Genomic DNA, 57,671 nt, shown 5'->3' with positions numbered 1-57,671 from the left:
TCAACTCGATGTAAAGCGTGTACATGCTCAGATAATCATACACATAAATCAACTTTTGATGAGGGTCGTTAATTACCTGATTCAGCTTACCATCTTTCATGATGATGTTTGATTCCGCAGATTTTTCTTCGTCATCATCCATCGACATATCCACCAGCGTAATTTCACGACGTTTTCTCCACTGATTATCACAGAGATAAAAAGAAGCCAATTCGTTCCCGGCCAATTTACAGGTTCTGACAAGGCATTTATGAAAATCCTCAAAAGTCTGATTGGCCAGAACATCTATTTCACGCAGAAATTCATCATTTTCGTCAGATGTGATTCTGAATTTATAGGCATGCATACTGTAAAAATTTTGTACGAAGATACAAAAAATATGAAGCGTAAAGGGCGATTAATAAAATTTTACACTGGCTTCAAACCAAGCTTTTTCCCCTGATCCAGCATCAGCTGCCATGCCTCTTCGCGGTTATTGTGAATTTCACCGTCGAGAATGGCATCCTTAATTGCATTTTTAATGAGGCCAACCTCTCGTGAAGGCTCAATACCAAAGACTTCCATGATCTCTTCGCCACTAACCGGCGGCTGAAAATTCCGAATGCGATCATTATCTTCAGTTTCAGCAAGCTTCATGCGTAAATCGGAAAAATTAGAAAGATATAATTTCACCTTTTGTTTATTGGCTGAAGTAATATCTGCTTCGGCATGCATGAGCAAATCATCCAGATCATCACCGGCTTCGAAAATCAAACGACGCAAAGCACTGTCGGTAACACCTTCTTCAACCAGACTGATGGGGCGCAGATGCAACCCTACAATTTTTGCAACATAATGCATTTTTTCATTCTGCGGCAGATGCAATCGCTTGAATAGTTTCAGTACCATGCGCTGCCCAACAGCATCGTGTCCGTGAAATGTCCAGCCGCGCACTTTGTCAAATTTTTTGGTCGGCGCTTTCCCGATGTCATGCAACAATGCGGCCCAGCGCAGCCAGAGCGAGTCAGAGACCTTCGCTACGTTGTCAACAACCATCAGCGTATGGGTAAAGTTTTCCTTATGCATTACACCATGCATGCTTTCAACACCTTTCAGCGCGAAAAGCTCAGGAAGTATAGGCTGCAAAAGGTCACATTTGTCAAGCAGGAAAAATCCGGCTGATGGCTTTTTATGCATCAGCATTTTATTGAGCTCCTCCGAAATGCGCTCAGGAGCTATGATTCCGATGCGACTGATGTTTTCTTTGATTGAGCTAAAAGCTTCTTTTGCAATTTCAAAACCGAAGCGCGATGCGAATCGTACAGCTCGCAGCATACGAAGCGGGTCATCCGAAAATGTGATTTGCGGATCACGCGGTGTTCGAATAAGGCCCTTTTGTAAATCGGTCTGACCGCCAAACATGTCCAACAATTCACCAAAATCCGCTCCGAGACTAACGGCCATGGCATTGATGGTGAAATCGCGCCTTAGCATATCTTCTTCGATGGTAGCGGGCATTACTTCGGGATTGCGGCTGCCGCGACTATAGCTTTCGCTGCGCGCACCCACAAATTCCCATTCCGTATCATCATATACAAAATGTGCTGTTCCAAAATTTTTGAAAACCGAAACTTTCGGGCGTGGCTTTAGTTGGGAGGCAACATATTCGGCAAGCTCAATACCGTCGCCTTCAACCACAATGTCCACATCCCACGAAGGCCGTTCAAGAATGATGTCGCGCACATAACCTCCTACAACATAGCATCGAAGCGCCTTTTCAACCGCCCGCTGATGAATGATGCCGAAAACTTTATGCAGTAAAAACTCCTTAAACATTGCGGTGCAAAGATACATAATAGTGGTCAGTTGTGAGTAGTGGGTTGTAAGGAATTTTTTGCACAACGCATATGCAGTTGAAAGTTCATCAGGTTCATAAAGTTGAAAAGTGACATATACATCCATGGCGCGGATATGTCATCCGTGACATGGTCATTCTCAACCTGGGAGCGCGTCTCCAGCCTGCAATCACCTAAAATGCGGCAAGCTGTTTTACGTTGACGCGTGACATTGACACTTGGGCGCGCGTCTCCTGCTTGCAACGTTTTACGTTGACGCGTGACCTATAATATTCTGCATGTATATCTTGCAACAATAAAAATGTTTATTCAATCACTATTTCAATTGAATTCAACACAGCATCATATCCCTCTGAAATCTGGGCTTGAATGGATGTGAAAATTACTCTGTCGCCTCTCCCCAATAAGTCGAATTTTTCAAGCAATGATTCGGTAAAATCACCGCCTGACACTTCTTCGGTAAAAATCATCGTGGAATCGCGTAATGCAATGACAGTAAAGGAAACTATGGGATATGAAATTTCAGGTCCCACATTAACAAGGTAAGCCTGAATCCCGAACGCAGATTTGAGTGCCCGAACATCAAGCCTGCATGGGTTGCATAATTGAGTCGACAACCTAGCCCAAGGCAGCGGCAAAGGTCTCACCCGGTATTTTTCTTTTGCCAATAAAGTTGAATCTCTTCCATTGACTTCATAAACTGAAATTGTTGCATTTATACTGCCCTTAGGACGGGCATAATATCTAAAAACAGAATCGTCTTCAATCGATGAAAGTTCAATTGTGCCATTATCAATAGTGGTCGTAATTTTTCCGTCATGGCTGCTTTTTACAAAAATGACAAAAACGTTATCGCAATTCGCATATAAGAAAGCCGACGCGAAATCTATTCTGCAGTTCTGGCAATTGACAGAAAAAATGAAAACAAATAAAATGCTGGTAGTAATTAATTTGCGAATCATAAATCTGGTTAATTAATCATGGCAATTTCCTTCCGGATTCAAAGATAACTGTTTTTTAATTTCTATTTTCCTGCTTAATTCAACCTCAAAACCTTAACCTCGTTATTAACCTTAATCTAACTGACTACTGACCATTCACAACTCGCCACTAAAATATATTTTGTACTTTTACCTTGCAAATATTAGCATCATGAATTTTTTCAACGACATTTCTGAAACCATCAACAACAATGTTGCTGCGGTTTTATGCATTATCATCGGAGCTGAAGGCTCCACTCCGCGCAAGCCCGGATCGAAAATGATGGTCTTTGCCGATGGCTCTATCAAAGGCACCATCGGCGGTGGCAGCATCGAAAAAGAAGCCATTGCCGAGGCCGTTAAAAAGATGAATACCGACACGCCGGTTGTAAAATCATATAATCTTGCCAACGACCTCGAAATGCACTGCGGTGGCCGGATGACTGTGTATTTTGAACCACTGCTGCAACAACCCGAATTGGTTATTTTCGGTGCCGGACATGTCGGAAAAGCCCTTGCAAAGCTGGCTTCAGTAGCCGGCTATAAAATTATTGTGGCCGATAACCGCGAAGGAATATGCGCCACCTGGCCCCAGGGGCTCGCTGCAACCTATGAAATGCCTTTTGAAGAATCCTCTGAAAAAATAAAATTTCACAGCAATTCATATATTGTGGTGACTACCTACAAACACTCATTCGACAGCGAAGTAGTGGCCCTGCTAAAAAATAAACCGAAAAAATATATTGGCATGATCGGTTCAAAACGCAAAGTTGAACTTGCCAGAAAACAATTTGCCGAAGAATTTGGAATGACAAAGGAACAAATAGAATGTATCGACATGCCCATCGGTGTTGACATTGCCTGCGAAACACCGGAAGATATTGCTGTGTCGATTCTGGCAAAACTAATTGATGTAAAAAACAGAAATATCGGATGAAAACCAAACAGAATATTTCATTTCTGCTCAACGGAGAGCCCGTTACCATTGACTTTGGTGCCGAAAAAATCAAACCGTCAACTACGGTCCTGAACTGGCTTCGTAAAGATAAACATCACACCGAAGTTAAGGAAGGCTGCGCCGAAGGCGATTGTGGAGCATGTACGGTCGTAATGGCCAGCCCCGATGCATCGGGAAAAGCGCTTGAATATAAAGCTGTGAATGCCTGCCTGTTGTTCCTTCCGGCCATCGATGGAAAACTGCTCATCACATCGCGCGGACTGTCGCCCGAAACAACGTTCAGCGAAGAATTGCATCCGGTGCAAAAAGCGGTTGTTGATGAACACGCCACCCAGTGCGGATTTTGCACACCAGGGTTTATCATGAGTCTTTTTGCTCAGTACCACAACCCTGCTCCAGCCGACGATGCCGAAATCAACAACGCGCTTGCCGGTAATCTTTGTCGCTGCACAGGCTACGACAGCATTCGCAAAGCGGCTAAAGCTGTTATGCAAAACCGAATACCTGACTTGTTTGATAAAGAAGAGAAAGTGTTAATCGAAAAGCTCAATATCATCAAGCCGGATGCAAAACTCGAGGTGCTGGCTATGGAACAATATTACGTCCGTCCTTTAACATTGGATCAGGCACTGGCTGCTCGGCACAATCATCCCGAAGCAATAGTGATTAACGGATCTTCGGATATCGCATTACAACAAAGCAAGCATTTCAGGCACATTCCGGCCATTCTCGATATTTCGGGAGTTGCTGAATTAAAAACATTCGAACGCGATGGAAATGAGCTGAAAATAGGCGCCGGACTATCTCTTGAAAGCATCCGCACAGCTTTACAAAATCTTTTTCCAGCATTTCATGACATTTTATCGGTCTTTGCTTCACGCCAGATCCGACAGGTTGCTACGTTGGGCGGAAACATCGGTTCAGCATCGCCAATCGGAGATACAGCACCACTGCTGATGGCATGCAATGCTGATTTAAAGCTGGTTTCCGAAAAAGGTTCCCGCATTGTTCCAATCAGGGACTTTGTTGTTTCCTATCGCAAAACAGTTTTAGAGGCCAATGAATTAATTGCTGAAATATATCTTGCCATTCCGCAGAAAAATGAAATCGTAAAAATGTACAAAGTGAGCAAGCGGCATGATATGGATATTTCAACCGTAAGTGCCGCCTTCAGACTTACTCTTGACAATAATGTCGTTTCAGATATTTGCATGTATTACGGTGGAATGGCCGCCATGACCTTGCCAGTTCCCGCTGTTGAAGCCTTTCTCAACGGAAAGGAATGGAGTGAACAAAATATTTCAGCTGCCATGGAAATGGTGAAAACAACCTTTACTCCTTTATCCGATGCACGCAGTGGTGCGGAATTCCGCAATATTGCCGCTGCAAATTTACTGCTGCAGTTTTTCAATGATACGAAAATTTCCTGACCATGAAAAAGCAACTGAAACACACGATCAGCCAACAGGATCCCGTTCACGACAGTGCCATCAAACATGTGCAGGGAACAACAGTTTACATCGACGACATACCACTTCGCAGCGGTGAATTACATGGATATATTGTTACGTCACCGGTTGCAAAAGGTAAACTGAAAAGTGTAGACATTTCAGCAGCGAAAAATCTGCCTGGTGTCCGCTGCATAATGACAGCTAATGATATTCCTGGCGACAATCAAATGGGACCCGTTTTTCACGACGAGCCCTGTCTGGCTGAAAGCCAGGTTCAATGCATCGGACAGGCTATTGCGCTGATTGCAGCTGACTCGTTTGAAATTGCATATAAAGCAGCTTCACTTGTAAAGCTTGATATAGAGCCGGAAACACCAATACTCACTATTGAAGATGCCATTCAGCACAACTCCCGAATGCAACCTGAACGCCGCATTGAGCGCGGAGATCCGGATGGTGTAATACATAAAAGTGCGCATGTGTTGCATGGTCAGTTTCATTCAGGCGGGCAGGAACACTGGTATCTCGAGACACAAATCTGTCTGGCCGTTCCGGGCGAAAACGATGAAATGACCTGCTACAGCAGTACACAGCATCCGACCGAAACACAAGCCGTTGTCGCAGAAGTGCTGGGGATCGGACGAAATCAGGTAGTGGTTGAAACACGGCGTTTAGGCGGTGCTTTCGGTGGTAAAGAAACATCGGGCAATCACCTGGCTGCATGGACTTCGCTTTTGGCAGCCAGAACCAGAAAGCCGGTGCGCCTGCGTCTCACGCGCGATATGGACCAAAGTATTACCGGAAAACGTCACCGCTTTCAATCGGACTGGAAAATCGGTTTTGACAGCGAAGGACGCATTGAAGCTTATACCGTCATTTTTAATTCAGATGCCGGTTATGCCACCGACCTCACCATGGCTATTCTTGAAAGGGCCATGCTGCACGCCGAAAACGCTTACTACATTCCCAATATCCGGATTATTGGAAACACCTGGAAAACAAATCTTCCGAGCAACGTGGCTTTCCGCGGTTTCGGCCAGCCACAAGGCATGGCAGTTATCGAAAACGCCATCGATGTTATGGCTCGTTTTCTGAAAAAAGATCCCAATGTAATCCGGCAACTGAATTTTTATGGAATTCATGATCGAAACACAGCCCCTTATGGCGCGACTATTTCGGAAAACCGGCTCGGGCTGGTGTATGAAAAAATAATTCAGACTTCAGACTATTTTAATCGTAAAAAACAGGCCGATGAGTTCAATTCAAACAATCGCGATGTCAAGCGAGGAATTGCGCTTGTTCCGGTCAAATTTGGTATTTCGTTCACTACCGCATTTCTGAATCAGGCTGGAGCGCTGGTTCATATTTATGCAGATGGTACTGTTCAGGTCAATCATGGTGGAATCGAAATGGGTCAGGGACTTAATCTGAAAATGCTGCAGGTGTCTGCTGCTGAGCTTGGCGTAAGTTTCGAGAGAATAATCGTCACTCCAACCAATACTTCGAAAGTTCCGAATACCTCTGCCACAGCGGCTTCGTCGGGTTCCGACCTGAATGGCATGGCCATTAAAAATGCAATGGATCAGCTGAAAGCGCGCATAAAAACAGTGGCCCCGGAAATTCTTGAAGAAAAATATCCGGGTAAAAAAGTGGAATCTGAAAATGTGACTATTGAAAACGATACTGTTTTTGATAATACGCAAAGTGAAATTTCATGCGGCTTTGAAGAGTTTTGCAGTATGGCCTATCTTAAACAAACGCATCTGAGTTCAGCAGGGTATTATCGCACGCCCGACATCTGGTTCGATCGTGCGAAAGGCGTTGGAAAACCATTTCATTATTATACTTATGGCATGGCGGTAAGCGAAGTTGAAGTGAATCTGCTCACCGGCCGGGTAAAACTGCTGCGCGCCGATCTGGTCGAAGATGCCGGGAAAAGCATTAATCCAATGATCGACAAAGGTCAGGTGATTGGCGGATTCGTGCAGGGTCTTGGCTGGGTTACCACCGAAGATCTTAAATGGAATAAAGACGGTAAGTTGCTCAATGCATCACCGGATACTTATAAAATTCCAACCATAACCGATGTGCCGGTTGAAATAAATGTGGAGCTTCTTGAAAATGCATTCAACGAAAACACCATACTCGGGAGCAAAGCTGTTGGTGAACCACCACTTCCGCTGGCTGTTTCGGCCTGGCTCGCCATAAAATACGCCATTGCTTCAGTAAAAAATAATGAAACTGAGCCACTGCTAAGCATTCCGGCTACCAATGAAGAAGTTGTTCTGGCTGTGCAAAGGTTGAGAGCGGGGGCTGAATAGGTTAAGGTCGAGGTTAAGGTTGAGGTTGAGGTTGAGAGCCGACCTTGTCACGTTTTACGTGAAGGCATTAAAAAAAAGCTACGTAGTTCCTTTGAGGGGACTGCAGCGCAGTCCAATATTGGCAGCCATGAACCTTGTCGCTGCCATACTGAGACCCGCGTGCAGTAATCCTGACATTACGCGACAGGCACCTGCAAAACGCGTTTTGCAACCTAAATAAAAAATGACACAAAAGCTGCTGTCACGCTGAGCCCCGCCGCTGTCACATTGAGCGGAGTCGAAATGTCAACAGCGGGATAAACTCCGTCCCGGGGACGATTTGAGCGAAGCACCAATTAAGAAGGAAGGTAACGCGTCACCGTTAAAACAGCTTGCCACGTTTTACGTGGTTGCAAGCAAGAGATGCGCGCCCAAATTGAGAATGGCCATGTCACGGATGGCATATCCGCGCCATGGAGGTTTAACCGCATGCCCTATGCGCTTCTTGTTGTGCAAAAAAAATCCGGATCTTTTCAGAATCCGGATTTTTTGGAATTATCAAATAATTACTTTTTCAAAGTATTGATTTTGTCTGTAACAATTTTCATTTTTTCAGGCATGTTCAAACGAGCATAGAGCGATTTAAGGGCCTGGAGGGTTGGCATGTCATCCGGCATCAGCTCGCTGGCTTTTTCAAGATAAGGAACTGATTTATTCCAGTATTCCATATATTTCGTCTTAGCTTTTTCGTAAGCATCGAACTGATCAGCAGGAATCTTGTTAGCTAATTCAAACAATTCAACCCCTTTATTGAAGAACAATGCTCCAAGATTATAGTATGCATCGAAATAATCCGGTTTCAGCTCTATGGCTTTCAGATAGGATTTTTCGGCTTCAGCCAACATTGATTCTTTTTCGGCTTCAGCAACTGTGGTGTCGAGCGATAATCTGTCGTAGTTGCTGCCAATGGTAAAATGAAGAATCGGATTGTTTGGGTCTTTTTCAACAGCCACTTTCAGTAAATCCTGGGCTTTTGCCAAATCGCCTTTGCCCAGATAATAGTTGGTTTCGGTGATAATGAGACCAAGATCTGAAGGAAATCTTTTACGACCCATTGCAATGGTGTTCAACATTTTTGTTGTGTCGCCGGATTCTTTGTAAAGATTGCCAAGCATGGAATAAATGTCAGGTTTATTATATTCCATATTAATAAGCTCTTTCAGATATTTCATGGCAGTTTCTTTATCTCCCATTTGCAAAGCGCAGTTGGTAGCATAGAAAGTAGCCAGTGAATCTCTATCCCCAAAAGTGTTTTTAATCTGTTTGGTGCGTTCAAAATACTTTCGCGATTCGGCCCATTCCTTTTTGTTGTAATAATTGGCACCTACATTAAAATACTGGTCTCCCAGATAGTAAAGGCCCAACTTTGCAGTATTTGGATTGGCCGAAGTAGCAACGTAATCTTTATCCAAAACAATGGATCTTTGATAGGAGTTGTAAGCAGAATCGAGCGGATTGCTGCATAATGCCTTGAAACTTTCGTTGTCAGTCAGAGCAATATTCAAATAGATGTTTCCTCTGTAAAGCCAGGTTTTGGCACTCGACATGGTCTGAGGGTGTTTTGTTGCTGGCTCAATGGCCGCCAGAGCTTTATCAAGCTTATTTTCTTTTAACCAGTTGAATGCACTTACAACCTGATTATTCTGAGAGAAAACAACTCCGGACAAAACAAGAGCAACAACAAACAATGCTAACTTTTTCATGATATTGGTTTGTTTTAAAAGTTCACAAATTTACGATTTCGGTCGGTTTATCAAAGACTTTGCCGGGAATTTACTCCTTGACTTCGTCGGTGGGTTCTGCAGATTCGTTTTCGGTGGGATTCTGTTCGTTTTCTTCCACGTTTTCTTCCACTATTTCTTCAATTTCCACAAAATCGGATGCAATCTTGGCAACTGAAGCAATGCTGTCTTTGCCCGACAGATTGATCAGTTTGACACCCTGAGTAGCACGGCCCACTACGCGGAGATCACTTACCGACATGCGAATGGCAATACCGCTTACATTAATGATCATAAGTTCATCGCCGTCTTTTACCGACATGGCTGCTACAAGTTTACCGGTTTTTTCGGTAACATTGATGGTCTTAACCCCTTTACCGCCACGGTTGGTGACGCGATAATCCTCAATATCGGAGCGCTTACCAAAGCCTTTTTCAGAAACCACGAGAATCTGATCCAACTTGTCTTCGATGCAAACCATGCCAACAACCCGGTCATCGGCACCGGCGAGTGTTACGCCACGCACACCACTGGCATTACGTCCCATCGGACGAACTTTTTCTTCCGGAAAACGAATGGCCCTGCCTGAACGTAATGCAATCAGAACTTCGTTCTTTCCGTTGGTGAGACTGGCCTGGATAAGTGTATCGCCTTCGCGGATGCCAATAGCGTTGATACCATTCTGACGCGGGCGGCTGTATGCCTCGAGGCTGGTTTTCTTTATAACTCCATGCTCAGTACAGAGAATAATGAAATTGTTTTCAACATATTCCGTATTGGTAAGATCAGCAACATTGATAACGGTTTGAATTTTATCATCGTTTTCAATGGACAGAAGATTCTGAATCGGACGGCCTTTGCTTGCTCGGGCTCCTTCAGGTATTTCATAAACCCTGATCCAGAAAACTTTTCCTTTTTTGGTAAACACCAGCAGATAATCATGATTCGATGCGATGTACAGATTCTCAAGAATATCTTCTTCACGGACATTGCTTGCTTTAAACCCTTTTCCACCGCGGTTCTGAGTGCGGTATTCCGAAAGCAGCGTGCGCTTGATATAGCCCATGCGGCTAATTGTGATTACAACGCTGTCGTTGGCAATTGTATCTTCGATCCGGAAGTTTTTGCCCTGATAAACAATGTCAGTGCGGGGTTCATCGCCGAATTTTTCCTTTATCTCAAGCAATTCATCTTTAATAATCTGCATGCGCAATGATAGATCATCAAGTATTTTTTTGAAATACTCAATGCGCTGCATCAGCTCATCATACTCAGCTCTGAGTTTATCCCGCTCAAGTCCAATAAGAGACCGGAGACGCATGTCGACAATAGCCCTTGATTGAATATCGGACAGGGAAAAACGCTCCATCAAGCGTTCGCGCGCCTGATCAACAGATTTACTTGACCGGAGAATATCAACAACTTCGTCAATATTATCCAGCGCAATCAGTAATCCCTCAAGAATGTGAGCGCGTTTTTCAGCTTCGCGCAATTCAAATTGAGTTCTGCGGACAACTACTACATGACGATGGTCGACAAAATGACGAATCAGATCCTTTAGATTCAGCATCATCGGGCGTCCATGAACAAGCGCAATGTTGTTTACATTAAACGCACTTTGAAAAGGCGAATGCTGATAAAGTTGATTTATAATGACATTTGGAACAGCGTCGCGGCGCAGATCAAGTACAATCCGCATTCCGTCACGGTCCGATTCGTCGCGCAAATCAGTAACGCCATCAATAATTTTTTCATTAACGAGATCTGCAAATTTCTTAAGAAGTTCAGACTTATTAACCTGATAAGGAATTGACTTTATAATGATTTGAGTGTGCTTCTCATTGACTTCAACGTTAGCTTCACCGCGCATTACAACACGACCGCGACCAGTTTCATAAGCTTCTTTTACACCGTCGTAACCGTAAATAATACCACCGGTTGGGAAATCAGGTGCTTTGATGTATTTCATCAGGCCTTCGATGGTAATTTCGTTATCATCAATATAAGCCACAATACCGTCAACAACTTCCTTAAGGTTATGCGGAGCCATGTTGGTGGCCATACCTACAGCAATACCGCTGGCGCCATTGAGTAAGAGATTTGGGACTTTGGCCGGCAAAACTGTCGGCTCTTCGAGTGAATCGTCGAAATTGAGCTGCATGTCAACAGTTTCCTTGTCGATATCAGCCAGAATTTCTTCAGCAATTTTACGCAAACGAGCTTCGGTATATCGCATGGCAGCAGCGCTGTCACCGTCGATAGAGCCAAAGTTTCCCTGACCTTCAACCAGCGGATAGCGGAGCGACCATTCCTGTGCCATTCGAACCATCGCATCATAGACAGATGTGTCACCATGTGGGTGATATTTACCAAGCACTTCCCCGACAATACGGGCGGATTTCTTGGTTGGGCGATTTGAAAACACGCCAAGTTCGTGCATTCCGAACAATACGCGGCGGTGAACAGGTTTCATTCCGTCTCTGACATCAGGCAGCGCTCTGGATACAATAACCGACATTGAGTAGTCAATGTAGGCCGACTTCATCTGGTCTTCTATATTGACCTTGACAATTCTTTCTCCTGTGTTCTCAAATTCGCTCATGTAAATTTCTCTTTATCAACTATTTTGACAATATTGTCGATGCATTTTAATAGCACGCGAAATTACGAAAAATTACTGAACGAACGAAAATAGTTTTCCACAATTATTGATAAATACCTACATCCCTACTCAATTGTTTGATTAATAAATTGTTCTCTTGAATTGCATTTAATAACAGTCTGTTGTTTAAAAAAACCGATATATATCATTTTTCACATGAAAGAATAACAATATCTTTGGGCCTGTATTCGTAATTTTGTGATTAATACCGGAACTCAGATATGGAAGCTAAATTTTCACAACGTGTCATGGATGTATTGGGATTCAGCAAAGAGGAAGCCCTGCGTCTCAACAGTCCTTATGTAGGAGTTGAACACTTATTCCTTGGAATGCTGCGCGAAGGAGATGGCATGGCTATTCTTTTGCTGCGCAACGCAGGGGTAAACCTTGGTGAAATTCGAAAATCAATTGAAAAGGCTGCCAATCAGACCGATGGCCCCGCTATCATGCCGGAGGCTGATATTCCTTTGGTTAGGCAGGTTGAACAAATTCTGAAACTCACTTATCTGGTGGCCCGCGATCTGAAAAGCGAACTGATTGAAACAGAACATCTGTTGCTTGCCATTCTGAAGGAAAATAAAAATTATGTTTCTACCCTGCTCGGCCGCACTGGCGCTACTTACGAAATAATGCTGAGCGAACTCAGAAGCATCACCGGAAACGACACTAATTATTCAGAAAGAATCAAAGATGAGCTTCCGTCGGATGATGACGATGCTGATGAACGCAGCAGTTTCGGTAGCTCTTCGAAAAAAGCTGGTGCTGGTTCCGAATCGAAATCAAAAACCCCGGTGCTGGATAATTTTGGCCGCGATCTGACCAAAGCTGCCGAAGAAGGACGTCTGGATCCGATTGTAGGCCGCGACAAAGAACTCGAACGAATAGCCCAGATCCTGAGTCGTCGGAAGAAAAATAATCCGGTGCTGATTGGAGAACCCGGCGTTGGTAAATCTGCCATTGCTGAAGGTCTGGCACTACGCATCGCGGCAAGGAAAGTACCCCGCACACTTCACAATAAACGGGTTGTAATGCTCGATATCGCATCGCTCGTAGCTGGTACAAAATACCGAGGACAATTCGAAGAGCGCATGAAAGCTTTACTTAATGAGCTTGAAAAAAACCGCGATGTAATTCTTTTTATTGACGAAATTCATACTATTGTGGGTGCCGGCGGCGCCAGTGGTTCGCTGGATGCTTCAAATATGTTCAAACCAGCGCTCGCTCGCGGTGAAATTCAATGCATCGGTGCCACAACCCTGGATGAATACCGCAACTACATTGAAAAAGATGGCGCGCTGGAACGTCGCTTCCAGAAAATTCTGGTGGATGCAACAACGATTGACGAGACCAGAATTATTCTTCAGAACATCAAGGAACGCTACGAAGATCATCATCTGGTGCGCTACACCGACGAGGCCATCGATGCCTGTGTGCATCTGACTGAACGCTATATCAGCGACCGCGCATTGCCTGATAAATCAATAGACGCATTGGATGAGGCCGGATCACGCGTCCATCTGAAGCATCTCAATGTTCCTGAGGAAATTCTTGAACTGGAAAAACAGATAGATGAAGCCCGGAACAATAAGACGTCGGCCATAAAAATGCAGAAATACGAAGAGGCCGCCAAACATCGGGACCTTGAAAAAAATCTGCTGGAAAAACTTGAAAAAGCGCGCCTGCGCTGGGATGAAGAAGCAGACAAACACCGCGAAATCGTGACTGACGAGGATGTAGCTGAAGTTGTAGCCATGATGACGGGTGTCCCTGTTACCAGAGTGGCCCAAAATGAAAGTGACCGCCTGCTGAAAATAGAGACAGAGCTTGCCGGGAGAGTCATTGGTCAGGATGAAGCGATCAAGAAAATTGCAAAAAGCATCAGGCGTAACCGTGTCGGACTCAAGGATCCAAGCCGCCCCATCGGTAGTTTTATTTTTCTTGGTCCTACCGGTGTTGGTAAAACATATCTGGCCAAAGTTCTTTCGAAATATCTTTTTGATACTGACGATGCATTGATTCGCATTGACATGAGCGAATATATGGAAAAATTCGCTGTATCGCGCCTGATTGGAGCTCCTCCGGGATATGTTGGGTACGAAGAAGGCGGTCAGCTTACCGAAAAAGTGCGCCGCAAGCCATTCAGCGTGGTGTTGCTCGATGAAATTGAGAAAGCTCACCCCGATGTATTCCATTTGCTGTTGCAGGTTTTGGATGATGGCCAGCTCACCGACAGTCTTGGTCGTAAAGTCGATTTTAAAAATACGATCATTATCATGACCTCGAATATCGGGACGCGCCAGCTGAAAGATTTTGGGTCGGGTGTTGGATTTGCGACCAGCTCAAAAGAGTCAACCAAAGCAGGCTATGCCAAAAGTGTTCTTGAAAATGCGCTGAAAAAAGCATTTGCCCCTGAATTTCTAAACCGAATCGACGATGTTGTCATCTTCAATAATCTTGAACGAGGTGAAATTCACAAGATCATTGATATTGAGCTCGCAGGTGTATTCAAGCGTCTAAACGAAAAAGGCATTACGCTTAAGCTGACCGATGAAGCCCGTGATTTCATTGTGGAAAAAGGCTGGGATCCCAACTACGGAGCCCGTCCATTGAAACGAGCTATTCAGAAATTCATTGAAGATTCGCTGGCCGAAGAGCTCATCAGGCATAATTTTTCTGGTCCTACAGAGATAGTTATGGATTATTTCAACGAAAATGAAGAGTTGACAATCACTTCTACCATTTCGTCGAAAAGCCCGGAAAATGAAACAGAAAACAAGAATCTGACAGAATAAGAACAAATCTGGCAGCGCAATAATTCAGCAACTGTTTCAAAATGACTGTTGTTTGAAAAAAACGATTAATTTTGCACCCCGAACATTGAAATAAAGATTATGGCCAAGCAAACAACACCTTCAGGTGACGAGAGACTCGAAAACATCGGATCATCCCTTTCAAAGGCAGAGCAATTCATCGAAAAGAACAAGAATATCATCACTTATGTGATTGCAGGTATTGCACTTGTTGTTCTTGGAATCTGGGGATACAACAATTTCATCCACGGCCCGAAAGTGACCAAAGCTGAAAATGAAATGTACATGGCTCAGATGTATTATGAAATGGACTCACTCACTCTCGCCCTGAACGGCGATGAAAATCATCCTGGATTTCTTGAGATTATAGATAATTTCGGTGGTACTCCATCCGGAAATCTTGCACACTATTATGTTGGTATGATTTATCTCAAACAGGGATTGTTTGAAGATGCCATTGAAGAACTTGAGAAATTCGATGGTGACGATGATATCATCGGGCCAATGGCAACCGGCTGTATTGGCGATGCCTATATGGAACTTGGCAATCAGGAAGAAGCACTCGAATACTATCTGGAAGCTTCTGAACAATCAGAAAATTCATTCACTTCGCCCATGTACCTGATGCGTGCAGCCTGGGTTTATGAAGGAATGGGCGATTGGGGCAAAGCCATTGAACTTTACGAGAAAATTAAAACCGAGTATAAAAAATCTTTCGAAGGCAGCGAGATAAATAAATACATTGCCCGCGCTACGGCAATGAAGAATTCTGCTCAATAACATGGCGGTTAAAAAGAAGAATCTGTCCGATGTCAGCACTACTTTGCCATCGGCAAAAAAAATGCGGTTTGCTATTGTCGTTTCAGACTGGAACAATGATGTAACCGATGCTCTGCTCGGCGGCGCCAATGGATTGCTGCTGCAATGCGGAGCAGAAGAAGCAAACATTCAGACAATACATGTACCGGGCAGTTTCGAATTGTGTGTGGCTGCCGAATGGATGGCCCGTAAAAACAGCTTCGACGCTATCATTTGCCTTGGATGTGTGATTCAGGGTGAGACAAGGCACTTTGACTTTATCAGTCAGGCAGTAGCTACCGGAATAGCACAGATTGGAATCAATCACGCCATGCCGGTCATATTCGGTGTTCTGACAACAAACAACATGGAGCAGGCACTGGCCCGGGCAGGAGGCAAGCATGGGAATAAAGGTATAGAAGCTGCTGCAACAGCCATATTGATGGTTTCGCAAAAAAAACTCCTTCGATAAAACATTTCCTTTTATGATGAAAATCGTTTACATGGGGACACCCGATTTCGCGGTCGGTCCGCTTGAAGCTATTTTTAAAGCAGGGCACGAAATAGCGGCTATAGTAACGGCACCGGATAAACCCGCAGGGCGTGGCCGGAAGCTTTCTTCATCGGAAGTGAAAAAGTTTGCAGAGATGCATGATTTACCGCTGCTTCAACCTGTCAATCTGAAAGAATCGGCGTTCCTTAGTATATTAAATGGTATAAAACCCGATGTGATTGTTGTTATTGCATTTCGCATGCTGCCGGAGTCGGTCTGGCGCATTCCGTCGAAAGGCACCATTAATCTGCATGCCTCATTGCTGCCTCAATACCGCGGAGCAGCTCCCATTAATTGGGCAATTATCAACGGAGAGACTCAGACTGGCCTATCGACCTTTTTTATCAACGAATCGATTGATACAGGCGATATAATCATGCAGGAAACTACAGAAATATCAGAAACTGACAATTTTGGAACACTGCATGACCGGCTGAAAGAGATGGGAAAAGCCGTTATTTTAAACACACTGGACATCATCGAATCTGGCTCAATAAAAGCGATTTCACAGGGCACTCTCCCCTATGAAAATAAACCGGCTCCGAAATTAAACAAAGAGAATACGCGAATCGACTGGAGTCAGAATTCAAAAGACATATTTAATAAAATACGAGGCCTGTCGCCTTTTCCCGGTGCCTGGACGATACTGGTTGACAAGGATGGAAATGAGCAACTTCTGAAGGTGTCGGACAGCTGTCCGGATACGACTGAAAGTGGCTCTCAGTCAACCGGAGCAATAATTACTGATGGCAAAACATATATCCATGTTGTTTGCGGACTGGGAAAGCTGCAAGTGAATAAACTCCAACTATCCGGACGTAGTAGTATGTCAACTGCCGAGTTTTTAAGAGGTTACGCTGGTCTTTTGGATGGTGCTTTTTTGAAATAATAGAATAAAGCGCCTGTTTGTCTATAAAAACACTTGAATTTATCGAGGAGTTATTAACCAAATTGCAATTTTATCAACAAAAATGCGGTTTTTGGAGAAAAAGTCTTGACAAATCGTTTTTACGACTTATATTTGCACAGTTCAAAACTACATTATTAACCAAAACCCAAGAAAAATGAACAAAGCAGAATTAATTGACGCAATTGCAGCTGCAAGCAAAATGACAAAAGCTGATTCAAAAAAAGCTCTCGATGCTTTCATGACAGTTACTGGAAAAGCTCTGAAAAAAGGCGACAGAATTTCACTCGTAGGATTCGGTTCATTCTCAGTTGCTAAGAGAAGCGCTCGTGAAGGCGTTAACCCACGCACTGGAAAGAAAATCAAAATCGCTGCTAAGAAAGTCGTTAAATTCAAAGCAGGTGCAGCTTTAGCTACCAGCGTTAAGTAATTAACTCGCTAGACTGATGAAAAGGCCGTTCCTTCTGGATCGGTCTTTTTTTTATTTCATAATCCATTCGATTTAATAGACTATGGTGTTTTAATCAAATGCAAGTGTAACCTGAGGGGAGAAAATACCCTGAATCAAATAAAAATGCGTTTTAAGCCATATTGAATAAATGTAACTCAAGCCGAAAAATATTTCTTGTGTCAAAATATTTTTTCAGGCAATAACAAAATATACATATCCGAAAATCATTCAGATTTCAGCGACACCAGCGGTCTGTAGTAAATTTAATACTCTCTTTTAAAATTTCAACAAATCTCTGGAAATCCGCATCTGAAGCGACATTTGCAATGTTTAGCCATTTTTTAAAACCCGAAAATATCTAATAAATATAGTACTCCCCTATACGATAAACGGAGTAACGAATTACAAACATTGGAAAACATCGAAGCTGCTAATAGAGGTATTATAGACATATACAGTTTTCTACATTTGTGTGTCCATCACATTTCTCAAACATTTAACATTGCCTATGTGAATAATAGTGCTATATTTGCACTGTTAATCATTTAAAACCCAATTAAAATGAACAAAGCAGAATTAGTTGATGCTATTGCAGCAGAAGCAAAATTGACGAAAGTTGATTCAAAGAAAGCCATCGAAGCTTTTTTGAAAGTTGTTAAAGGCTCTCTGAAAAAGAAAAACAACGTTGTACTCGTTGGTTTCGGAACATTCAAAGTGAAGAAAATGGCTGCCCGCAACGGTAAAAACCCACGCACCGGTAAAACCATTAAAATCGCTGCTAAGAATGTTGTTCGCTTCAAAGCTGGTACAGATCTCGCCAAGAAAGTGAAATAAGTCACTCATAGCATCAGAAAAAGGTCGTCTGCAAAACAGGCGACCTTTTTTTATTACTTTTGCACATGTCCAATCAACGCCTGCTTCTCGTTGCCATCATTACCAGCAGTGTGCTGAGTCCCTTTCTTTCTGCAGCTATGAATGTCGCTCTGCCACAGCTCAGCCGCGATCTCGGTATGAACGCTGCTGAACTTAGTTGGGTCAATATGTCTTTTTTGCTGGCTTCAGCCGCTTTCTGCATCCCGCTCGGAAAAATGGCAGACCGCATCGGACGACGCAAAGTGTTTTTAGCTGGCAATTATATTGTGTTGCTGACATCTGCAGCCTGCATCTTTGCTCATGAAACTTACTTTTTCCTCTCGATGCGGTTTATACAAGGCATTGGTTCATCCATGCTTTTCGTAACCGGTACAGCCATTATTACATCCGCTTTTCCGAAGGAAAGTCGTGGGAAATTTCTGGGGTATAATGTTACCGCTGTTTACATCGGTCTTTCTGCAGCCCCGGTCCTGGGCGGATTTCTTATTGAATTTCTGAACTGGCAATCCTTGTTTTATGTCAGCATTATCAACTCTGCACTTGTCGTTGGATTGCTGTTGTTTTATTCGGGCGAAGACTGGAAAACAGGTCGCAATACGCCCTTCGACTGGATCGGCTCCATAATTTATATCGTTTTCATGAGCTTACTGATGTATGGTTTTGCAAATATCATACATCCCGAAGCACAGATTATGACAGCTGTCGGCGCTATCGGTATCCTCGCATTTATTATCTATGAATATCGCCTGCTTCATCCGGTTTTCGATGTAAAGTTTTTCGCTTCGAGCAGGCGTTACGCCTTCAGCAATCTGGCAGCCCTGATAAATTATGCAGCCACTTTTGCTGTTGGATTTCTGTTGAGTTTGTATTTTCAATATACCCGCGGCCTTAGTCCTGCTGCTACAGGAGCCATTCTTATGATTCAACCGGTTGTGATGGCCATTTCCGCAACCATCAGCGGGCGCATGAGCGACACCTATGATTCCCGCATTCTTGCATCATTGGGCATGTTGCTGTCAGCCATCGGCGTTGGAATGCTTGTGTTTGCAACTGCTGAAACACCGCATGAATTCTTCTATGCAGCATTGGCGATACTCGGACTTGGTTTTGGATTTTTCTCAACGCCAAACACACATTCGGTCATGAACTCAGTCGAACCACCGCAATTCGGGACGGCTTCGGCAACGCTAAGCACCATGCGAATTTCGGGACAAATGATCAGTATGGGAATGGCTGCATTATTCATCAGCTGGATTATTGGTGCTCATAGAGTGAGCCCTGCAAACGCGCTCCTGCTGGTCGATGTGATGCAATACGTGTTTGGAATTTTCTTTTTTCTGTTGCTGCTTGGAACCTGGTTTTCCTGGGCACGCGGCAAGCATACGGCATAAGGCATGCCTAAACGTTGCCTTTATGAACTTTCTACTTTATGGACTTCCCACTTCAAAGGTGCTTCGCGTCTTCTTGTCCCTGGGGCATTCAGCCCAAGGCTATTTATATTTAGCGCCGTTGGCGCATCGGATGGTACTGCGTAGCTTTCTTTGACGCCTCTGGCTCTTGACCATACCTTGACCTTGGCAGCCCGTCAACATTGTAACGACTGTAACGTGTAACGATTGTAACGCGAATTACGAAAGTCGATTCTTATACTCCTCATACCCAACCGACCGCAGCAAAGTGAATTTTTCTTCACGATCAATCTTTCCGATATGCGGATGGCGAACGCCGTTGAATAAAGTTGTCTTGACCATTGTATAATGAATCATATCTTCAAACTCAATCCTGTCGCCGGGTTTCAGCTCATAGGGGAAACTGTAGTCACCATAGAAATCACCGGCAAGGCAGGTGGAGCCCCCCATTCGATATTTAAAAGGAAATTCATCTGACTCCCCTGCCCCTGAAATGATAGGTTTGTAGGGCATTTCGAGCGTATCGGGCATGTGGGCGCTGAAAGAAACATCTAGTATGGCTGTTTTTATTCCGCCGCTCTCAACTACGTCGAGCACGGTTGCAAGCAAAAATCCGGTGCGCCAGCCAACGGCTTCGCCGGGCTCGAGAATGATTTGCAGATTCGGATAGCGCGATTTAAAATCTTTCAGCAACGCTATCAGGTGCTCCGGCTGATAATCGGCGCGTGTGATGTGATGTCCACCGCCCATATTAAGCCACTGCGCCTGTTTCAGAAGATGTCCGAATTTTTCTTCAACAACTTTCAGAACCCGCTCCAGTACATAGGAATCCTGTTCACACATTACATGAAAATGCAATCCTGAAATTCCTTCGGGCAACTCTGCAGGCAGCTGCTCAAGCGGAATTCCAAGGCGTGAGCCCGGTACCGCCGGATTGTAAATATCGGTTTCAATTTCCGAATAACCAGGGTTGATGCGCAGTCCCGCATGAATTTCGGGATGTTGCAGCATTTTGCTTTTGTATTTTTTCCACTGGTTGAGTGAATTGAAAGTAATGGTCTGGCTCAGTTGCAGCAATTGTTCAAAATCATTTTCCTCGTATGCCGGAGCGTAGGTGTGCGATTTAACGCCCATCTCCTCGAAAATTAATCTAGCTTCATTCACCGAACTGGCGCATGCGCCGCTGAGATATTGCTTCATCAACGGGAAATAATGCCAGAACGACATTCCTTTAAGCGCAACCAGAATATCGATACCCGCTTCATTTCTGACTTTCTGCATCAATTGCAGGTTTGCGAGGAGTTTGGACTCTTCGAGGACGAAGCAAGGACTTGGAATGTTTGAATGCATCTGAATAATTATTAATTTGAAAAATAAAACGCTGTTGTCATCCTAAGCGGAGTCGAAGGACTCAACAGCGTTTTATCAATAATTGTCGCTCTTCGACTCCGCTCAGAGTGACAATTATTTCTCTACCGGCAACGGCTTATCAATCTCTTCCTGCCATGGAAGACCATATTTATTCAAGTCAGCCATGAACGGATCCGGATCAAATTCTTCAACATTAAACACTCCTGCACCAGTCCATTTTCCTTCTAAAAACATTTTTGCACCAATCATAGCCGGGACTCCGGTTGTGTAGCTAACACCCTGCGCTCCGGTTTCCTTGTATGCCTGTTCGTGGCTGCAATTGTTCCAAACGTAATAGGTTCGTTCTTTTCCGTCTTTAATTCCTCGAATCTGACATCCGATGCTGGTTTCGCCTTTATAGTTCACGCCAAGACTTCCCGGATCGGGCAGCAATGCTTTAAGAAATTGCAACGGAACAATATCAATTCCCTGATATTTGATGGGTTTGATTGAAGTCAGACCAACTTCCTGCAACACCTCAAGCGCAGTGATGTAGCGCTGACCAAAGGTCATCCAGAAACGGGCACGTTTGAAATGGGGATAATTTTTCACCAGCGATTCCAGTTCTTCGTGATGCATCACATACGATTCGCGCGGTCCGATATTCGGGTATTCGATCGGCTTGTGAATTTCGAGCGGTTTGGTTTCGATCCAATTTCCATTCTCCCAATACTGGCCATCCTGCGTGATTTCGCGAATGTTGATTTCAGGATTGAAATTCGTTGCAAAATATTTTCCATGATCACCGGCATTGCAATCGACGATGTCGAGATAATGCATTTCATCGAAGTAATGTTTCTTCGCATATGCAGTGTAAATGCTTGTTACACCCGGATCGAATCCGCAACCGAGAATGGCAGTTAAGCCGGCTGCTTTAAAGCGATCCTGATAAGCCCACTGCCAGCTGTATTCGAATTTCGCTTCGTCGATGGGTTCGTAATTGGCAGTGTCGAGATAGTTCACACCGGCATTCAGACAAGCGTCCATGATGTGCAAATCCTGATATGGGAGTGCAACATTAATCACGAGTTGCGGCTTATATTCTTTGAGCAATTTTGTAAGTTCTTCCACATTATCAGCATCAACAGCTGCAGTCTGGATGCGGTTTCCGCCAATTTTAGCAGCGATGGCATCGCATTTCGATTTCGTACGGCTGGCCAGCATGATTTCGCTGAATACTTCAGGCAACTGTGCGCATTTGTTTGCCACTACGGTTCCGACGCCACCTGCGCCGATAATAAGTACTTTTCCCATGATGATAAATTGTTTTGTACAAAAATAGAGGAATTTCCCGAATTTCGGGTACCAAATAGAAGTATTTCCAAACTGAATAAAAAAACCATCGTGGGATTCAAAAAGAATGCTTTTTAAATATTATGTTTAATATATTTGCACTTTGTTTATTGTAGAATGCATAAAATATCATATTCAATCTGGGTTTTGGCAATGCTGATTGCATTGGGTCCAAATGAGATCAGAGGCCAACAGCGAAACAGCTTCGGGAGCGATATAAGGCAGCTTTCGGTGATGCTGGAATTGCATCATGTTGCACCACGGAAAACTGACGATAGTCTTTCGGCAAATGTTTTTGATGAGTTGATTGAAATGTGCGACCCGATGGGACTTGTTTTTTTAAAAGAAGAGTATGATTCATTAAAACGTTATCGCAACAGGCTCGATGATGAAATGAAAAATGGATCCTCTGGCTTTTTTGATAGTTTCACTACAATATATCAAAACGGAGTAATCAGATCTGAGCGTTTTCTGGACCGGTCAGCCGGGATGTCGCTGAATTTGTGGATGAAAGATACTATTTTCTTTAATGACGGGAAAATTCCGGAATTTGCTTCAGATTCAACAAGATTGCAGAAAAAGTGGACCCGTTATCTCAAATATGCAGTGCTGAACCAGCTTTTCGCAAAGGATTCGGCTACTGATGCTGTATTCAGCATGAATGAATCGGAACTTGATGCCATCAGCGAAAAAGAACTCACACGAATTGTTCTGAGGGAACATCGCTCACTGAGGCACTTCATCGATCAACCCATGGGCTATGCGGAGTTTATGAAAGTCGTTCTTTTTAATATCATTACAACGTGCTTTGATCCGCATACAAGTTATTTCAACTTGGAACTAAACAAATGGTTTCAAGCCGAAGTTTCCGCTTCCGGATATACGTTCGGAATTGAACTTGAAACAAATCTGAGCGGAGACATCAAAGTTGGAAAGCTGTTACCTGGTGGACCAGCCTGGCGTTCAGGAATGATTAACAAAGGCGATGTATTGCTCAGCGGACGCTGGCAGGATGCTGAAAAAAATGATTTCACCATGATGTCGCTTGATGAAATTGAGTTTTATTTTGAAAAATGCATCGATAAATCATTTGTATTTGAAATTGAAAAAGCGGACGGGCAGGTAGTAGAAGTAACGCTTCATAAAGAAAAAATGCGTCAGACCGGAGATATTGTCCGCAGCTACGTAATCAGAGATGAGCACACATTCGGCTATATCATTCTTCCGGCATTCTACAACGACATCGAAGAAAACAAGCCTGGCTGTGCCAATGATGTCGCCCGGGAAATTCTGAAACTAAAAAAAGAGAATATTGAAGGGGTCATTCTTGATTTACGCTTTAATGGGGGTGGATCGATTCAGGAAGCACTTGATCTGGCAGGTATTTTTATCGATGCTGGTCCTATATGCATGTTTAATGACAGATCGGCAAAGCCGATAGTATTAAAAGACATGAATCGTGGAATTGCATGGGATGGCCCATTGATGTTGCTTGTGAATTCCGGCAGCGCCTCTGCTTCTGAAATAATTGCAGCGGCAATGCAGGATTACAACCGCGCGCTCATTGTTGGTCAGACAACATACGGAAAATCAACCGGACAAATAGTATTACCATGCGATACAACGTTACTTCCCGATTTGTCAAATCTGGATCTTATTAAGAAAGCAAGCGGATTTGTAAAAATAACCAGCTTGAAGCTTTATCGCATCGACGGCAGCAGTCACCAGAAAACGGGGGTCGTGCCAGATCTGGCCCTTCCTGATTTTTTTCATACTCAAATCGAGACAGAGAGCAGTTCTCCATATTCTCTTAACAATGGGCTCCTTCCTAAAAAAGCCTATTATACTCCTCTTCCAATTATCCCGGTCGATTCGCTGAATAAGCTTCTTTCCGCGAGGATGATTGAAAGTGAGTTTTACAAACGTCTTACAAATCTTTCAGACACAGTATTATCTTTCAGTGATCCGGAATTCATGCTTTTTGATATGAATTCATTCAAAACCCACTGGCAAAAAATTATTCGTAATAGTGATGAGCTAAAAAAAATGACTGAAAATTTCAGTTGTACTTTTGACGTGCTTAATCATGGCTATGATATAGAGCTATCCATATCCGACGAGTATTTCAGATTGCTCAATGATGCAGCAATAAAGAAGATACAACGGGATTATGAGATTCAGGAAGCTGTTAATATCATGAACGACTTTATTGGAATTATCAAACCTGCAAAATAAATCGCTATGAAGAAAATTTTACTTATTTCAGTTTTAATGGTCCTTGGCTGCATTCCAGCCATGTCACAGGGTTTTAATAATGCCGGAGAATACATGCAGTTTATCAACAACGAGCATACCCGGATAAAAAAAGATCTGTGGAACTACATGGCTGCATTGGCCCATGGAAAAGGAGCACGCAAAGTGGAGTCGAAACGACAGGAACTTATTTCGACGACGGAAGCGGCGGAGAAGAAAGTTAAGAATATGAGAGACTGGGACGATAATACCGAATACCGTGACTCGGTGAGTTCGTATCTCGATATCTGCACGACCGTACTAAAAGAAGATTTTGCAAAAATCGTCGACATGGAAGAAATCGCCGAAAAATCGTACGATGCAATGGAAGCTTACCTCATGGTAAAAGAAGCCGCAAACAACAAATTGGACGAAGCAGCCGAAATGGTCGCTGCTGCACAGCAAAAATTCGCCACTGAATTCGGAATCACACTGATTGATGAACAATCAAAACTTGATCAGAAACTTGAAAAATCAGGTCCTGTTTTCGATTACTACAATGTTGTTTATCTGATTTTCTTCAAGGCCTATATTCAGGAATTCAACATGATGCAAGCCATTAATACTGGGGATATCAATGCTGCTGAACAAAATAAAAGTGCTATGATTCAATTCTCCAAAGAAGGACTTACGGTGCTTGATAGCACTAAATCATTCAAAAGTGATCTTACACTTATAAGTGCTTCTAAAAAATATCTGACATTCTGTCAAAAAGAAGGAGAAGAAAAAATTCCAGTAATCCTCGATTTCTATCTGAAAAAAGATAATTTCGAAAAACAGAATGTTTCTTTCGAATCGATTCCTAAAAACAAACGAACACAAACGGATGTTGATAATTACAACAAAGCAGTTTCAGACTATAATGCATCCATTGCCGAATACAACAAAGTCAACGAAGAACTCAATGTCAACCGGGCAAAAAATCTGGAGGTTTGGAATTCTGCAGCAGAATCGTTTCTCGATCGGCACATTCCGCAGAAAAGATAAATTTTCGCTTTAAATATACTTAGGCTTTTGTATATAAATGCCGGGTCTTTTTATCATTTCTTCCCGTGCCGAAAAAGGAAATCTTTTTCTTCTTTCGTCAGTGATTCATATCCGCCTTTGGATATTTTGTCAAGTATCGCATCCAGTCTTTTGTTTTCTGCAGCTTTGCGATTGCGGTAATCATCATCTGTTTCAGGGCGGAAATTGCTGTTCACTTTCTTTTTCATTCGCGGCTTGCGTTTGAATAGAGATGAAATACTAAAGCTGATTTTTTTGCGCAGCATCAATCCGTAAAAAACGCCAAACAGCGCTCCGCCGAGATGAGCAATATGACCACCCGGATTCGCAGCGGTGATGCTCAATACATCGATAAGCACAAAAACCAGCGCCAGATATTTCAACTGAATCTGACCAAACAGGAAAAGCCGCAACGACATATTCGGTGAATAGGCAGCTATGGTGAACAAAACGGCCATGACTGCAGCGCTGGCACCAATGGCATAGCTTATCGGCAAAATGTTTTCGAAAGCAGGGAAAAAGTTATAGGCGGCCACAAACGCCAGCGATCCGGCAAAGCCGCCAGCGATGTACGAAATCCACAATTTACTTTGATTCAGCACCGATAAGAAAATGACTCCACTGAAATAAAGCATCATCATATTCAGCAGGAAATGCCAGAATGATGCATGCAGAAACATGGTTGTAAAAGCAGTCCAGGGGCGGGCTACAAGTTGAATTAGGTCGGCCGGAAGCGCCAGGTAATAAACCAATGCTGGAAGGCCGCCCGGAAAAACATCTTTGATGTTGAATAAAAAATCATTCAGCCCATTGAGTAATACAAGTAAATAAACACAGGTATTAATGAGAATCAAACGCGAAACAGCTTGTTTCGAAAACATAAAACTAAAAAAGCGGTTGAGAAAGCCACCCTGCTGCTGATACTGGTTAAACATAACTACCTTTTGAATTTGTGTTTATTGCGCCAGTACATGATCAGCAGAAAGCCAAACAACATTCCACCTAAGTGTGCAAAGTGAGCAACGCCGCTCTGTGCGCCGGAAATGCCAAAAAAGAATTCCAGAGCTCCGTAAATAATCACAAAGAACTTAGCTTTTATCGGAAATAGAAAATAAATATAAATCTTCTGGTTCGGAAACATCATACCGAAAGCAAGCAAAATTCCGAAAACAGCACCCGATGCGCCGACCATAGGTATTGACATTCTCCACTCCATCATAATCCGCAACTGCTCCAGACTCTGACCGATGAATAATGTGTTGTCAGGCGACATACTCCATTGTTTCAATAGTCCGTTGGCCATATCAACGTTTTCACGTGTGGCAAAATGATCCTGCACAATGCCTTTGAAATCCGAAATGTTCGGATTGGCAGCATATATTTCGAGTACTTCTTTCAGCTGATTGAATTCAAACCAGTTGATTCCAAGCTGCACCAGCGCCGCGCCAATTCCGGTAATGAAATAGAAAGTCAGAAAACGTTTGGGACCCCAGAAATTTTCGATCAGATAGCCAAACATCCACAGTGCAAACATGTTGAAGAAAAGATGCATGGGGTTGGCATGCATGAACATATACGTGATGAACTGCCATGGTCTGAACGATTCAGATTCAACCCAGCTCAGGCCCAAAATCTGGTTGAGATCTATGCCCTTGGACTGCAGGATCCAGGTGGCTGCAAAAAACAAAACATTTAATATCAGCAGATTTTTCACTGCAGGCGGCATCATCGAAAATCCGCCCGGGCGGTAGTAATCATTCATTTATTCAATTGCTTTAATGCAGCCATTTTGCAAGGTCAACGGCAGGGATAATGGTGAAAATCTTTTTTCCTTCCGGAGATATTTCAGGATTTGATGAAGCAAAGAGTTTTGAGATCATTAGCTTCATCATATCGCTGCTCAAAAACTGGCCGGGGCGCACTGACAACTTTCTTGCCATTGACAAAATGACAGCTTCTTTGCGATCTGCCCGCAGAGCACCCGCCGATTTATAATCTTCGAGTACGCCCTCCAGCAGCTGTGTTACTGAGATTCCTTTAAGTTCAATATCATCAGGCACAGCGCTGACACTAAACATGTCGCGCCCAAGCTGAGAAATGACAAATCCGCAGTCATTAAGCTCATCGCTGATTTCCGCCATCAGTTCGCTGTCGGCGGTGCTGAGCGAAATAGTTTCGGGAAACATGAGCAGGCGTGCATTTTTTGAATCATGTCTGTTTGTATTCAGCAACTGATCAAAAACGATTCGCAAACTGGCCTGATACTGATCGACCAGCAGCATCCCGGATTTTACATTGCTTAAAACATATCTGCGTCCGGCCTGTATATAGTTTTCACCATTGATAGCCTCATTTTCCGGCACATATTCTCCTGGTAAGGCTGTCGTTGTTTCCGGATCCGGCGAAGGAATTGTATCATTCTCCCAGTGCAGGCGCGAACGTTCGGCACTCGTGTAATCAATGGGCTGTACAGAGTTTCTGAATGGATTGAAATCGGGATTTACTCTTATCTGCGGAATTTTCACTGCATGATCAGGACCCATCGCGAAATTAATACCCTGCTCTACTTCGAAATCGATGGAAGGCATGGCATTGCCAGTCCCCAGCGAACGACGGATTGTGCTCGTGATAAGAGTCGCAACCATGCGTTCATCGCGGAATTTAATTTCCGTTTTGGTCGGATGAATATTGATGTCTATTTCAGCCGGATCGACTTCGATGAAAATAAAATAGCCTGGAAATGCATCGGCTTGAATCAAACCCTGGTAGGCGTTTTTAATGGCCGCATTGATATAATTGCTGCGGATGAAGCGGTTGTTGACAAATAAAAATTGCTCTCCCCGCGTCTTTTTGCTGAATTCCGGACGAATCACCACTCCACTCACGCGTACATATTGCGTATCCTGCGAAACCGGCATCAGCCGCTGCTGATATTGTTTTCCGAAAAGAGAAACTATCCGTTGCTGCAAATTGGCAGGCTCATGAGTCGATAACACACGGCTGCCTTCAAAAATCCTGAAACGGATATTGTGATTGGGAATTGCTACGCGATGGAACTCGTCCCAGATATGGTGCATTTCAGCGTTGTCGCTTTTCAAAAATTGTCTGCGGGCAGGGATATTGAAAAAGAGATCTTTTACCTGAATATTGGTGCCTTGTGGCGTTGCGCAGATTTCCTGCGAAATGAATTTGGATCCTTCGATAATAATGCTGAGTCCGGCATCAGAATCTGCATCACGCGTTTTCATTTCAACTCTGGCAACGGAAGCAATGGATGCCAATGCCTCGCCACGAAATCCGAATGAGCGGATGGCAAACAAATCTTCGGCGCGACTTATTTTGGAAGTTGCATGACGCTCAAAGGCCATTCGGGCATCTGCAACGCTCATCCCGCGGCCATTGTCAATTACCTGAATCAGTGATTTTCCGGAATCATTCACTACCAGATCGATCGAAGTAGCACCAGAATCCACTGCGTTTTCCAGTAATTCCTTCACAACAGAAGCAGGTCGCTGAACTACTTCGCCAGCCGCAATCTGATTGGCAACCGATTCGGGTAAGAGCTTGATGAAATCCGACATAGAAAATTAAAAGAAAATGAAATACAAAAGTAGCAGAATAATTGCTGCAGAGATCAGAATACTTTGATTGCGCTTACGTTTCTGACGCTCAGTATCTTTGCGATAGCGTCTATAAGCTTCATGGGTGAGTTTCCCGGTTCCGTCTGAAATGAAAAGCTTTTTGTTTTCTTCTTCCGGATTGAAGTATTGCGGTTTATAGGAAAACTGCCTTGGTTTGGGCGTATATACAAAACGTAGTTTCATGATTAATATGAATTGTCCCCACAAAGATACGAAAAATTGAAGTGTTTTTTTCTGTCAATCAGTCAATGGTTGATTCTGATCAGATAAGTTTTCTCAAATTACTTAACACTTCTTTGTTAACAATAAGTGCCAAATGACTTTGACCTGATAATAATTTTCTGTAATTTTGTTAGAATCAAAATACCATGCCCATCATGAAATACATCATCTTTGTATTAATTTTTGCCGGATTAATCCAAGTGTCGCAAGCTCAATTCAATAGTAGTTTCAAAAAACTATATGAACAGGCCGATGGCTACATTTATCAGGAAAATTATCTGGATGCGCTCCCTTGTTTTCAAAAGCTTGACAGCATGGCTCCCAACAACGCGAATATTCAGTTTTACCTCGGCTTATGTTATCTCAAGTCATTTAAACAAAAAGATAAAGCATCAAAATTTCTTGAATTGGCCTCTCAGAATATTTCCACTGATTACTACGGAAATTTCAATGAAAAATCGGCTCCGGTATTCACTTATTATTATCTCGGCAAAGCATATTTCTACGAAGAAAAATTTGAACTCGCTCTTGAAAATTTTGACAAGTTCCGGTATTATCTGACTCCTGAAGATGCAGAGCTTATCAAGGATGTAAATCGTCAGATCGCAATCACATACAATGCACGCAATCTGATTGCAAATCCGATTCAGGTGCGGACCGAAAACCTGGGACCAGTCATTAATTCAGCATATCCCGACTACGCACCCGTGATGTCACCCGATCAGACCTTTTTTATTTTCACATCAAGACGTGAAGGATCGACTGGTGGGAAGAAGGACCAGAAAGGTAAATATTTCGAAGATCTCTACATGTCAAGCTGTGATAAGGAAAAATGCTCTTTCAGTGATATGAAGTCTTTGCCTGGTAGTGTAAACACCAGCGGCCACGAAGCCAGTATCAGTATGTCGTGGGATGGATCGACCCTGTTTATTTACCGCGATGATAAAGGCGACGGAAATATTTACATGAGTAAGATTGAAGACGGGATGTGGTCTGCTGCTGAAAAACTGGGCGGTGAAATTAACACCAAGTATTACGAAAACCATGCATGCTTAAGCCCAGACGGAGAGACGCTCTATTTCGTTTCAGATCGCCCGGGCGGCCACGGTGGAAAAGACATCTGGATGTCAAAAAGAATTGGTCATAATAAATGGGGCAACGCTGTAAATCTTGGCCCAAGAATAAATTCTGAATATAATGAAGATTCACCCATGATTCTTTCCGATGGGAAGACGCTTTATTTCAGCTCCGAAGGCCATGAATGCATGGGAGGATATGATATTTTCTACAGTATTTTTGAAAACGGTGACTGGAATTTTCCGCGAAATATCGGTTATCCGCTTAACACCGTTAATGATGATGTTTTCTTTATTCCTACACTCGATGGGAAACAGGCCTATTACGCTTCTGAATTTGGCGATTGTTACGGAGATCTTGACATTTACAGGGTTTTCGTTATCAGCGAAGCTGAACAGATTGCCATTTTAAGTGGATTCATAAAGGACACTGTAATGAACGAACCTATTGCTTCAAGAGTGATAATTTACGATGCAGTGACCGATGAAATATATTCACAGACGGAATCTGACAAAGAAACAGGCAGTTTCAGTGCGTCTCTGAAAAGTGGTCATAAATACAAAGTTGTTGTTACCACAGCAAGCGGTTTGCAAATGCAGGATTTTCTGGATGTACCATATTCTGGCAGCGACGAACTGGCATTCTACAAGCCCTATTATTTTGGGAATGCGGTTTTTGTTGAGCCTGATACAATTTTGGAACGAATCAATGTTGGACAGCGCATGGGAGACCGTTTTGTATTGCGAAATGTGTACTTCGATTTCGACAAATCGACATTGCGACCTGAATCGAAAAATGAACTCGACCGCCTTGTAAGTCTTTTATTTGCATTGCCCGATCTGAAAATTGAGTTATCAGGCCATACCGATAATTATGGTTCCCGCTCCTATAACAAAAATCTTTCGGAAAACCGCTCTATGGCCGTTGTTCAGTATCTGGTCGCCGCAGGTATTGATTCAAAGCGACTCACTTATATGGGCTATGGTTTCGATCAACCAATTGCTACAAACGAGACCGATGCCGGACGTCAATTGAATCGCCGTACGGAATTTCGTATTGCAGGCTCTGTAAGCGATGGAATCACCCTTGGGCATTATCTGACAGAAGCAAATTTGAATGTTACTAATAATGTTGAATCCTACAGATATTCCGATGTCCTGATTGACTACAATCCTCGTTGGTATGTAATCGGCGGAAGTTTCCTGTTCCTGAAAAATGCTGAGAAATTCCGCGATGAACTCCGAAACAGCGGCTATCCATCAGCGGAAATTGTTGGACAAAATTCAACCGGATCCTACCGCGTTTCTTACAAAAGCTTTGACAGCAAAGACGCAGCCCTCAAAGCGCTGGATGGCCTCAAAACAGAGAGTTGCAACGAAGGCCTGTGGATTCTGCAGAAATAACGACCGAACACTGAACAATCCGTGTATTCTAACGGATCAAGAGGAACAAGGAAGGATGAAGTGTGAAGGAACGATATAAGATCGATGACGTTAGATTTTTGATTTGAGAAGTGGCGGAGTAGTGAAAAAGCTACGAAGTTCCAGACTGTAACATCGCAACAAAATATTGGGTTCCCGCATCTATCTCCACTAACATGGGCGTGCGTCTCCCGCCTGCAGCGTTTTACGCTAACGCGTGACCTACCAATTCAATGGTGCTTCGCCCGATTGTTCCCGGGACTTCGTCCATGGCTAAGATATTTAGCACCTTCGGTGCATCGGATCGAGCTCCGCAGCTTTTTTTGACGGCTTCGCCTCTCAACCTTGTCCTTGACCTTGACCTAAACCTGGGCGCGCGTCTCCCGACGCGTGACCTTACCTCGAACTTAATCTCAAAAATGAATCACTTCTCCAAACAGGCGCATGGCGTATTGATCGGTTGTGAGCGAAAGATAGGTCAGCACTGAATCGATGTATGACTCTCTGGAATTCAAGTCAAATGTGGCGAAAATGTTAGTGCTGTCCGATTTGTCAGCAGACGCGTATTTCCTTATCCAGTCGCCGAATGAATCCCGTAATTCAGGATAATGCTCACATTTATTATCAATGTTTGTTGCAGTAAATTCTCCATCATACAATTCCAGCATGAAATCGAAAAGCGTTGTAAGAATCAGCTCTACGTAGCGATTGTATCGTTTAATGCGTGGGTGGCTGTAAATATACTGATAATTGAAATCCTTGATATTTCGCATTAAACTAAATGTGGCTGAATCCAGCATTAGTCCGTCCTGAACGGTACTGTTCTCGCATAGGTCAATGATAAAATTGTGCATCAGCGAGGTTGTGAAAACGCTTTCAGTAACCGACGTGTACTTGTTGCGAATAATCGTATTGAGCTCTTTCACCTGCTCTTTGCTCAATATGTCAAGTCGCAGCGCATCTTCGATGTCGCGTCCCAAATAAGCAATTTTGTCGGCTATTTTCACAACACATCCTTCCCAGGTATAAGGCGCATACTCATTCGGATAGCGGATAGAATTCAGGTCAATCGCTTCCATTCTAGGTTTCAAACCGTTCTGGTCAACTTCGCCGCAATGCGAAATTATGCCATCGCGAACAGCATAGGTCAGATTCAGCAGTTGCACATTGCCTTCAAGGTCCGGCAGACTTTCGATGCAATCGACCACCCGAAGACTATTTCTTTCGTGCCAGAAAGTGTGATTGAGATATTGTTTTGAAAGCTTCGAAATGATTTTCTCTCCTTCATGACCGAAAGGTGCATGACCGAGATCGTGACCCAGCGCTATGGCTGTGGCAAGTTCCGGATTCAGGCCCAACTCGTCGCAAATAGTTCTTGATACAGATTCTACATGATGAACATGTTCAATTCGGGTGCAAATATGATCGTTCATAGTTGCATAAAAAACCTGCGTCTTATGTTTGAGTCTGCGAAATGCATTGCAATGCAAAATCCGATTGTAGTCGCGCGAAAATTCGGACCGGATGTCTTCGCTCTTTTTATAAATGACCTGCTGCCGTGAAACGGATTGCTCGTATTTCGCGTGGCCTGGCTGTATAGCTTCTGATGAAAAACGTTTCATGGGTATGATACTTATAGCAAATGTACATTTTTTTGTCCACTGATTACACGGATTTCACTGTTTCACAACCCTCAGCAAATCTTTGGATTTTGAACGGATGAAATGGCTTCAGCCTGCGACTGAAGTCATTTCCACGGACGGTTACGCACACTAATCCGGTCAATGATTATTACGCAGTAATAATTGTTGACAACAGTGTAATCGGGAATGGGTCGCTGAGGAATTTGAATTTATTCCGTGCAATCCGTGTAATCCGTGGACCATGTATTAGAATTCATTTGTGGTGAAAGTCTATTCAGAATATGCAACAATTTCTCAATCTGCCATTATGAACTTGAAGAAATCCAGGGTAACACGGTTAATGATGAATTTCTGATGTTCAGGTTTTTTTATCCGCATGATTAATATCAATTTTGAGTCATGATTTCCTTGTCGGGCAGGCCGGATTCTGTTGTAATTTTGAATAATTCTAAATAACAAAAAAACAACAGTCATGAAAAAGCTTGAAATATTGCCCGAATTTCGTCTTGATTTCCCGTATACCCTCCCCGTTCTGGATTTTGAATACGCTTCACTGGAGCCACATATCGATGCCCGGACCATGGAAATACATCACACGAAGCACCACCAGGCCTATGTTGATAATCTGAACAAAGCGCTGGGCGATGATGCGCTGATCAGTAAACCACTGCTTAATTTATTTGACAAAACTGAAAAACTGGCACCGGCCGTACGCAACAACGGAGGCGGTCATTACAATCATTCATTATTCTGGAAATTGCTAAAAAACAATAAAGGCGAAAAGCCTTCGGGTGACCTACTGAATCACATAGTGCGCACATTTGGAAGCTATGATGAATTCCGCGACGAATTCGCCAAAGCAGCAATATCGCGTTTCGGTAGCGGCTGGGCGTGGCTTTCGCTCGATGAAGAAAACAAACTTTTCATCAGTTCAACCCCGAACCAGGATAATCCGCTCATGAGCATTGCCGAGAAGCGCGGCTATCCGGTGCTGGGACTCGATGTGTGGGAACACGCATACTACCTGCATTACCAGAACCGCAGGGCCGACTACATCAAAGCATTTTGGGATGTAGTGAACTGGGCAGAAGTAGAAAAGAGATATCAGACAATCATTAAATAATTGAGCTATGAGAATTTTAGTTAGCATTTTCGCATTGATGATTTTTGCAGGACTGAATGCTCAGACGCATGTATTCAAGCCCCTGCCCTACGCCTACGATGCGCTGGAGCCCTACATTGATGCAAAGACAATGGAGATACATTATTCGAAACATCATCAAGGTTACTACGATAAATTCATGGCAGCAATAAAAGGCAACAGCACGCTGGAATCGCTTTCGCTGCCTGAGATAATGGCACGCATGAATGAGTTTCCGGCAGCGGTGCGCAACAACGGTGGCGGCTACTGGAACCATGAATTCTTCTGGGAATCGATGACACCCGGAGGCAGTACAATCCCGGACGGCGCCCTCAAAAACCGCATCATCACACAATTCGGGAGTATGGAAAAATTTCTTGAGGAATTTAAAAATGCCGGGCTGTCGGTATTTGGCAGTGGATGGGTTTGGCTGATTCAGGAAAAAGGCACGTTGAAAATTGTCACAACCCCAATTCAGGACAACCCGCTGATGAATGTTCCTGTAGGCACCGTGAATCCGCTGCTGGCGATCGATGTGTGGGAACATGCCTATTATCTGAAACACCAGAATAAAAGAGCTGCGTATATTGACGACTTCATTAAAGTGATTGACTGGAATGCATTGAGCAAGCGGTTTGATGAGTAGTTGTGACGCAACATGTAGTTTTATTTTGAAAAGAAATCCGGTTCGCCGGATTTTTTTTATATTTACAAAAAAAGTTATGGACGAAATAATTAATTGGGTTTTTCTCCGGAGTTTTGTCTGGCCGCATGAATACTACACTTTGCAGGCATTTCTTGAATCAAACGGAATTAATATAAACATGCGCGACGAAGTCACCATTATGGTTGACCCGCTTCTTTCCAATGCCATTGGAGGAATAAAAATGTTTGTAGATGAACAGGATTTTGTGCGCGCATCGGAATTGCTGGCCGAGTTTGATAAAAACAGAGATGAAAGTGACCAGGATAACCCAAAGGAAGATTAGTATTTTTCAATCATTAAATTCTATTTTTGAATCATGGAAGAAGGCATTTCAAAAGCAGCACGGCTCATTCGTGAGTCGCAGAAACCTGCAGTATTTACAGGCGCCGGTATATCAGCTGAAAGCGGGATTCCAACTTTTCGAGGCGAAAACGGCGTGTGGAAAAAATATGACCCTGAAGTTCTTGAGCTTGATTATTTCTATCGCTATCCGGAAGAATCCTGGAAAGTGATCAAAGAAATTTTTTACAATTTCATGCATGAGGCAAAGCCCAATGCTGCACACCATGCGCTCGCAGCTATTGAAAAGTTGAAGAATAAAATAACAATCATAACTCAGAATATCGATCATTTTCATCAACAGGCAGGAAACACCGATGTCGTAGAATTTCATGGAACAACCGCATTTTTACTTTGTGAGAAATGTCAGAAAAAATATCAGGCCGACAAAAAAATGCTTGAACGGATTCCGCCACATTGCCCTGAGTGCAAATCTGTTCTTAAACCGGATTTTGTTTTCTTTGGCGAAGGCATACCCCCCGAAGCTTATGCACGATCTTTTCAGATTGCTGCATCGTGCGATTTGATGATTGTTGTAGGCACTTCGGGAGAAGTGATGCCGGCCAACATGATTCCACAGGAAGCCCGCAGGCACGGAGCATATATTGTTGAAATCAATCCCGAAAAAAAAGTGTTTGCCTTCGAACCCCGCGATGTTTACATCAAAGGGAAAGCTGGAGAAGTTCTTCCCAAAATCGTGAAAGCGCTAGAAGGCAATTCCTTCTAGTTTGTATAAGTCGTTTTCCTAAGGTGACTTACAAAACAAGCACAATTAACAATTTAAATCAAATAGGATGGTGTATATTTGCTGTATAAAAATTCAGCGACATCAAATCTCAATCGAAATATAGTCACTCAATGACAACCGGAAAACTGCGACCAGTGCTGCTTTCAATAATTTTGTTGCTTTGCGTTTATCCGAGCCAAGCGCAGTTTTTTCTTGAAAAAGTTGCAACATCATTTTATACCGATTATATCATTACCGATACAGCCGGCATGAAAATATCGCTGCCCCACGAAGTGCAAAAATGCTTGTTCACGCCTCGATTTGTTTCACTTTGCGACAACAATTATCTTTACTACAGCGATGCTGACACCGTTTTCGAATACGACATTGCTCACCGCTCAAAACGGGAAATTCTGACTGTAAAAAATGGACCAAACACATTATGCGGAATTGCATGGTCGCCCGATTCAAGCCAGGCGCTCGTCCTTAGCTTAAAACCTGTCGAAGGCGCTGATATTCCATTGGTGAATACGCTCCACCTGATAACAATTGATGGGTCACTGCCACCAAAAAAAATATCCTGTCCTGTGAATTATTTTCTGGCCAAGGAAGTGGAGTCATTTCCCGGAAGGGATTTTTATTTCAGTGACAATAATACGGTTGTTTATAAAACCCATCTGGAAAGCTACACCAGCCCCGGGAAAATGGTGACCGTGAACATCAGTGATTTTCGGTATTAAATTGGACACTATAAGATTGCCTAAAGAATAAGCTGAAAACCGGTTCACGGGATTTTTACCCGGCGCACACTCCGAAAAAAAACGGGAACACTCAATAATCAAAGAAAATCGTCTACTTTAGCATTGTCTGAAAATGGGCATAGATCCATTTCTGTTTTTCAGTGAAATTAATCTAAGCAATTACCCAATAAACCTGAGTAGCAATAATAAAAAAAGTATGAGAAATAGAAGCCGCGGTTTAAGAATTCTTTCTTTATTACTTATAATTGTTTGTGTTGCATTAAGGTTTTTAATGAATAGATTTGATCCAAATATATGGAATGTTATAGGAGCATTTTTAATATTGATTATTTTGTATTTGGATTTTTACGTTTTAAAAAACAAATAGCGTCTTTTAAGTTAGTCTGCTGCTTTAACTTCTGTAATTTCATAATATCCAGTCAACCCTCAATCCATCAGTAATTGAAATAATGCAGCTGAATAGATATTGTATATTTTGGATTGATTATTTCTGTCATAACTAAAAACCGGATATTTGAAATGTGTAATCAATGCGTTGAGTTTCTTTATTGAATTTATTCACTTGGCTAAATATTCCACTACAAAGCACCTCTTCAAAAACAATATTCCATCGTCCGCAAACGACGAAGGAGTTGAAGGATATGGAATCGTTGTTTTTGAAAAAGTTACGACGATTCCATATCCGACTGACGGCGGACGATGGAATATCGTAACAATTACGGATTTTTAGAAATTGGCAGCCCCAACAGCCGCCGTATCACAACACTTGCGAGAAAAGTTCCGAAAGCATTGGGCATATACGAAATGGTGCCAATGGTGGATTTGATGGCTTTTTCGCTGTCATCCGGAATAACAGTGTTTTCAATTTGTTTTTCAGGCGAGAAAACTACGTCAAAGCCGCTCCGAATGCCGAGTTTGTGAAGTCGTTTGCGCACATAGAATCCGAGCGTGCAATTGTACGACTCAGAAATATCACATATTTTTATCAGCTCCGGAGCAAGCTTACTTCCGCTCCCAAGGCTAGATACAAGTGGATAACCCTGCTGCATGGTGTGGTAGATAAAAAATACTTTCGGTGCTAAAGTATCGATGGCATCCACTACAAAATCAAATTTGTTTTCAAGTAATTTTGGAATGGCTTCGTCGCGGATGAATTCATCAATCACATGAATTTGCAGCTCCGGATTGATGTCAAGCATCCGGTTTTTCCATACCTCAGCTTTGCTTTGTCCTTCATTGCTGGTCAGCGCAATCAACTGCCTGTTACGGTTCGATTTGTGAATGGTGTCGGCATCAACCACTGTTATCTCGCCAATACCAGCACGAACCAGCATTTCGGTCACCATGCCGCCAACGCCACCCAGACCGGCAATAAGCACATGCGAGTTCTTCAGCTTTTCAATAGCCGCAGCACCAAGAAGCAGTTCAGTCCTTTCGTTCCAGCTCATATCCGAATATTCTGATTACGTTGTTTTCAATAATTTTTGCAAGCTGCTCCACCGATTCATTTCTGATGGCAGCCAGTTCTGCATATACTTGCTCAATCTGAGCTTCCGAATCATCCGTTTCACATAGCAATCTGCCTTCCGGCATTGAGAGCCAGATTTCAGGCTTTTTCAAACCTCGCGGTCCACATGAAAAGTAAATATTGAATTGACTAAATTGTTTAATCAATTCTTCGTTTCCTGTGAATCCATGCCAGATATACACCAGCTCCGGAAAGTCTTTTAGGACATGAAATAGCTCATTCGTGCTTTGCACAACATGCAATACAACAGGTTTGGAATATTTCCCGGCCAGCTCCAGATGCGCGCGGAAGAGTATTTTCTGCTCATCAAATGATATTGCAGATTTTACCGCATCCAGTCCGCATTCGCCAATGGCTACGCAAAACGGAGCGTTGACATACTCATTCAAATCCGCTATTGATGCGTCTTTTGCAAACCATGGATGAATGCCGACAGAAAAAAATGATTCCGGAACGGCTTGCCCCGGAATCAAATTCAGTATGCCTGTCACCGATGGAGACTTCGATTCATTGTGTGTATGGATGTCGTAGTAGTGCATCGGGATGCTATATTAACTCAGCTAAAATCATCAAGCTCGTTGTTGGTTCTTCGACGGAGTTTGCCCTGCTGTAGACTCTTCGACTCCGCTCAGAGTGACAGAAGCAGGGTTCAGTGTGAAAGCAGGCGGGGCTCAGAATGACAACGAGCTTGAAGGAGATAGGTTTAAAAATATCCTCAGTTTTTCTTGTAAAAATTCACCAGACCTTTATTGGCGAAGATGTTCATCAGCTTTTCGGGCAGTGGGTTAAAGGTAAAGACTTTTTCGCCAACCGTCAGTTTTCCGGCAGTGAAATCGAGTTCAACTTTATCACCGGCTTTGTACGCATCTACTGCTTCGGGCAACACGATAATCGGAAGACCCTGATTGATGGACGAGCGGTAGAAAATGCGGTTGACCGATTTGCAGATCACGGCTTTCACATCGGCAAAAGCGAGACCTACAGCCGGGTGTTCGCGCGAGCTACCACAACCGAAATTGGCGCCAGCCATAAGAAGCTGCCCTGCTCCGACTTTTTCTGCAAAAGCTTCATCGAATCCTTTAAAAAGATACGGCATTATCTTGTCGCCTTCGCTGCTCTTGATGTTGTAGGTCAGATTTCCGGCAAACATCTGGTCGGTGTTCAGGTTGTTCACATCGGTATAGTTCCAGACATTGCTCAATAAGCGGTTTTCGCCTTCAGGAATGGATACGGTTGGACTCTGCTCGATGCTGTACGGAAATTTGTCGCTGCCCTGAATTCCGCGCGGATCCGTAATTTTCCCGGCCAGTGCCGAAGCAGCTACTGTAGCGGGAGAAGCCAGATAAATATTGGCGTTTTTGTTTCCCATACGGCCAAGGAAATTGCGGTTGGCAGTTGAAATAACATTGTAGCCATCGGCAGGAATACCTTGTCCGGTTCCCAGGCAAGGACCGCAGGAAGGAGTAAGAATGTTGGCGCCGGCGGCCATGAAAATTTCAATCAGACCTTCTTTCAAAGCTTGTGAATAAATCTCAAGCGAAGCCGGAATAATCAGTAATTGGAAAAATTCGGGAACTTTATTGCCTTTGAGGATGGAAGCGGCTTCGCGCAAATCTTCGATGCGTCCGTTGGTGCAGGTTCCAATCACTGCCTGATGAAGCTCAGTGCCCTGAACTTCGCTCACAGCCTTCACGTTATCGACATTATGCGGAGCGGAAACTACCGGGAATATAGTTGCGAGATCGATGTTTATTTCGCGAATATATTTGGCATCAGCATCGGCCCAAAGGCCTTCGAATTTCTGTCCAAAATATTTTTCAAGCACTTCGTCAGATGGGAAAACGGCATTTTTTGCGCCCATTTCCGACGCCAGATTGGCCAACACCATGCGGTCGGCAACGCTGAGTGTTTTCACTCCTTCGCCATGGTATTCAATTGACATGTAATCGGCACCAGCACTGCCAATCATACCAATAATCCATAGTGCGAGATCTTTTGCATAGACGCCTTTGTTCAGTTTTCCGTTCAACGTGATTTTCACTGAATCTGGTACGCGGAACCAGGTTTCACCAGCTTTCCAGAGGCCTGCAGTTTCAGTACGGTCGATTCCGGCAGCAAAAGCATTGAAAGCTCCGGCAGTGCAACTGTGACTGTCGCTTCCAACCACGATCATCTTCGGGCGGGCATGCAGCGCCATAAGCTGATGGCAAATTCCTTTTCCGACATCATGAAATTTTTTGATTCCCTGTTCTTTCACAATATTGCGAATGGTCTGATAATCATTGGCCAGGCCCGCTGTAGTAGGTGGTGCATTGTGGTCAAGCACGATGAGAAGCTGGTCGGGATAAGCAACCTTTTCACCGTTCATTTTTTTAAAAGTGCCAGCAATACTGGCGGTGTTGTCGTGAGACAGCACAATATCAGGTTTCGCAAAAACGATGCTCCCCGCAGGGGCATTGAAAATCTTTTCGGCAAATGTCTTTCCGGACATGATTGTATATTTTGGTTAATAAATGTGATGCAAATATCTGACTTTTTAGGATATGGCAAGGGTTGAAATTAATTTCTTGAAGAGAAATTAAAAATAATCGATATCGCATAAAAATTCTGTCATTTTGAATCGTGACCCGATTTAAAATATTCGCAATACTAAAAGTCAATTTTATCGAATAGCATTTCTTAAATAACAAAATTCCAAAGCTTATTAACATCTAGTATTTGATTTTCTTACCCTCAGGGATTATCTTTGCTTTAAATCGTTTTATCTATATGAAAATACTTTTTATCGCATTTATCTACATATTTGTTACGACGCAGATTTGTCATTCTCAACAGACTCAGCTTCGTTGCGAAGTTGTTGTTTCCAATGAACAGGGGCGCATGCTGAAAGCCCAAAACAATGGGAATCAAAGCATTACTTTTCGCATCTCTTATGTGACAGAAGGGAAAAACCAAAATGGCGCTGTTGTTAGTAGCGTTAAAGAGCATTCGGAATACATTGAGCTCAGGGCCAACGAAATCAGGCAAATTCTGACGGCGCCTAAAGATCCGCAAAACAAAATCACCTATACGTTCAGAAATGTAGTCATTACTGAATGTACGACAACAAAACCTCCGATAAATTCAAGAGGAATCAATACAAGGATGAACGGCGGCAGCTGAATTGTTTTAATAATCGCTAAAAAATCTGTTGTATACCAGCGATAGCAGGACAACCTCTCTGCGTCGCAGAACGCGACCTGAGTGCGTTGGCCTCAGAAAAATCCACAACGCAGAGAGCTCGCTCCGCGAGGCACTCAGGTTGTGGAACCCGATTCTTGCAAACTATTGACTGATAAACATTGATGTGCGAAAAATAAAAAATTAAAACAACGTTCATTTTCAATTTCTACCTTTGCGCAAAATTTCTAAGCCCCCTTTGTCATGGTTTGTTTCAGAAAGTCGCACCAATTAAAATATTTCAGGACAATTCCTCTTTTATTTTCAATCTGTTTTTTCTTTTTCTCAAATGCCACTTGCTACGGTCAGGTTGATTCAATCCTGGTAAAACAAGACACCATTCAAAAAATAGATCTTGATTCGGTCATAGTCAGCGCGCAGTTTGCACCAACGGTCCAGTCTGAATTGCTGCGGGTGGTACATGTCATCCGTGCCGAAGAAATACAATTGGCTCCGGTAAGTGATCTGGGAGCTCTGCTGGAATATGTGCGGGGTGTTGATATCCGCCAGCGCGGCATTACAGGCGCACAATCCGACATCAGCATGCGCGGCGGCACCTTCGATCAGGTGCTTGTATTGCTTAACGGAATAAACATCAGCGATCCGCAGACCGGTCATCACAATATGGATATCCCAGTCGATATTACGGCCATTGAACGCATCGAAGTTTTGCAGGGCTCCGGAGCCCGCATTTTTGGCCCGAATGCTTTTGCCGGCGCCATAAATATTATTACATCGTCGCCCGAAAAAGCAGTTCCATCGCTGTCATTGCGCGGTGGATTGTATGGCACGGCAGAACTGGCTACCAATCTGCCTTTCAGGACAAAAAAAGTTTATCATGTTCTCTCATTAAGCGGTAACACCACCGATGGCTATACCGACAATACCGATTTTATGAAAGCCAATGCGTTTTACCGCATGAATGCCAAGATAGGTAAAATCAAAACCGATGTGCAGGCTGGCTATATTTTGAAAGAATTTGGTGCCAACAGTTTTTACACGCCAAAATTCCCCAATCAGTTTGAAGCGACCTCGACCATTTTTGCTTCAGCCGGCCTTTCCGATCTCAACAATCAATCATGGAAAACCTCTGTTTACTGGCGCCGGCACTACGACCGCTTTGAATTATTCCGCAACGATCCGCCCGCATGGTATAAAAATCATAATTATCATTTATCGGATGTTGCAGGAGCCAGCGTGGAAAAAACATTCTCGTGGAAAAAACACAAAACATCGCTGGGTGCCGATTTCCGCATGGAGCATATTTTCAGCAATGTACTTGGGACAACCATGAATTCTCCCATTGCTGTTGCCGGAACAGATAGCGCATTCTACACAAAATCAGCACAGAGAAACGGTTTCAGCATCATGGCTGAACACAGCTATACAGCAAAAAAATTCAGTGTTTCAGGTGGAGCACTTCTTTACCTAAGCCATCAGCTTGAAAATGATATCAGCGTGTATCCCGGAATTGATCTGGGATATCAGATAATAAAACCGCTTCGGATTTTTGCGACAGCTAACCGCAGTTTGCGACTTCCGAATTTTACCAATCTGTATTATTCATCGCCGACCAACATCGGAAATCCGCTCCTGAAGCCAGAAGAAGCAATCAGTATTGAAGGCGGTTTAAAATGGGATCATAAAAACATATTGGCCGAAGTAGCTGGATTTCAGCGCTACGGCATCAATATGATCGATTGGGTCCGCCACGATACAGCCACTGTCTGGGAATGTAAAAATCTGACCGCAGTGAATGTAAGCGGCATAGAAGCTGGTATTTCGGTGTTGCCTGATTTTTTCAGAAAGAAATTTTTTATTCAGCGCTTCAGCGTGAACTACACTTTTTTGGTGAGCGATAAATCAAGCGAAGGATTTGTTTCTCAATATGTGCTCGATTATATGAAGCACAAGCTGGATATCAGAGCTGTTCACAGAATCACTGACAATGCCGGCCTTACGTGGCAGCTGGGCTGGCAGGACCGCGCAGGCGGCTACACGCCTTTTTCCGAAGGAGTCTATCTGGCCGAAGCACCTTATAAGCCAGTCTGGCTGGCCGATGCAGGTGTGTTTTATCAGTGGAAGCAACTGCGCTTCACGGTGAATGCAACAAATCTCTTCAACACCAAAATTATCGATCACGCCAATGTTTCACAGCCCGGATTTATGCTGATGGGAGGGATTAGCTGGAAATATGAGAGAAGAAAGACAAAATGATGTGAAGATGTGCGCCTGCGGCGATATGACGCTTCGCGTGCGTGTGAATAAGAAAGACGTTTGAGATACGAAATATGATGTGAAAATTTGAAAACGCATTAATAAAAACGGGTCAGCCTTCAACCTCTCTGCGTCGCGAAGCGACCTGTCACGATAGCTATCGTGAGCGTTGAAGAAGCTCAATCTTTTTGTCACTTCCGAGAGCTAAATGCTGATTCCTTACAACTGATAGTTATAAAAAACAATTCTGAAAACTTTTTATATTTGCAAAAAAAGCCAGCCTATGAAAAAAATTCTTCTCTTAATCGCCTTAACCCTGACTTTTTCATTTGTATTCACCGCCTGCGAAGAAGATTCTGATGATCAGACTACCGATTATGCTATCGGCTCTTCATCGTGGGGGAAACTCACGCTGACTTTGGCTGAAACCGGAGGTCCGACCAACGAATGGTATTTTTCAACCACCAGCAGCAGCGGAATGGCCGCGCTCACGGGCGTTGACGATTTTTCGTATAGCTATTCGAAAAAGGGAACCAATGAGTCCGAAATCACCTTTCAGATGGGTGGATCGGACAAATACGTATTGACCTGGACCAGCGCCTCCACCGGAACTTTCCAGGAATCGTTCAACGGAACTGCAGGAAATCCAGGATCATTCACAGTTGCACTAGACTGATCGAAGCGGCCGGGATAGCGTTTTACATGAAGCAAGAATTCAAAAAAGCCGCACGAATGCGGCTTTTATAATTTGTAAAATACAAATCCTACGAATACATCTTTTCCTGCAGCGCCATTACATTTTTATCCTCGAGGTATTCATCGTACGACATAAGTTTGTCAATGATGCCTCTGGGGGTGAGCTCAATAATTCGGTTAGCCACCGTTTGCGTGAATTCATGGTCGCGCGAGCTGAACAAAGCCACATGCTTCCAATCCTTCAATGCATTGTTGAATGCGGTGATGGTTTCCATATCGAGGTGGTTGGTGGGCTCATCAAGAATGAGACAATTGGCATTGGTGAGCATCATGCGCGAAACCATGCAGCGCACTTTTTCGCCTCCCGACAACACCGAAGTTTTCTTCAGATATTCTTCGCCTGAGAACAACATTTTTCCAAGAAATCCGCGGATATATGAATCATCGTCTTCCACCGTCGAATACTGTTGCAGCCATTCCATCAGCGTCATTGGCTTTTTGAAATACGAAGCATTTTCGTTCGGTAAATACGATTTGGTAATGGTGCTTCCCCACTGAACCACGCCTTTATCCGGCGTTTCCAGTTCCATCAAAATATTAAAAAAGGCAGAGACCGCGTTATGATTGCGCGATAAAACAGCTACCTTGTCATCGCGGTTCAATGTAAACGTTACATTTGAAAACATCATCAAACCTTCGTTTGAATATTTTGCAAGATTCTCGACATGCAAAATCTGATCGCCACAATCGCGGTCGGGTTTGAAAATGATTCCCGGATAACGACGGGTACTGGGTTTGATTTCGTCGATGGTAAGCTTTTCCAACAGTTTCTTGCGACTGGTTGCCTGACGCGATTTTGAAGCGTTGGCGCTGAAGCGACTCACGAAATCCTGCAACTCTTTCCGTCGGTCTTCGGTCTTCTTGTTCTGATCGGCCCGCTGGCGTAAAGCAAGCTGACTCGACTCGTACCAAAAAGTATAGTTGCCGGTATATAAAGTGATTTTCCCAAAATCGATATCAGCCACATGCGTACACACTGCATCGAGAAAATGCCTGTCGTGCGACACGACAATGACTGTATTCTGAAAATTAATTAAAAACTCCTCAAGCCAGCTGATGCTGGTGACATCAAGGTCGTTGGTGGGCTCATCCAGCAACAGAATATCAGGATTTCCAAACAGTGCATTGGCAAGCAGCACCCTTACTTTTTCCTTACCCGAAATATCCGACATCAGTTTCTCGTGCGCTTCTTCTTTCACGCCCAAGCCGCTCAATAAAATAGCTGCATCGCTTTCGGCATTCCAGCCCTCCATTTCGGCAAATTTGTTTTCGAGTTCTGCAGCTTTAATGCCATCGGCATCGCTGAAATCGGGCTTGGCATAAATTGCATTTTTTTGCTGCAATACTTCCCAAAGTTTTTTATTACCCATAATAACGGTATCGAGAACCGTAAAGCTGTCGAATTCATGATGATCCTGTTTCAGGACGCTTATTCGCTCACCCGGTGTGATTGAAATCTGTCCGGTCGGCGCATCAATATCACCTGAAAGGATTTTTAAAAAAGTGGATTTACCTGCGCCATTAGCGCCAATAATGCCATAGCAGTTACCGGGCGAAAACTTTACACATACCTCGTCGAACAAAACACGTTTTCCATAGCGAATGGAAATATTTGAAGCTGAAATCATTGCGGAATTTTATAAAAAGATGCAAAGCTACGGTTTTTTAGAGCAGCAACGCGCCTTCGCTGATAAAATAACATTTCCACTACCTGAGTGCCTCGCGAAGCGAGCTCTCTGCGTTGTGGAAATATTCTGGACCAATGCTCCTTTTGGCAACAATAGCGCAGTACCGACAATCATTGGATGCAATCCGTGCTAAGTTTGCTTTTTGTTTATGGCTTTGTACGCTGTGCTCTGTGCTTCGCCCGACATTTTAGCGTCAGCATGATAGGGTTAACACCAAAGCATTGCTGACCTGGAATCGTCGGGCAGTTAGTGTCTTGGGCACCCAACAGCTTGTCCGCCCGCTGGCGGAATTCCGTGTCCGCTCCCTTGCACAATTCACTGTCGCGCGGACGCCAAAATGTTGGGTGCGGGTTTGCTCTGGGCATTGCGCCCTATGCCGCATTCATCAACGCCACCTTTATGAACCTGATGACTTAATAAACTTTCAACTCAAGTAGAGTTGTGCCTTATGCCCTGAGCTCTGAGCATTGCACGTTGAACCATTGACCGCATGCTCTATGCTTTTGCAATCACTTTCTCCACCTGCGCCATGATCTCGGCTTCCAGCTTCAATGCATCATCGTGCACTTTCTGTGCTTTGGCTATTATGTCTGCAGCCCAGGCTTTATCTTCGATTCCGCCGGCGTTGATTTTTACATTCAGGAATGCACCACGTACGCCTGCTGTAGCTGCGAGTGCGCCTACCCCTGCATCGGAAACTGAATTCGGATTACCGATTTCAGCCATGGCTTTACATACGGGCAGTACCTCCGCTGCTTTCTGCATAGTCTTGAACGGAACTTCTGTTGCATATTGTGTTGCGGCCTGCATAGCGGCTTTGCGTGCTGTCTTTTCTTCGGGAGTGCCTTTGGGTAATCCAAGCGCATCCATAATTCTATTGAAAGAGCGGGTGTCTTCGTCAACCAGATGCAACAGTTCGTCTTTGAGTTTCTGTCCGGCTTCGGCGTATTTGCTGAATTCTTCCCAGCGCTCATCCCATCCGGCTTTATGCGAACTCAGGTTGGCTACCATCGTGCCAAGTGCTGCGCCAAGAACGGCCATGTAAGCCGCAATGGAGCCTCCGCCAGGTGCAGGTGATTCACTTGCAGTTTCATCGGCAAAACCGACACAAGTCATATCCACCAGCTTCTTTTCATTCGATTCGGCCTCGAGCATATACTCGATGATTTTTTCCTGCGGATTGAAAGGTTTCAGGTCGTCGAGGCCCATGCTTTTGACAGCAATTTTAACGAGTTCGCTTTCTGAAATACCCAGCGAACGCTGTTGTTTAGCCAGATAATGTTTGCCGGCATCAACAAGAACTTTCTTCGGGACGAGTCCAACAATTTCGCTTCCACATACGCGCACGCCGCGATCGGCAGCCTTGCGGCAAACTTCATCAAAAGCTACATGAACCGGTGTTGTTGAAATATTGGTAATGTTCATACTTACCTGCGCAATGCCGTATTCATCGATGAACCAGCCGATGGCTTTGGTGGCTTTGAGTGTGCCTGGAACCATAACATCTTTACCGTTTTCGTCTTTCACAACTTTGCCGGTAACCGAATTTCCTTCGCGCATCGGACGCCCTTTTTCGCGCACATCGAATGCGATGGCGTTGGCACGACGCGTGCTGGTGGTATTCAGATTATAATTGATGGCAACCAGGAAATCACGTGCACCAACAGCTGTTGCTCCGCTTCTGGAATTAAATTCGGCAGGACCAAAATCCGGTTTCCATTCAGGTTTTACAATTTTCTCCTTCAGACCTTCATATTCGCCGGAGCGGCAATAAGCCAGATTGCGACGTTCTTTGGTGAAGGCTGCATCTTCGTAGCAATACACAGGAATATTCAGTTCTTCTCCAATGCGTTTTCCAAGTTTGCGCGCATATTCAGCGACTTCTTCCATGGTAATGTTTGCAACCGGTACCAGGGGACAGACATCGGTCGCACCAAAGCGAGGATGCGCGCCAGAATGCTTCGACATGTCGATAAGCGATGCCGCTTTTTTGATTGCCTGAAAAGCCGCTTCAATCACTTCGTCGGGCGTACCGACCAACGTGACCACAGTGCGGTTTGTGGCTGCACCTGGGTCTACATCAAGCAGACGGACACCTTCGCATGATTCAATAACATCGGTGATTTGTTTTATGACCGAAAGATCGCGGCCTTCGCTGAAATTGGGAACACACTCAATAATCTGTTTCATTTCGGGAAATTTATTGTTTAGTATTTGGACGGGTCGAAAACTTCACCATTGAGGATGACCCGGTCGATTTTATTGAAACCGTAGTAATATGGCATAAATGCCAGCGACGGAATTTCTTTTGTAATGATGATATTGGCAATTTTGCCCGGGCAGATTGATCCGAAGTCGTTCTGAATTTCCATGGCAAAGGCCCCATTGATGGTAACCGCATGCAACGCCTCCTCCGGCAACATTCGGCCGTAAATGCAGGCAAGCGACATAATAAACTGCATGTTGCCACTTGGGCTTGAGCCGGGATTAAAATCGGATGCAAGCGTCACAGGCAAGCCTGAATCAATCATCTGACGCATCGGAGCATAAGGAATCCGCAGAAAAAATGAGGCGCCCGGAAGTGCAACCGGCATAGTATTGCTGGCCAGCAATGCATCGATTTCTGGATTTTCAATACGTTCCAGATGGTCTACGGAAACTGCATTGTGAGCAATTCCCAGCTGTACGCCGCCGGAATTGGCCATTTCGTTGGCATGCATTTTTGGTTTAAGACCAAATACAGCAGCCGCTTTCAGAATGGTTTCTGTTTCTTCGATGGTGAAAAATCCTTCATCACAGAAAACATCGACATAATCGGCCAGATTTTCTGAAGCAACCTGAGGTAGCATCACATCAATAATCTGACGAATATAGGCTTGGCGATCATCGCGAAAATGCTTTGGTATGGCATGAGCGCCCAGAAAGGTGCTCTTTATTGGAATGTGGAAATGCGCTTTAAGTCGTTTAATAACGCGCAGGATTTTTATTTCGCTGTCCGGTGTAAGTCCGTAGCCGCTTTTCATTTCAAGCGCCGTGGTGCCATGCGAAATCACTTCAATCACCCGTTTTCTGGCTGCTTCGAACAATTCGTCCTCACTTGTTCTGCCAAGTCTTTCAGCACTATTCAGTATTCCTCCGCCGCGCTGCGCTATTTCCTCATACGTGAGTCCGTTTATTTTATCGACAAACTCCGATTCGCGTGATCCTGCAAAAACTATATGGGTATGCGAATCGCAAAAGCCTGGCAAAATGAAACCACCTGCTGCATCTATTTCTTCATCAATTGAGAATTTTTTTCGAAGATCAGGAACATCCTTCATGTTGCCAAAAGAATGAATTCTGTTGCTGTCCATAAGTAAATATGCGTCCTCAACAATATTCAGTTGCTTCATGTTACTGCCACCAACAGGTTTCTGCGAAGGGGCACTTTCGACAACTGTAACTGCAGCGGCATTGATAATCAGTTTCATTGTTTACGGCTCTGGGTGTTATTTTTTTGCGAAAGTAATTATTTTTTACCCTTGGCTGCAACAATTTTCAATTATTTTTGTCCTTATATGACATTTCACTCATTAACCCCCTCAAGTCGATGAAAAATTTACGTTTCTTTTCCATTTCGGTTCTTATTTTCAGTTTAAATATTCAGTCGTTTAGTCAGTCTGTAACTGAGAAAACAGCCAGAAGTGCAGCTTACAGCATTCTAACTACCAAAAATGCAATAGTTTCTGCAACGCCGGCAGATCTCATACCGGTAGCTGTTCCCGGCATTACAAGCGCATCTCCGGAGGTTTATATTTTTAATAATCCATTGGGCGGTTTTGCCATAATCTCAGGTGATAAATCAGCAACTCCTGTTATTGGTTATAGTACAAGTGGCTCTGTGCCTGCGGGTTCATGGAATTCAAATTTCGCATGGTGGATGCAGAATGCAATTGATCAGATTCAGTTCTATCGTCAGAATGCAACAAAATCGACCAGCGATATTGACCTTGAATGGGATTATCTTCTAAACGGCAATACAACACAAAATCCATTTCATTCAACCAAGGCAGTTCTTCCGTTTTTGCGCTCAATTTGGGGACAAGCTGGTGTTTACAACGACCAGTGTCCGGTAGATGCCAATGGTGAAGCGCTTGTGGGCTGCGTTGCCACTGCCATGTCACAGATTATTTTTTACTATCAGTATCCGCAAACTGGTTTTGGAACACATTCTTACAATGCCTATGGATATGGAACACAAAGTGTAAATTACGGCGCCTCAACCTACAATTATGCTGAAATGTCCGGTGATCCGGGTTTCCCAATGCCTGAGGTAGCTGAATTATCCTATCATTGCGGAGTAGCTGTTGAAATGGGTTATGGCTTCGATGGATCGGGTGCTTATTCATGGGATGTTCCTGAAGCTCTGACGACCCATTTTCGCTACGCCAGCGCTGAATACAGAAATAGATCAAGCTATACTTCAACCTCCTGGGCCACAATGATGCGAAGCAATCTCGATTTGTACCGCCCTGTTTATTACTCCGGATCCGGCGCTGATGGCGGTCATGCTTTTGTGATGGACGGGTATGAAGGGACAAATTTCTTTCATTTCGACTGGGGTTGGGATGGCGCTGCCAACGGAAATTACTATTTAACCGCACTCAATCCGTCAGGCATGGACTTCAACGACGACCATCAAGTTGTAGAAAGCATTTATCCGCCGACAGCTTCGTATCCTTATGGATGCACCGGCACAAAAACGCTGACCTCTACTTTCGGATTAATTGAAGATGGGAGTGGTCCAACTGCAGACTATGAGGCCAACGGCAACTGCTCCTGGCTCATCAGTCCCGGCCCGCAATGCGATTATTTTCGAATCACTTTCGAAGAATTGGATCTGGCCACCGGTGATTCAGTTAAGATTTATGCCGGTTCTGATGCAGCAGCACCACTTGCAGGCGCATTTTCCGGCAATACGGTTCCAGCCTATTTCAATGCAAACAGCAGCGAGGTGTTTGTTCAGTTTACTACGGATGCGTCGAACGAAAGCAAGGGATTTCTGTTCAATTATGTTGGACATATCCCCATGAGTTGTCTTGGAATTGTTACCCTCACCAATCCGACTGATACGTTTGATGATGGCTCAGGTAGCAATACCTATGGCAATGGCAGCTTTTGCCGCTGGAATATTCAGCCTGTTGGGGCAAGTTCAATCACAGTTCACTTTCTGAATTTCGACATGGGTGATGATTACGACTATGTAAAGGTTGTTGATGCTGTTACATCAACGGTTCTTGGCGAATTCAACAAAGGCGATAACCCAACCACCGTGACTTCTTCCAGTTCAAAAATTCAGGTAATATTTCAGTCCAATTCCTCTATGGTAGCTGAAGGATTTGAGATTTTCTATACAATCACAACTGATATTGAAGAACAACCAGATGGATATTCAATGCTGATCTTCCCGAATCCTGCCAGTGATATGCTCAATATCGTACCAGGCAGCAATGCCGAAGGAGCCTCCATTGTAATCTATGACTTTAGTGGCCGTTGCATCTTCAGTCAACCATCAGATGGCAGCACTCTTATGATTCCGATCGATAATCTGGCTGCCGGCTTGTACTCCGTAGGCCTGATTTCCGACAAAGGCAATGTCTGGCAAAAGGTGGTAATTGAGTAAATCTGATTATCTTTACATACCAATTTCATTCGAATGAACAAAGTATTGACATTTGCTCTGTTTTTGCTGTGGACTCTTTCATTGGCCGCAGCGCCAATTTCACCCGAACAGGCACGTGCCGCAGCATTTAATTTCCTGAAACATTACAAATTGGTTGCAGAAAAAACAAAGTTGGAATCCTGCAGCTTTGGACAAAAAAACCAGACCCCGGAATTTTACATCTTTAATTTCAACAACAGCGGCTTTATTATCATTGCCGGTGATGATGCAGTTACTCCCGTGCTCGGATATTCTGACGAATCAGTTTTCACCGGCGAAAACATGCCGGCGTCATTTGCTGCAATGCTAAACAGCTTTTCGCATCAAATTGGCTATGTCCGCGAGCACTCAATTCCTGCAAGTAATTCTATTTCTACGCAATGGGGAAATATTCTTTCAGATAATATTTCAAGTGAAAAAGGTTATTCAGTAAACCAATTACTAACCTGTCTTTGGGATCAGGGTGCTCCTTACAACGCGCTTTGTCCTTACGATCCGGCAGGTCCGGGCAACCGGGTTTACGCTGGATGTGTGGCAACAGCGATGGCAATGACCATGTATTATTACCGCTATCCAGTTCAGCCAACCGGATATCATAGCTATTATTCTGATTATGGTCAGCTCAGTGTTGATTTTACTCAGAGCAATTACAACTACGAACAGATGCCTTACAGCCTTACATCTGCCAATTACGACGCCGCCAAAATTCAGTACGACTGCGGTGTTGCGGTGGATATGATGTACAGCCCGAACGGATCTGGCGCATATATGGACGATGCGCTGAATGCCATGAAAGATCATTTTGGATATAATCCTGCTGCAACGCTGGATTATAAAGACAGTTATTCCGAAACAGACTGGAAAAATCTGCTGAAAGCTCAGCTCGATGCCGGACACCCCCTGCCCTATGCAGGATATGATGTGAGCTCCGGACATGCTTTTGTCTGTGACGGATACAGCGACGACATGTTTCATTTCAACTGGGGCTGGAGCGGTTCATACAACGGCTTTTTCTATATCGACAATCTAAATCCGGGTTATAATTTTTCAACCGGACAGCAGGCATTTATTAATTGCTTTCCGGCTGCAGTCACCTACCCTTCGGCCTGTGGAAATTATCAGATGTCCACACGCAGCGGAAGTCTTGAAGTGGGCCATGGAGTGTCGGGTTATGCCAATAATCAAAATTGTTCATGGCTTATTCAGCCTGCCGACAGCGTTGAATACATAACGGTCGAATTCCGGTATTTAAGAACTGAGCAAGTAAACGATGTTGTAACTATTTATCAGGGAACCGATGCCGCTGCGCCTGTTTTTGGAACTTACAGCGGAATATCCGGCACTTTCTCCGTTCAGGTTCCTGGCAATCGTGTGTTTATTACCTTTCAATCAAACGGTGCAATTACGGATGGCGGATTTCATGCCGACTATTACGCCTATACGCCTCCATTTTGCAGCATTCTCGATGTCCGCAGCGATTCATCAGGAACTGTAAACGACGGCAGTCACAGCTATCCTTATAATGACAATTCTGTATGCCGGTGGAGAATTGAACCTCAAAATGCTGGCGGGATAATGATTGACTTTACTGAATTCAGTCTTGAGCAAAGCAGCGACGTGCTGTATTTTTATCAATACCCTTCCTATATTCTGGTTGATTCATTGTCAGGAAACACTATACCCCAATCATTCTTTATCAATTCGCCTAAAGCAATGGTAGTCTTTAAAACCAATGAAGCCACTACTGAGACTGGTTTTACGTTTAATTATCACGGGGTGACCACTGGACTTGATGAATACCGTAATGCATCGATGTATTTGTCGGTTGAAAATAATTTTCCTGTACTGAACATCAGCCATTTTCCTGAAGGATTGTACGCTATTGAATTAACTGACATTACCGGGCGCACCTTGTATGCCAGTCAGAGTGAGCTTTCCGGAACAAGTGACCGTGTTGAAATTCCTTTTATTTCTGAAAATGCAGGTCTTTATCTGATAACAATAAAAGGAAATGATCTGAGCCGTACGCTGAAATATTTCGCGCGATAATTGAAAATCATCAGAAGAAGTTTTAATATCCCGGCCTCCGAGCCGTAATCTCGTCTTATTCAACAGACTTTCTTCTGGTTATTTTCGCCATCGGTACTTCGACTGAGTATGCCTCGCTTTTCGTGCATCGACAGAGTTTACGCTGCTGTCTATCCTTCGTTCCGATTGCTGGTGGAGACGCTGCCAATGACACACTCGCTTATACCATTAACATTCAAACAAATGAGCAAAGCCGATATTCCATCATTCGGAGAGAATCGTAGAATATGGAATCGTCGGTGTTGCTGCAAACATAGCGATTCCATATCCTCTGCCTTCTTCGTCGCCATCGGACGATGGAATATTATGTTTGCCAAAATGAACCCTATTTCAAAATAAAACTTGTATCTTTGCAGCGTTCACAACAGGGGTGCTCCTTCGCAGGGGCTGAGAACAAACCCTTATAACCTGATCCGGGTAATGCCGGCGAAGGGAGGTTTATTCAATATTTTAAATGGTTTTCCACCCCTTTGCCATTTGTAATTTTAAAAACGTTACAAAATGAAAAAGGTAGTTGTTTTTTTATTTTCTTTCGCAATGCTGTTCGCTGCGCACAGTCAAAAATTGACAATCAGCGGAACAGTCTTTGACAAAAGCTCTGGCAAGACTTTGCCGGGTGCCAATGTTGTAATTTCCGGAACACTAAACGGAACGTTCACTTCCAACGACGGGACCTTCGCAATTTCGACGCGTTCTGCTTTTCCACTCACTATTATTGTATCCTATGTTGGATATGATACCGACAGCATCTCACTGAACGCATCGCCTGAATCAACGCTGAAAATTTCGTTGTCGCCATCGGCTGTTATCAGCGACGAAATTGTAATTCGTGCAATCCGGATCTGTGATCAGGATGCCGTAACCTGCACCAATCTCAGTCCTATTGGGATTGAACAAATCAACACCGGCACCGATATGCCAGTCATGCTCGACGCGATGCCATCCGTCACCACATCAAGCGATGCTGGCGGTGGCATAGGTTATACCGCTTTTCGTCTGCGCGGAACCGATCAAAGCCGCATCAATGTTACCATTAACGGGGTTCCTTACAATGATCCTGAATCGCACAATGTTTATTGGGTTGATATTCCCGACATCGCCTCATCAAGCGAAAGTATTCAGGTGCAGCGCGGTGTTGGTACGTCGACAAATGGCTCTTCCTCATTCGGAGGATCCATAAATATTTCAACGCACAGCTACAAGCCGGATCCATTTGCTACGCTGAATTTCAAGGCCGGATCATTCGGAACTTATGGTTCAACTGCATTATTCGGAACCGGACTTTTAAATGGTCAGTGGACCATAGACGGCCGCGCATCAGTGATGCACAGTGATGGCTATATTGACAGAGCTTCGGCTGATATCCAGTCGCTGCAAACCAATGTGGCCTGGTACGGCGATAAAACGCTGGTGCGCCTGATGCTCATGCATGGAAAAGAAAAAACCTATCAGGCCTGGGAAGGTGTCCCGAAAGATTCGCTCGAAACCAACAGAACGTATAATCCATATTCGTATGAAAATGAAATTGATCTTTACAACCAAAATCATGTTCATTTGGTAGTTTCAAACCAGCATTCGCTGAATTGGAGCTCGAGTGCAACAGCATTTTTGATCACCGGCAATGGCTATTATGAGCAATACAAAAATGGAGAATCGTTTTCGGATTATCTCCTGCCCGACTTCATTCTTGGCTCTGATACCATTACTGAAACCAATCTGATTCGTCGTAAAATGATGGATAATTATTTTTATGGAGCTGTTATCTCAGCAAACTACGATAATCATAAAAAATTGCAGCTAAATTTCGGTGGAAACATCAGCCGCTACGACGGCGATCATATCGGAAACGTAATCTGGATGCAATATGCAGGCGATTCAGAAATAAATCATGAATACTACAGAAACACTGGAGTGAAGGACGATGTTTCGGGTTATGCGAAACTGAGATATGCGATGGGAAAGCATACAACAATTATTGCTGATATGCAGATCCGCAATGTTCGCTATCAGGTTGCAGGCGACGAAGATGACAAAAAAAATCTTGACATTGACGAGTCGTTCCTGTTTGCCAATCCCAAAGCAAGCATATTTCACAGCATTGGAAAACATGTGGTTTATGGCTATTTCGGTGTCGCCGGGCGTGAACCAAACCGCTACATGATGGTAGATGCTGATAGTGGAAAACTGCCGGCACATGAAATTCTTTTTGATTACGAAGCCGGTTACAAATACGCAGCCGACAAATGGAATTTCAATCTGAATCTCTATTACATGAACTATCGCGATCAGCTCGTTCAGACGGGTGAAATAAACAACATTGGTTCGCCGGTTTACGTGAACGTGCCAAAAAGTTTCCGCGCAGGCATCGAAGCCATCTGGGAATGGAAAATCAACAAGAAATTCGACTTCGCCGGAAATGCCACCTATTCAATGAATAAGATAAAAGATCTCACCGTGTTTGTTGATGACTGGGACACATGGTCGCAACAATCTGAGTTTTACAAAACAAGCGATATCAGCTTTTCACCAGCGATGATCGGCTCTGCACGCTTCGGTTATAATCCACTTAAAAATCTGCGTTTCACGCTGACCGGAAAATATGTGAGCAACCAGTATATCGACAATTCTTCGTCTAAGGAAAGAATGCTGGATGCTTATAAAGTATTTGACCTGGGAGCAGAATATGTCCTGAAGCCGAAGTTTGTCAAAGAAGTTGCATTCCGCCTGACTCTGCGCAATATTTTATCAGAAGAATACGAATCGAATGCATGGATATACCGCTACTACTACGGCGGCGAGCATTATGTGATGGACGGCTATTTCCCGCAGGCCTATATGAACTGGCTTGGAAGTGTGAGCGTGAAGTTTTAATTTGAGAAAATGATATTTAGCATAATCCGGATGAATGCTGGTTCCGGATTATGCTTTACCTTTGGTATTATTTTTCCTGACTTGTCCGCCCCTGTTGCCATGTTGAAAAATCGCTATTGAAAATCAGTTAGTTGTGACAAAAAATGATGAAATTTGT

Annotated in this window: 44 protein-coding genes and 1 other annotated feature (1 of these 45 running past the window's edge); of the genes, 25 read left to right on the top strand and 19 right to left on the bottom strand. The window is 43.8% G+C overall.

Annotated elements, in window-relative coordinates; translation table 11 throughout:
* The 3 genes from A2W93_11175 to A2W93_11165 all read right to left on the bottom strand — a co-directional run.
* Positions 1–346: the 5' portion of a hypothetical protein gene (locus A2W93_11175; protein ID OFY54836.1), read on the bottom strand. 218 nt of this gene lie to the left of the window's left edge; only the first 346 of its 564 coding nucleotides appear in the window; its start codon is at positions 344–346; the stop codon falls past the left edge of the window.
* A 62-nt stretch (positions 347–408) separates the two neighbouring features.
* Positions 409–1,833 (bottom strand): tRNA nucleotidyltransferase, encoded by a 1,425-nt coding sequence (locus A2W93_11170; protein ID OFY54950.1) that lies wholly within the window; start codon positions 1,831–1,833, stop codon positions 409–411.
* Positions 1,834–2,140: 307 nt separating this feature from the next.
* Positions 2,141–2,797 (bottom strand): hypothetical protein, encoded by a 657-nt coding sequence (locus A2W93_11165; GenBank protein OFY54835.1) that lies wholly within the window; start codon positions 2,795–2,797, stop codon positions 2,141–2,143.
* A 190-nt stretch (positions 2,798–2,987) separates the two neighbouring features.
* On the opposite strand from A2W93_11165, the gene A2W93_11160 reads away from it, so the two are divergent.
* Genes A2W93_11160 through A2W93_11150 form a run of 3 tightly spaced genes read left to right on the top strand, consistent with a single transcriptional unit; the run spans position 2,988 to position 7,545 of the window.
* Positions 2,988–3,752: a hypothetical protein gene (locus A2W93_11160; protein OFY54834.1), complete on the top strand. Its 765-nt coding sequence runs from the start codon at positions 2,988–2,990 to the stop codon at positions 3,750–3,752.
* Positions 3,753–3,799: 47 nt separating this feature from the next.
* A complete protein-coding gene (locus A2W93_11155; protein ID OFY54949.1) occupies positions 3,800–5,203 on the top strand; it encodes a xanthine dehydrogenase small subunit in 1,404 nt (467 codons plus the stop codon).
* Between the two features lie 2 nt (positions 5,204–5,205).
* Complete coding sequence (locus A2W93_11150; protein OFY54833.1) at positions 5,206–7,545, top strand: xanthine dehydrogenase molybdopterin binding subunit; 2,340 nt, start codon at positions 5,206–5,208, stop codon at positions 7,543–7,545.
* 545 nt (positions 7,546–8,090) lie between these two features.
* On the opposite strand, the gene A2W93_11145 is transcribed toward A2W93_11150, so the two are convergent.
* The gene (locus tag A2W93_11145; protein OFY54832.1) at positions 8,091–9,287 is read right to left on the bottom strand and encodes a hypothetical protein; all 1,197 of its coding nucleotides are present in this window, start codon (positions 9,285–9,287) and stop codon (positions 8,091–8,093) included.
* A gap of 70 nt (positions 9,288–9,357) precedes the next feature.
* Positions 9,358–11,907, bottom strand: coding sequence for a DNA gyrase subunit A (locus A2W93_11140; GenBank protein ID OFY54831.1), 2,550 nt, complete (start codon positions 11,905–11,907; stop codon positions 9,358–9,360).
* A gap of 281 nt (positions 11,908–12,188) precedes the next feature.
* Here A2W93_11140 and A2W93_11135 point away from each other — a divergent pair, with 281 nt between their 5' ends.
* From A2W93_11135 to A2W93_11105, 7 genes are all read left to right on the top strand, one after another.
* Entirely contained in the window at positions 12,189–14,759 is a 2,571-nt protein-coding gene (locus A2W93_11135) for a Clp protease ClpC (protein ID OFY54830.1), read from the top strand.
* Between the two features lie 99 nt (positions 14,760–14,858).
* Entirely contained in the window at positions 14,859–15,557 is a 699-nt protein-coding gene (locus A2W93_11130; protein ID OFY54829.1) for a hypothetical protein, read from the top strand.
* Between the two features lies 1 nt (position 15,558).
* Positions 15,559–16,047 carry a 6,7-dimethyl-8-ribityllumazine synthase gene (locus A2W93_11125; protein OFY54828.1) on the top strand — a complete coding sequence of 163 codons (489 nt, stop codon included), beginning with the start codon at positions 15,559–15,561 and terminating at the stop codon, positions 16,045–16,047.
* A 13-nt stretch (positions 16,048–16,060) separates the two neighbouring features.
* A complete protein-coding gene (locus A2W93_11120; GenBank protein OFY54827.1) occupies positions 16,061–17,017 on the top strand; it encodes a methionyl-tRNA formyltransferase in 957 nt (318 codons plus the stop codon).
* 175 nt (positions 17,018–17,192) lie between these two features.
* A complete protein-coding gene (locus A2W93_11115) occupies positions 17,193–17,465 on the top strand; it encodes a DNA-binding protein (protein ID OFY54826.1) in 273 nt (90 codons plus the stop codon).
* Positions 17,466–18,047: 582 nt separating this feature from the next.
* Entirely contained in the window at positions 18,048–18,320 is a 273-nt protein-coding gene (locus A2W93_11110; protein OFY54825.1) for a DNA-binding protein, read from the top strand.
* 65 nt (positions 18,321–18,385) lie between these two features.
* Positions 18,386–19,750 (top strand): hypothetical protein, encoded by a 1,365-nt coding sequence (locus tag A2W93_11105; GenBank protein OFY54824.1) that lies wholly within the window; start codon positions 18,386–18,388, stop codon positions 19,748–19,750.
* A gap of 237 nt (positions 19,751–19,987) precedes the next feature.
* On the opposite strand, the gene A2W93_11100 is transcribed toward A2W93_11105, so the two are convergent.
* Both A2W93_11100 and A2W93_11095 read right to left on the bottom strand, forming a co-directional pair.
* Entirely contained in the window at positions 19,988–21,118 is a 1,131-nt protein-coding gene (locus A2W93_11100) for a carboxynorspermidine decarboxylase (protein OFY54823.1), read from the bottom strand.
* A gap of 114 nt (positions 21,119–21,232) precedes the next feature.
* Positions 21,233–22,432, bottom strand: a complete 1,200-nt coding sequence (locus A2W93_11095) for a saccharopine dehydrogenase (protein ID OFY54822.1) — start codon at positions 22,430–22,432, stop codon at positions 21,233–21,235.
* A gap of 156 nt (positions 22,433–22,588) precedes the next feature.
* Between A2W93_11095 and A2W93_11090 the strand changes: the two genes are divergently transcribed.
* Positions 22,589–24,706 carry a hypothetical protein gene (locus A2W93_11090; protein OFY54821.1) on the top strand — a complete coding sequence of 706 codons (2,118 nt, stop codon included), beginning with the start codon at positions 22,589–22,591 and terminating at the stop codon, positions 24,704–24,706.
* A gap of 6 nt (positions 24,707–24,712) precedes the next feature.
* Positions 24,713–25,750: a hypothetical protein gene (locus A2W93_11085; GenBank protein ID OFY54820.1), complete on the top strand. Its 1,038-nt coding sequence runs from the start codon at positions 24,713–24,715 to the stop codon at positions 25,748–25,750.
* A 53-nt stretch (positions 25,751–25,803) separates the two neighbouring features.
* Here A2W93_11085 and A2W93_11080 read toward each other — a convergent pair whose 3' ends face one another.
* From A2W93_11080 to A2W93_11065, 4 genes are read right to left on the bottom strand one after another with little or no spacing between them, the layout of a single operon-like run.
* A complete protein-coding gene (locus A2W93_11080; GenBank protein OFY54819.1) occupies positions 25,804–26,649 on the bottom strand; it encodes a hypothetical protein in 846 nt (281 codons plus the stop codon).
* 56 nt (positions 26,650–26,705) lie between these two features.
* Entirely contained in the window at positions 26,706–27,497 is a 792-nt protein-coding gene (locus A2W93_11075) for a hypothetical protein (GenBank protein ID OFY54948.1), read from the bottom strand.
* A gap of 46 nt (positions 27,498–27,543) precedes the next feature.
* Positions 27,544–29,349, bottom strand: coding sequence for a hypothetical protein (locus A2W93_11070; protein ID OFY54818.1), 1,806 nt, complete (start codon positions 29,347–29,349; stop codon positions 27,544–27,546).
* Positions 29,350–29,355: 6 nt separating this feature from the next.
* Positions 29,356–29,592, bottom strand: a complete 237-nt coding sequence (locus tag A2W93_11065) for a hypothetical protein (protein OFY54817.1) — start codon at positions 29,590–29,592, stop codon at positions 29,356–29,358.
* Positions 29,593–29,777: 185 nt separating this feature from the next.
* On the opposite strand from A2W93_11065, the gene A2W93_11060 reads away from it, so the two are divergent.
* Complete coding sequence (locus tag A2W93_11060) at positions 29,778–32,111, top strand: hypothetical protein (protein OFY54816.1); 2,334 nt, start codon at positions 29,778–29,780, stop codon at positions 32,109–32,111.
* 431 nt (positions 32,112–32,542) lie between these two features.
* Here A2W93_11060 and A2W93_11055 read toward each other — a convergent pair whose 3' ends face one another.
* Both A2W93_11055 and A2W93_11050 read right to left on the bottom strand, forming a co-directional pair.
* Complete coding sequence (locus A2W93_11055) at positions 32,543–33,751, bottom strand: hypothetical protein (protein OFY54815.1); 1,209 nt, start codon at positions 33,749–33,751, stop codon at positions 32,543–32,545.
* A gap of 315 nt (positions 33,752–34,066) precedes the next feature.
* Entirely contained in the window at positions 34,067–34,246 is a 180-nt protein-coding gene (locus A2W93_11050) for a hypothetical protein (protein ID OFY54814.1), read from the bottom strand.
* On the opposite strand from A2W93_11050, the gene A2W93_11045 reads away from it, so the two are divergent.
* The 6 genes from A2W93_11045 (at position 34,245) to A2W93_11020 (ending at position 38,176) form a co-directional block, all read left to right on the top strand.
* Entirely contained in the window at positions 34,245–34,895 is a 651-nt protein-coding gene (locus A2W93_11045) for a superoxide dismutase (protein ID OFY54813.1), read from the top strand. The genes A2W93_11050 and A2W93_11045 overlap by 2 nt on opposite strands.
* A gap of 37 nt (positions 34,896–34,932) precedes the next feature.
* Positions 34,933–35,559: a superoxide dismutase gene (locus A2W93_11040; protein OFY54812.1), complete on the top strand. Its 627-nt coding sequence runs from the start codon at positions 34,933–34,935 to the stop codon at positions 35,557–35,559.
* A gap of 25 nt (positions 35,560–35,584) precedes the next feature.
* A complete protein-coding gene (locus tag A2W93_11035; protein ID OFY54811.1) occupies positions 35,585–35,902 on the top strand; it encodes a hypothetical protein in 318 nt (105 codons plus the stop codon).
* Between the two features lie 30 nt (positions 35,903–35,932).
* Complete coding sequence (locus A2W93_11030; GenBank protein ID OFY54810.1) at positions 35,933–36,685, top strand: RNA polymerase subunit sigma; 753 nt, start codon at positions 35,933–35,935, stop codon at positions 36,683–36,685.
* 131 nt (positions 36,686–36,816) lie between these two features.
* The gene (locus A2W93_11025; protein ID OFY54809.1) at positions 36,817–37,425 is read left to right on the top strand and encodes a hypothetical protein; all 609 of its coding nucleotides are present in this window, start codon (positions 36,817–36,819) and stop codon (positions 37,423–37,425) included.
* 556 nt (positions 37,426–37,981) lie between these two features.
* Positions 37,982–38,176, top strand: coding sequence for a hypothetical protein (locus tag A2W93_11020; GenBank protein OFY54808.1), 195 nt, complete (start codon positions 37,982–37,984; stop codon positions 38,174–38,176).
* On the opposite strand, the gene A2W93_11015 is transcribed toward A2W93_11020, so the two are convergent.
* From A2W93_11015 to A2W93_11005, 3 genes are all read right to left on the bottom strand, one after another.
* Positions 38,163–38,894 (bottom strand): tRNA threonylcarbamoyladenosine dehydratase, encoded by a 732-nt coding sequence (locus A2W93_11015; GenBank protein ID OFY54807.1) that lies wholly within the window; start codon positions 38,892–38,894, stop codon positions 38,163–38,165. The two genes, A2W93_11020 and A2W93_11015, sit on opposite strands and share 14 nt — an antisense overlap.
* On the bottom strand, positions 38,872–39,513 hold the full coding sequence (locus A2W93_11010; GenBank protein ID OFY54806.1) for a hypothetical protein: 642 nt from the start codon (positions 39,511–39,513) through the stop codon (positions 38,872–38,874). Before A2W93_11010 ends, A2W93_11015 begins: the two co-directional genes overlap by 23 nt.
* 176 nt (positions 39,514–39,689) lie before the next feature.
* Positions 39,690–41,465 carry a hypothetical protein gene (locus tag A2W93_11005; protein OFY54805.1) on the bottom strand — a complete coding sequence of 592 codons (1,776 nt, stop codon included), beginning with the start codon at positions 41,463–41,465 and terminating at the stop codon, positions 39,690–39,692.
* Between the two features lie 278 nt (positions 41,466–41,743).
* Between A2W93_11005 and A2W93_11000 the strand changes: the two genes are divergently transcribed.
* The 3 genes from A2W93_11000 (at position 41,744) to A2W93_10990 (ending at position 45,086) form a co-directional block, all read left to right on the top strand.
* Entirely contained in the window at positions 41,744–42,136 is a 393-nt protein-coding gene (locus tag A2W93_11000; GenBank protein OFY54804.1) for a hypothetical protein, read from the top strand.
* A 405-nt stretch (positions 42,137–42,541) separates the two neighbouring features.
* The gene (locus tag A2W93_10995; GenBank protein OFY54947.1) at positions 42,542–44,410 is read left to right on the top strand and encodes a hypothetical protein; all 1,869 of its coding nucleotides are present in this window, start codon (positions 42,542–42,544) and stop codon (positions 44,408–44,410) included.
* A 283-nt stretch (positions 44,411–44,693) separates the two neighbouring features.
* Positions 44,694–45,086 (top strand): hypothetical protein, encoded by a 393-nt coding sequence (locus A2W93_10990; GenBank protein ID OFY54803.1) that lies wholly within the window; start codon positions 44,694–44,696, stop codon positions 45,084–45,086.
* Positions 45,087–45,174: 88 nt separating this feature from the next.
* On the opposite strand, the gene A2W93_10985 is transcribed toward A2W93_10990, so the two are convergent.
* The 3 genes from A2W93_10985 to A2W93_10975 form a co-directional block, all read right to left on the bottom strand.
* A complete protein-coding gene (locus tag A2W93_10985; GenBank protein OFY54802.1) occupies positions 45,175–46,794 on the bottom strand; it encodes an ABC-F family ATPase in 1,620 nt (539 codons plus the stop codon).
* A 555-nt stretch (positions 46,795–47,349) separates the two neighbouring features.
* The gene (locus A2W93_10980) at positions 47,350–49,044 is read right to left on the bottom strand and encodes a glutamate formimidoyltransferase (protein ID OFY54801.1); all 1,695 of its coding nucleotides are present in this window, start codon (positions 49,042–49,044) and stop codon (positions 47,350–47,352) included.
* A gap of 17 nt (positions 49,045–49,061) precedes the next feature.
* The gene (locus A2W93_10975) at positions 49,062–50,324 is read right to left on the bottom strand and encodes an imidazolonepropionase (protein OFY54800.1); all 1,263 of its coding nucleotides are present in this window, start codon (positions 50,322–50,324) and stop codon (positions 49,062–49,064) included.
* A gap of 119 nt (positions 50,325–50,443) precedes the next feature.
* Between A2W93_10975 and A2W93_10970 the strand changes: the two genes are divergently transcribed.
* The 3 genes from A2W93_10970 to A2W93_10960 all read left to right on the top strand — a co-directional run bounded on the left by A2W93_10970 (position 50,444) and on the right by A2W93_10960 (position 57,514).
* On the top strand, positions 50,444–52,516 hold the full coding sequence (locus A2W93_10970; protein ID OFY54799.1) for a hypothetical protein: 2,073 nt from the start codon (positions 50,444–50,446) through the stop codon (positions 52,514–52,516).
* 33 nt (positions 52,517–52,549) lie between these two features.
* Positions 52,550–54,604: a hypothetical protein gene (locus tag A2W93_10965; protein OFY54798.1), complete on the top strand. Its 2,055-nt coding sequence runs from the start codon at positions 52,550–52,552 to the stop codon at positions 54,602–54,604.
* Positions 54,605–54,999: 395 nt separating this feature from the next.
* Positions 55,000–55,095 (top strand) — a binding site (TPP riboswitch).
* 49 nt (positions 55,096–55,144) lie between these two features.
* On the top strand, positions 55,145–57,514 hold the full coding sequence (locus tag A2W93_10960) for a hypothetical protein (GenBank protein ID OFY54797.1): 2,370 nt from the start codon (positions 55,145–55,147) through the stop codon (positions 57,512–57,514).
* Positions 57,515–57,671: the final 157 nt, after the last annotated feature.

It is taken from the genome of Bacteroidetes bacterium GWF2_43_63 (assembly GCA_001769275.1).
Taxonomy (GTDB): Bacteria; Bacteroidota; Bacteroidia; order Bacteroidales; family DTU049; genus GWF2-43-63.
The sequence above is the reverse complement of the archived record's forward strand: the minus strand, read 5'-3'. Positions and strand labels throughout refer to the sequence as shown.

Bases quoted from the DNA above. Each gene is read 5' to 3' on its own strand.
- A2W93_11005 (OFY54805.1), bottom strand. From the start codon at position 41,465: ATGTCCGGAAAGACATTTGCCGAAAAGATTTTCAATGCCCCTGCGGGG.
- A2W93_11050 (OFY54814.1), bottom strand. From the start codon at position 34,246: ATGACTGTTGTTTTTTTGTTATTTAGAATTATTCAAAATTACAACAGA.
- A2W93_10990 (OFY54803.1), top strand. From the start codon at position 44,694: ATGAAAAAAATTCTTCTCTTAATCGCCTTAACCCTGACTTTTTCATTT.
- A2W93_11045 (OFY54813.1), top strand. From the start codon at position 34,245: ATGAAAAAGCTTGAAATATTGCCCGAATTTCGTCTTGATTTCCCGTAT.
- A2W93_11135 (OFY54830.1), top strand. From the start codon at position 12,189: ATGGAAGCTAAATTTTCACAACGTGTCATGGATGTATTGGGATTCAGC.
- A2W93_10960 (OFY54797.1), top strand. From the start codon at position 55,145: ATGAAAAAGGTAGTTGTTTTTTTATTTTCTTTCGCAATGCTGTTCGCT.
- A2W93_11055 (OFY54815.1), bottom strand. From the start codon at position 33,751: ATGAAACGTTTTTCATCAGAAGCTATACAGCCAGGCCACGCGAAATAC.
- A2W93_10985 (OFY54802.1), bottom strand. From the start codon at position 46,794: ATGATTTCAGCTTCAAATATTTCCATTCGCTATGGAAAACGTGTTTTG.
- A2W93_11165 (OFY54835.1), bottom strand. From the start codon at position 2,797: ATGATTCGCAAATTAATTACTACCAGCATTTTATTTGTTTTCATTTTT.
- A2W93_11090 (OFY54821.1), top strand. From the start codon at position 22,589: ATGCATAAAATATCATATTCAATCTGGGTTTTGGCAATGCTGATTGCA.
- A2W93_10965 (OFY54798.1), top strand. From the start codon at position 52,550: ATGAACAAAGTATTGACATTTGCTCTGTTTTTGCTGTGGACTCTTTCA.
- A2W93_10975 (OFY54800.1), bottom strand. From the start codon at position 50,324: ATGAAACTGATTATCAATGCCGCTGCAGTTACAGTTGTCGAAAGTGCC.
- A2W93_11025 (OFY54809.1), top strand. From the start codon at position 36,817: ATGACAACCGGAAAACTGCGACCAGTGCTGCTTTCAATAATTTTGTTG.
- A2W93_11145 (OFY54832.1), bottom strand. From the start codon at position 9,287: ATGAAAAAGTTAGCATTGTTTGTTGTTGCTCTTGTTTTGTCCGGAGTT.
- A2W93_11095 (OFY54822.1), bottom strand. From the start codon at position 22,432: ATGGGAAAAGTACTTATTATCGGCGCAGGTGGCGTCGGAACCGTAGTG.
- A2W93_11120 (OFY54827.1), top strand. From the start codon at position 16,061: ATGATGAAAATCGTTTACATGGGGACACCCGATTTCGCGGTCGGTCCG.
- A2W93_11105 (OFY54824.1), top strand. From the start codon at position 18,386: ATGTCCAATCAACGCCTGCTTCTCGTTGCCATCATTACCAGCAGTGTG.
- A2W93_11160 (OFY54834.1), top strand. From the start codon at position 2,988: ATGAATTTTTTCAACGACATTTCTGAAACCATCAACAACAATGTTGCT.
- A2W93_11125 (OFY54828.1), top strand. From the start codon at position 15,559: ATGGCGGTTAAAAAGAAGAATCTGTCCGATGTCAGCACTACTTTGCCA.
- A2W93_11140 (OFY54831.1), bottom strand. From the start codon at position 11,907: ATGAGCGAATTTGAGAACACAGGAGAAAGAATTGTCAAGGTCAATATA.
- A2W93_11000 (OFY54804.1), top strand. From the start codon at position 41,744: ATGAAAATACTTTTTATCGCATTTATCTACATATTTGTTACGACGCAG.
- A2W93_11130 (OFY54829.1), top strand. From the start codon at position 14,859: ATGGCCAAGCAAACAACACCTTCAGGTGACGAGAGACTCGAAAACATC.
- A2W93_11075 (OFY54948.1), bottom strand. From the start codon at position 27,497: ATGATGCCGCCTGCAGTGAAAAATCTGCTGATATTAAATGTTTTGTTT.
- A2W93_11085 (OFY54820.1), top strand. From the start codon at position 24,713: ATGAAGAAAATTTTACTTATTTCAGTTTTAATGGTCCTTGGCTGCATT.
- A2W93_10970 (OFY54799.1), top strand. From the start codon at position 50,444: ATGAAAAATTTACGTTTCTTTTCCATTTCGGTTCTTATTTTCAGTTTA.
- A2W93_11010 (OFY54806.1), bottom strand. From the start codon at position 39,513: ATGCACTACTACGACATCCATACACACAATGAATCGAAGTCTCCATCG.
- A2W93_10980 (OFY54801.1), bottom strand. From the start codon at position 49,044: ATGAAACAGATTATTGAGTGTGTTCCCAATTTCAGCGAAGGCCGCGAT.
- A2W93_11150 (OFY54833.1), top strand. From the start codon at position 5,206: ATGAAAAAGCAACTGAAACACACGATCAGCCAACAGGATCCCGTTCAC.
- A2W93_11070 (OFY54818.1), bottom strand. From the start codon at position 29,349: ATGTCGGATTTCATCAAGCTCTTACCCGAATCGGTTGCCAATCAGATT.
- A2W93_11100 (OFY54823.1), bottom strand. From the start codon at position 21,118: ATGCATTCAAACATTCCAAGTCCTTGCTTCGTCCTCGAAGAGTCCAAA.
- A2W93_11110 (OFY54825.1), top strand. From the start codon at position 18,048: ATGAACAAAGCAGAATTAGTTGATGCTATTGCAGCAGAAGCAAAATTG.
- A2W93_11065 (OFY54817.1), bottom strand. From the start codon at position 29,592: ATGAAACTACGTTTTGTATATACGCCCAAACCAAGGCAGTTTTCCTAT.
- A2W93_11115 (OFY54826.1), top strand. From the start codon at position 17,193: ATGAACAAAGCAGAATTAATTGACGCAATTGCAGCTGCAAGCAAAATG.
- A2W93_11060 (OFY54816.1), top strand. From the start codon at position 29,778: ATGCCCATCATGAAATACATCATCTTTGTATTAATTTTTGCCGGATTA.
- A2W93_11040 (OFY54812.1), top strand. From the start codon at position 34,933: ATGATTTTTGCAGGACTGAATGCTCAGACGCATGTATTCAAGCCCCTG.
- A2W93_11015 (OFY54807.1), bottom strand. From the start codon at position 38,894: ATGAGCTGGAACGAAAGGACTGAACTGCTTCTTGGTGCTGCGGCTATT.
- A2W93_11170 (OFY54950.1), bottom strand. From the start codon at position 1,833: ATGTATCTTTGCACCGCAATGTTTAAGGAGTTTTTACTGCATAAAGTT.
- A2W93_11080 (OFY54819.1), bottom strand. From the start codon at position 26,649: ATGTTTTCGAAACAAGCTGTTTCGCGTTTGATTCTCATTAATACCTGT.